The sequence below is a fragment of the Flavobacterium sp. CAN_S2 genome, assembly GCF_015752255.1.
Taxonomy (GTDB): Bacteria; Bacteroidota; Bacteroidia; order Flavobacteriales; family Flavobacteriaceae; genus Flavobacterium.
In genome coordinates this window covers 115,344-173,014 of the sequence record NZ_JADOVA010000002.1, presented here as the reverse complement: position 1 = coordinate 173,014, position 57,671 = coordinate 115,344, and the positions used below count along the sequence as shown (strand labels likewise).

The following is a 57,671-nucleotide window of genomic DNA, read 5'->3' as shown; positions in this document are numbered from 1 at the left end:
ATTTAATAAATCCCCTCAATACATATTAGACAATCCCATCTACAGGAATTATACAACAGATTCACAGAATTGTATAACAATCAAACAGCTTAAAATCACCAAATTTGTAAAGAACAAATAGTAATTTAAAACTTAGATATTATGCCAAATTCAAAAGAGATTGAAGGAAACTGGAATGAGTTGAAAGGAAAACTTAAACAGAAATTTGCCGATTTGACGGATGATGATTTACTATACGAAGAAGGAAAAGAAGATGAAATGTGGGGTAAATTACAACAAAAATTAGGCAAGACACAAAAAGAAATTAAATCATTATTTGATTAATTTTTAAATCCTAAAGGTACTTAAAACTGTTTCAATTGTTAGAGTCAAAAAATTTCATTTTAGGATTTTTTGAGTCACATTTGAAACAGTTTTTTTTTGTTTTAAAACTACCCAATCCACGTCTTAAAATCAGATACTTTTTCTCTACTTACAATCACATCTTCTTCCTTGAAAGAGGGCAAAATAACTTTCAAACGAGAATTGCTGTACACGACAATTTCTTTGATTGCTTTCAGCGGAATTATAAATTTTCTGCTGATTCGAAAGAAATCTGCGGGATCTAATTCCTGCTCTAAAAGTTCCAACGTACATTCGATTAAATAATTCCTATTGTCAAAAGTATGGATGTAGGTTCCTTTATTTTCGCTAAAAAAACATTCGATTTCATCAATCGAAATCACTTTCAAATGTTGGCCTATTTTTACAGTAAATCGTTTTTTATAGTTTTTCTCAAACGGATTGGTCAACATCCTTTTGATTTGCTCAAAATCAATTCCAAGACTTTGTGTTTGCAATTCCTGTTTTGGCAAAAGAGACTTGAATTTTGCAACAGCAATTTCGAGATCATCTTCATCAATGGGTTTCAAAAGATAATCGATACTATTTAATTTAAAAGCCCGAAGCGCATATTCATCATAAGCAGTCGTGAAAATTACGGCGCTCTTAATTTCAACTTTTTCAAAAATTTCAAAGGACAACCCATCCGACAACTGAATGTCCAGAAAAATCAAATCCGGATGTTCATTTTTAGAAAACCAATCTAGTGCTTCTTCCACGGAATGCAGCATCACTCCTACTTGAATATTTAATTTCTCCAGTTTTCTTTGCAGTAATCTGGCAGCTGGTTTTTCGTCTTCAATTATTATTGTTTTCATTTTTTAAGTTAGAGGTTAGAAAATAGAGAATGGAAGTTAGCGGTTTTACCGAATAACAAAAAAACTGATTCCGAAGCTTCGGGATGAACATTTATCCTTACTCCCATTTTTCACTTTTTTCTTTCTCCATCAACTCCTTTATTTTTTTCTCTTCCCAGTTTCTCCCAAAAATCCAATTGGGCAAGAAAACAGAAAATCCGTGCGCCACTATTCCTATTCCCCAAAAGAATGACGTGAAGAAATTCTCTAATTTGAAATAGCTTTCTCCTGGATCCAAATCTCTAATATTGATAAACATAATTAATATATTTACGGCTATGTACACTATTAAATGCGTATAAAAACCTTTCAATCGCTTTACTTCCCGTTGGGCGGCAGCGTACTTATCTTCTGGCTGAAATTCTCCAAACCCAAAATTATAATTTCTTTTCATTTTGATGTTATTAAGTGACATTTACTATTTAAAAAGCGATTCAATTACATTGAACAAATTAGGCATTACGTCCAAGTATCTTTTCATCCATTTTCTTTTTCCATAAACTCCTTGATTTTTTGTTCTTCCCAATCTTTGCCAAAAAACGGCATATAGTTAAAGACTTTCATACCATGAAAAATCACTCCAATTCCCCATCCTAACATTGGCCAAAAAAACCATAAATGCTCCGGAGATGTTACTAGATTTATGATTAGCAAAGCAATATTAAAGACAATATAAGCGGTCAAGTTCCCGTAAAACCCTTTAATTTCTTCCACTTGTTTTTTCGCTTCAAAATAGCGCTCTTCATTTTGATATGTATTTTCCATGATTTTTTATTTAAATTTTTCTACGTTTAAAATGCCTCTGATTCTTATTTCCAAGTTTGTTTATGCTCATCTTTGCGCAAAATTTCCTGAATTTTTCTTTGTTCCCAATTGGAACTGTACCCAAAAACCTTGAAAGCATGCATCGTTAATCCAAATCCCCATCCAGCTGCAGAAAACCAAAACCATTGAAAATGGGGCGAAAAAGTTAAATTGATGAAGATTAAAAATGGAATTACACAACAATAAGAAATCAAGTTTGCGTAAAATCCTTTGAGTTCTTCCACTCGTTTTTTGGCGTTGTAATACGCACTATTTTCGTTATAATTTGAAGTTGTTTCCATAACTAAAATTTGTTTTGTTAGAATCGGTATTTTAACCGTAAATGTTTCTTCATTTTGGGCAATCAAAACTTTCCTGTTGGTAATGATTCCATATCTGTTGATTATGTTTTGCAAACCAACACCTTGACGCTCCTGCAAAACTTCTTTCTTTTGATAATCGTTTTGAACTGCCAGATAATCGCCTTCCACATAAATCCTTATGTGCAATGGTCTTTGTTCACTAACCACATTATGCTTCACCGTATTTTCCAATAAAAGCTGTAAAGAAAGCGGTACTACTTTGGCTTCAGCCGAAATTGTAGTTGTTGGCAATTCATAAAATAAGCTGTTTTCAAAACGCATTTTTAATAAATTCATATACGTTTTGGCGAAAGCCAGTTCCTCATCTACCGAAACCAGTTCTTTATCTTTTTGTTCCAAAACATAACGGTAAATCTTAGATAACGAAGTCGTAAATCGTTGTGCATTTTCCGGATTTTCTTCAATCAAGGAACTCAGTACATTCAAACTGTTGAAAAGAAAATGAGGATCAATTTGATTTTTTAAGCTTTCAAACTTCGCATTTGCCGTTCCTGCGATGATTTTTTGTTCTTTAACTTTATTTTCGTTGTATGCTTTGTAGAAAGTAATTGCATGTACTGACAACGTAACAAAAAAAGTAATGATTATCGAAGCTAGATAATTGGAAGGTTTTTCATTGGCTAAGAAGTAATCAAAGGTATTTTTATTGTAGACAACTTCTTCGAAAATATGCAGTAAAAAAATAACTGTTAATGATACTACAAAAGAACCTATAAAACCCATTACCAATCTTTTTATTGAAAATCGATCTACAAAAAAAGTGTCCAATTTTACAAAAAGCAAAGCATTAGCTCCATAAAGTGAAAAAGTGTACAATGCTGTAAAGAAAAAATGAACCAAAAGCCTTTTGTCAAAATGAATTTCACTACCCATAATGACATTAATCACTTCAATTACAATAAATATAATCAGGGTTAGTTTTATTACTTTTTGAAGTTGTTTGTATAGTATATTCATTTTAATTTGCTTTTTATTCCGATGCTACAATCAAGAAAAAGTTTTTTTCTCTTACTTACAATTTTTCTGTGCTGCTAAAGCTCTGTCCAATCCCCACTTTGGAGAAAAAGGTGTTTCCGGTCTAAAAGTAGCAAAAAGTCCAATAGCTTTTTCAATTTGGCCACACATTGGTTTGGTATCGGTTCCCCAAAATTGCGCTCCACCAATTTCAAATTCGGCCTTACCAAAAATAACTCTTGGATTTTCCGGAGCAATTGCCTGTGCTTTTCCATACAATTCCATCACCGTTCCGGATAATTTTTGTCCGTTTGTCATTGGGTCAAAAGCAATCCAAGCAGTATGAATCATCGCTTGCATCACCAATAATTCGGCATTATTTGGATTTTTATCCATTTCTATATCCAATGATTTTTGTGCTTTCGAAAGTAATAAAGTCATTTGATCTTTATCCTTAGTTCTAAAAGCAGTTGTCGTATTTACTAATGCCACGTAATAATTAGGCAACCAACTTGTTTTTTCCGCAGCGGCAATTCTTTCGAATAAATCCGAAGCTTCGGTGTTTTTTCCTTCGCCCCATAACTGGAACGCTTTTCCCATTCCTTGCTCAAATTGCCCTTGAGCAGATACTAAACTACAGATAAAAAATACGATTGTGGTGATAACTTTTGTCATGATTTCTTGGTTTTAAATGGTTATTTTTTTGATGATTGAAACTTTCTAATTAATTTATACTTCAAAAGTATATCGGTTTCTATTGGTTTAAAATTTATAAATACTGAACTGTAGAATTTGATGGATGAATTGTTTTTTATTAGTTGCAAAGGTTCAAAGAACCAGAGTTAAAGTTGCTCTCGTACCTAAACAACTTTCTTTGCCTCTTTGAACCTTTGGGCCTTTGAACCTTTATAAATTCCTCAACTGATTATCTTTTTTATCATTGCTGATGGTCCAAAAGAATCCTACAAAGAAAAAACGATCAGCTGTAGGAATGATTTCTTTTCTGTTGTAAAAGCCCGCATTGTCTGGATTATTGGCGTATTCGTATCCAAATACATTCTGAGAACCTAAAACATTGGAGACTGAGAAATATAAAATCTTTTGTTGACTCAATAAATACGCCCAATTGAAACTCAAACTGTTGTACGATTTTGTTTTACCATTCATGAATTTTGTTTCGTTTGGATTGTTGTAGGGACGCCCGGAACTGTAGGAATTCGTGAAGCCTATTTGTGATTTCCAGTCATTTATCCAGTATTTTGTAACGATTGACAAACTGTGATCCGCAACAAAACTTGGTGTGACTTGAGAACTGAAATTTTTATAATCTCTCTCCGTATCGATATACGAATAGGAAACCCAATATTCTAAGTTTTTGATTGATTTTCCGTCTCTCCAGAACAAATCCAGACCTTTCGCATAACCCGAACCGGAATTATCAAAAACCGAATTATAAGCTGCCATTTGGGTGTCGAATTTCACTAAATCGCGATAGTCTTTATAATAGGTTTCAGCACGAAACGTTTTTCCGTTTTTATTGTATTGAAAATTCAAAATGTAATGTGATGCCTTTTCGCTTTCAAATTGATTGTTGTTGGAATATTTGATGTATTCCGCACTTGGGGTTTGAGTAAAATCGCCATAAGCGAATGAAAGCTGACTGTTTTTAGCCATTTTATACGCAAATGAAATTCGGGGTGAAATAGCGGTTTCGTCAAGAAAATCATTATTCGAAGCCCTTACCCCTACTTTGGCAGCCCATTTTTTAGAGAAGAAAATATCAGCTTCGGTATAAATAGCTGCAATGTTCGCATCGTACCCATTGGTGAAAACCGAACCTAAATTTTCGTTGAAATCTTCGTTGAATTGGGTCACAAAATAATCTGCTCCAAAGGAAAGTTTCACTCTTTCTGAAAAGCTTTTTCTTAATTTTAATTTCAAATGAGCTGCATTTTCATCATTCGACACTTTATCCGAATCTAAATTTATTTTGTTGTTGCTGTAGCCATAACTCAATCCAGAAGTAATTTGCCAATTGTTCCCAAAAACGCCATTGTAAGACGAATTCAAATAGAAATTATTGTTGTTTAAATCCACTCTGATTTTCTCCGCTGAATTGATGCTTTCCTGATTAATATCAAATTTTGAAGAGTCAAAAGCAGCGTATACTTTCAAAATCCCATTATTGAAGTTATAACGATACACCGTTTCTCCGGACAACGATTGAAAAGGACTGTTCCAATCCACGTTTTGAGGAATTGCTGCTTGATAAGGCGCTAAATTGATATAATTCGCATTGACGCTCAACGAACTTTTTGCCCATTTTTGAGTATTCCCAATACCTAAACCAACAGTCATTAATGATATTTCGGTTTTATTTTGGTCCGGGTCATCTTGTGTATTCAACAATAAAACACTGGATAACGCTTCGCCATATTCAGCTGAATATCCTCCTGTAGAAAAAGAAATTCCGCTGAACAGAAAAGGAGAAAACCTACCTCGTGTTGGCAAATTATTTGTGGTTGCGCCATACGGTTGCGCCACCCGAATTCCATCTACAAATGTTTGTGTTTCATTGGCCTCGCCACCACGAACAAACAATCTTCCGTCCTCACCTACCGTTTGTGTTCCCGGCAACGTTTGCAAAGCCGCAATAATATTTCCCGCTGAACCCGCAGTAGTTACAATGTCTAATGGTTTCAAAACTGAAACTCTGGCTTTGTCACCTGCTTCTAATGTTCCGGCCGTAATAACAACCGCATCGAGCGATGTAACACTTTCTCGTAATTTGATGGTTTTATTTTGGAAATTAGCCACATCAATCACTGTTCTTGAAGTTTCATAAATCAAGAAACTCACTACCAAAGTTTGATTCCCTTTTACAGTAGTCGTAAAACTAAAATCACCAGTTTCAGTAGTTGAGGCGCCATCATAAGTGCCTTCGATAAAAACATTAGCGCCAGAAACCGGTTTCCCTTTCTCATCCACCACTTTCCCTGAAATTGTATTTTGTGAAAAAATAGTCAGGCTGAATAGTAGAATTGCAAAAGTGAAAATCGATTTAAGACTTTTCTGAAAATGATTGGGTTGTTGAGTAAATGATGGTTTCATGATGTTTGATTTTGATGAAGCAAATATCTATCGCAAAAATCAGAACCAGAAAAAGTTAATACTGAACTGTTGAAATTATAGGATGAGTTGTTTAATCAATAAATTTTATGACTTGCTACAAAACATAATTAGTGTTTTTTTCTGCCACTGATTCACTGATTTATAATTTGAATCCCTTTTTGAAATTGAAATAATTAAAAAAACAGGTAATAAATAAGGTGCTATTTATTGCCAATAATATGATTTTAATCTGTGAATCTGTGGCTGATTTTGTAAAACCGTTTGTTTTCTATTTAATTGGTATTGTTAATGATAATTTTATTAACATATAATGAAAAACCTTAAATTTGTGTACATTCAAATTTTGAAAAAATGAAAAAATCAATCTTTTTACTTGTATTACTTTGCTTTAGCACAACAATATTCTCTCAGGAAAACACACCCACATTTGATGAAAAACTGGCAAAATCTCTGAATGCAGATGAATATGGTATGAAAAAATATGTTTTTTGTTTATTAAAAACAGGAACTAATACAACCGCGACTAAAGAAGAAACTCAAAAATTATTTGAAGGACATATGGCTAATATCAGTAAATTGGCAGTGGAAGGAAAGCTGGTTGTGGCAGGTCCATTTATGAAAAATGATAAAAATTATCGAGGTATTTATATTTTTAATGCCAGCAGCATCGAAGAAGCCAAAACATTTGTGGAGACAGATCCAGCGGTACAATCGAAACTTTTGGAAGCAGAATTAACGCTTTGGTATGGAAGTGCTGCTTTGCAAGAAACACTGAAAATTCATTCTAAAATTGCCAAAACTAAAATGTAACAGCATATAAAGCAATTTGTTTTGCTCAAATTTATAAATTATGATAACCGAAAAAGAAAAAATGATTGCCGGAGAATATTATTTGGCAGGCGATCCTGTTTTAGTAAAAGACAGACGAAAATCTAAAAATTTACTCCACCGATTAAACGTTACTGAATATCGAGTTACCAAAAAAGCGAGAGAAATACTGAAAGAATTGATTCCTAATGCAGGAGTAAATCTTTATATTGAACCTCCATTTTTTTGCGATTACGGCTACAATATCAGTTGTGGAGAAAATGTTTATTTCAATGTAAACTGTGTCGTTTTGGACTGCGCCAAAGTCACAATTGGTTCCAATGTCTTTTTTGCTCCGGGCGTTCAATTGTACACCGCTACTCATCCGCTGGATGCTGAACTGAGAAAAACACTAGAAAATGCATTGCCTATAACCATCGGCGATGATTGCTGGATTGGTGGAAATTCCGTTATTTGTCCAGGTATTACCATTGGAAATGGTTGTGTTATTGGCGCAGGTTCAGTGGTTACAAAAGATATTCCTGATAATTCTTTGGCAGTAGGAAATCCGGCAAAAGTGATTCGGAAATTGAACGAATAATGAATATTGGAATTACAATTTCTCAAAACTAAATTTTCCTATCTTTGTTATAACAACTTAAACAAATCATAATGAAACATCTTAAAACATTTCTAGTCTTGGCATTTATTGTTGTCGCAAACTCTGTTTCGGCACAATCCACTTTTGATAAATGGCCTGCCATAAAAGAATTTCACGAAGTAATGTCGCAAACTTTCCATCCTGCAGAAGAAGGGAATTTGGCTCCAATAAAAGCACGTTCGGAAGAAATGATGAACAAAGCAGCGATGTTATTAAAATCAGATATTCCAACAGAATTTAGAACTGACGCTATTTTAGCTTCAGCGGAACGATTACAACTAAAAAGCAAAGCATTGCATAAATTAGTAAAGTCTAATGGAACTGATACCGCAATTGTGAAATCAATTACTGATTTACACGACACTTTCCATGAAATTGTGGGACTTTGTTCTGACGCAAAAAAATAAAAAACTAAAGCCTAATCAACCGATTAGGCTTTCTTAATTAAAATACAAATGCTACAACTCAATAAGATTCACCACATTGCCATTATTTGTTCTGATTATCAAAAATCAAAAACGTTCTACACAAGCGTTCTAGGATTAACAATAATACAGGAAATTTACCGTCAAGAAAGACAATCATACAAACTTGACTTAGCACTTAACGGAGAATATGTGATTGAATTATTCTCATTTCCAAACCCGCCAAAACGTCCTTCCACGCCTGAAGCGGCTGGTATGCGTCATTTAGCTTTTGAAGTGAATGACATTCAAAAAACAAGAGATTATTTAGTGAATAAAAATATAACTGCAGAAGCAATTCGTATTGATGAATTTACTCAGAAAAGCTTCTTCTTTATCGCAGATCCAGATAACTTACCGGTTGAATTTTATGAAAAATAAGGCATTTTTGTTTATAAAAAAGTAAAAATAATATCTAAATCGTAAAAGAAAATAGTCCAACCCTTTTTTCAATTCGATTCCGATTTTGTTTCTTTAATTTTGTAATACTCAGATAATTAATTTTTCAAATGAACAATACCACACAAATTAAAAAAAATTATCGCATCATTAAAGTTCAAAAACTAGTTATTGTATCCATATTAATTGGTTTTCTATCGGCTTTTTTAGGTGTTATTTTAAAAAACACTACGGAATATTACGAAGAAATATTTTTTCATCAAACGATTGTAAATCCAATATTCTTTGTTTTTTTTCCAGTTTTTGGATTGTCAATTATTTATTTTCTTCGGGAATATGTATTCAAGAAAAAGGAAAACAAAGGCATAAAAGAAGTTTTTGAAAGCACTAATTCCAATTCAAAGAATTTACCCAGTTATAAAATTCCTTCTCATTTTATCAACGGCTTATTGACAGTCGTTTTTGGTGGCTCTACTGGAATCGAAGTTTCGACAGTTGTCGCTTCGGCAACGATTGGTTCCGTTGCGCAAAGGAAACAAAATGTGTTCCGACAATACAAAACCGAGTTAATTTGTGCGGGAGTAGCGGCAGGAATAACCGCATTATTCAGTAGCCCAATTGCCGGAGTTTTATTTTCACTTGAAGTAATCTCCAGAAAAGTAACTCGGGCATTTGTATTAACAAACTTGATAGCAGTTTCAATCGCTTTTGGACTCATTTATTTGTTGGACGAAAAACCTTTATTTGCAGTACATAATATGATTTGGCATTTAAGAGCTATTCCCTACTTTGTACTGCTTGGAATTATTGCAGGAATAAATTCGGTTTATTTAACCCGTTGTGTGTTATTTTTCAAAGAACAATTTTCGAAAATAAAAGTGCCTTATTTCAAAATAATCTTCGGATCTGTGATTTTAAGCGTTTCTCTTTTTGTATTTCCACAGCTTTATGGCGAAGGATATCATGCCATCAAAACTATTTTTATTAACCCAAATGGAATGGTACTTTCACTTTCAATGGTACTTACTTTTATTGGGATTTTAGTTTTGAAACCCATCGTAACATCAGCCACTTTAGCTTCTGGAGGAGATGGCGGCGTTTTTGCTCCAAGCTTATTTATTGGTGCTTTTTTAGGATTATTACTTGCATTGATTCTCAACACGTATTTCAATGCCGATGTAATTCCGCTAAACTTCATCATAATAGGAATGGCAGCCGTTTTGAGTGCCAGTATTCATGCGCCTTTCACAGCACTATTTCTTGTTTGTGGTTTAACCAATGATTATACGTTGTTTCTTCCAATTTTGGTGGTTTGTTTGATTTCAAAATATACGGCTAAAATGATTTATCCTTTCACCGTATATTCCTATTCTACAAGTTTAGCAAAATAATTATCGATGGCAGTTCAAAAAATAAAAAGGAGTTACCGCAAAACGAAGTACATTCTGTACAAAGAAACTTTAGTTGATTTCAAAGAACATTTCTGGGCTTTTCTCGGTTCTTTTATAGGCATAGGATTAATCGCTTTTTTACAATCTCAAACACTTCCAGAATCTGATGTGGTTTATTTAATCGGTTCCTTTGGAGCATCCAGCGTATTGGTTTATGGTGTCATCCAAAGTCCATTGGCACAGCCTAGAAATCTTATTGGAGGGCACTTAATTTCTGCAATCATAGGCGTTACAGTATATAAATTCGTTCCGGATATCGTTTGGTTAACCGCTCCACTTGCTGTTTCCCTGTCAATTGTTTTTATGCAAATGACTAAAACGTTGCACCCGCCCGGCGGCGCAACGGCACTGATAGCGGTAACTGGTTCAAACGAAATTAAAAATCTAGGCTACTGGTATGTATTTTCTCCTGTTTTAACCGGTGTTCTTATTTTGCTGGCCGTAGCTTTAGTTTTTAATAACATGACATCAAATAGACAATATCCAACTCATAAAAAATACCATCAGTTCCGAAAAAGAGTCGCAAGTGTTTTTAAAATTAAACCAAACGACTAAAAACTTTAATTTCGGAGGTAAATATTTAGTTCTAAAACAAGATTTACTTTTTTCCTTTTCTTCGAAAATATTTCGATATTGATGGATTCCTTGTTTACGCATACGCAAAAATATTATCAACAAATCGAAAATCTGAAATCTAAATCTAAAATTATATTTTACCTTTGACCTTTCATAAAAACAAAGATTATGGTTTATAAATTTAGAGTGATTCTAGACGCGGAAGAAGATGTTTTTAGAGACATTGCAATACTTGAAGACGATACCTTAGAAGATTTGCACAATGCAATTTTCAATTCCTTCGGTTTTGACGGAATGGAAGTGGCTTCTTTTTATACTTGTGATGAAACTTGGAACCAAGAAGAAGAAATTTCACTTTTTGATACCGGTGATGTTCCTGGCGAACAAAAAATCATGAGCGATTACCAATTATCCGATATTTTAGACAAGCAAAACACCAAAATTTTATACGTCTATGATTTCATAAATATGTGGACATTCCTTGTAGAGCTAGCTGCGGTAGAAGATCAAGTTGTTGGAAATTTATATCCTGAAACTATTTTTTCTCATGGAGAAATGCCGGATGAAGCAATGGAAAAAAACTTTGAATCTGACAATGCCGATGATTATAACGCCGAATTTGAAGATGGTTTAGACGAAGATGATCTGGACATGTTTGAGGGCGACGATAGTTTTGAAGATTATGGATTTGAGGAGAACTGGAATTAAAAACTGAGACGATTAAGTATCAAGAGCCAAGATAAAAGACCTTTTTTGCTGTCTTTCATCTTGGTTCTTTTATCTAAAAAACATAAAATATGATCAACTTATATAACACACACATCGAAAACTTATCCATTCACAGAGTGGGAAATAAAAGTAGAAACGAAGCCATTTTTTTATCGGAGCAACCATTTAATCTGAATGATGAGATTGTGCCTTTGATGAAAGAATTTTTCTTTAAACCTTTTAGAGAGAAAGAAGAAAACTATTTTCAGTTTGCACATGAAATTGATTTGGACTATAATGATATGTTCAAATTTGCAACGGAAGTTTTTGATAATCCAAGTACGATTCATGATGTTTCTAAAAAAATTACTACGCACTTATTTGAACAGTCCAATCATCCTCACATTAAGAATGGTGAAGTTTACGTAACGTATTTAACGAACGTGAGCATTGATAATAATGTGGTGGATGCTATAGGAATTTTCAAAAGTGAGATTCAAGCGGATTTTTTGCAGTTTGAAGAAAAAGCAACACACTTAGAAATGATTTTACAACAAGGTGTCAGTTTGAATAAGCTAGACAAAGGTTGTATTATCTTTAATTACAAAAAAGAAGAAGGATACAAAATCCTAACGGTTGACAGCAACCGTTATGATGCCAGATATTGGTTGGAGCATTTCTTATCTGTGGATGCTTTTGAGGACGAAAACTTTATCACTAAAAAATACCTTAAATTCTGTCAGAACTTTGCGAAAGATGTCGTTTTCCCTGCCGAGGACAAGAAAGAAGAAGTGATGTTTATGAACCGTTCGGTAAACTATTTTGCCAAAAACGATGAATTTGAAGAGACAGAATTTTTAAATGAAGTATTAGATAATCCAGACCTTATTCCAGAGTTTAAAAACTACAAAATGGACAAAGGAGAAAAGTACAGCATTGAAGATGTAACCACTTTTCCTATTGCTAATGCCGCCGTTTCTGATGCCAGAAAATCAATCAAAAACGTCATTAATTTAGATACGCACATTCAAATCAAAATGGATTTCATCAACCCTGAAAGTGCCGAAAAATATGTGGAAAAAGGCTGGGACGAGGAAAAACAAATGTATTATTACTTAGTTTATTTCAATAAAGAAGAGAAAAGTTAGTAGCTAGCAATTAGTTCCGTCTGCAGTAGCAGTTTAAAAAACGCTACTTATAAATATCAATCTTCAATTACGAAAGTAGTTGGAGATTTTTTTTTCGAAATAAACGCAAAAATCAACTTCTCAAATTTGGTTTATTTGTAAATTTGCTTTTCCAAAAATAAAAGAAAATGGCTCAAATTTTTTTTAAAGAAAGTCCGTTCAAAACTATGATTTCATTCCATAAGCTAATAGAAGCTTTGGAAGAAATTGCGATTACCAATGTAGATTATCGAGCGAACTATGCCAAAGCATTACTGAAAGAAATTGAACCTTTTCCCGAATTTAGAACAGGGATTGAAAATTTGGATTTACTCCAAGAAAAGGAAACTTTAATCCAATATTTATTAGCGGATTTATTCCCGACCGCTTTAACGAACAATGAAATCAAAGCAGTAACAATTCCGTTTCAGAATTTTACTTTTAATTATACAGAGCGCTTCAAAAAAATAGTAAATGAAGCAGGTGTTTCATTTGACATAGCGATTCGGGACTTTGATGAACATCAATTCTACGTGATGAGTTGTACGCTTATTTTGAATGAATTTTATGGTCAAAAAATTGATTTCAACAAACCTTTATTTTACGATATTCCCAACAAAAAAGGAATCATGAATCAGTACCGTATTTTGTACAATGCTGATTTTTTAGAAATAATTGCCACTGATAAATCACCAAAATTATCGCAAGACGACATCGATATGTTAATGGATAATTATGATGACCTTGATTTGTGGAAAGAGAAATTTCCAGTTGAGAGCTGGATTTTAAAAGGTTTTGGAATTGCAATTCTGTTTGATGCAACCACCGAAAGTTCTATTTCCAAGTTAAAAAGTAATCTCTTGAAACCGGAAAGAGAACAAATAGCGCTACAGGAAAATTTCGAATCCATTTTTCGTTCTATTTTTAAAATAGCTGATTTAAGAGTTGGCGTCATTGTTTACAATGCAGAGGAAGATAAATTTGTAAAACCAACGTTGAATGACAAGAGCCTGAGCAGCTTTATTCTTTCAACTGAAGAAGAAGTACCTTGTAAAAACGCACTATTAGGTTGTTCTTTTGAAAATTTACTGGAAAACAAAAAAGCCATATCCATTTCTAATGTAGAAAAATTTGCTCGCAAACCCGGAAACCAAATATTTGGTAATCATTTATTAAGACAAAACATCCACAGTTGTATTTTTGCCCCTATTATAAAAAACGGAATACTTCTTGGAGTAGTTGAGCTTGTTTCGGCTAGTCCGAGAGAACTGAACAGCATTAATGCCAGTAAGTTGGACTTAATCTTACCTTATTTGATTGATACGGTGGAACGATACAATACGGATATGCAAAACCAAATTGAGGCAATAATCCAAAGAGAATATACGGCAATTCACCCCAGTGTATATTGGAAATTTCGTAAAGAGGCACAGAAATATTTTCAAACGCAGACCCGAGATTACATTTTTAAAGAAATTGTTTTCAAAGAAGTTTATCCTTTGTATGGACAAATTGATATTAAAGGTTCGTCTAATCACCGAAATGAAACCGTAAAGGAGGATTTAAAAAACCAGTTGAATGCGCTTATCCAAATCTTTGACAATCAAAAAACAAAGACGAATTTAGTTTTATTGGAACAACGAAAGTTCGAACTGCAATCTCTTCTAAAACAACTGGAATTCCCTTTGAAAGCAGATACGGAACAACAAATTCAGCTTTATATTGAAAATGAAATCCATCCTATTTTAAGAAATACTAAAACGGATTCTGCCGGAGAAACTTTAGAAAAAAATTATTTTGAGAGTCTGGATGAAAAATCAGGAATGTTTTATCACTCCAGAAAGAAGTTCGATAATGCCATGTCGATTATCAATAAAAAATTAGCGTCTATTCTTGATAAAAAACAAGCCGAAGCGCAAAATATTTATCCTCATTATTACGAACGTTTCAAAACGGATGGTGTAGAACACAATCTTTATATTGGATCTTCGATTGCTCCATCAAAAGCTTTTGACACCATGTACCTTCATAATTTAAGGTTGTGGCAGTTGCAAACCTTATGCGAAATGGAATTGGAACATCACCAATTGAAATATTCCTTACCATATGAACTCGATGTAACTTCATTAATTTTAGTTTTTAGTTCGCCCATTTCCATCCGATTCAGAATGGATGAAAAACGTTTTGATGTGGATGGGACGTACAATGCCCGTTATGAAGTGGTAAAAAAGCGAATTGACAAAGCAAATATTAAAGGAACCAAAGAACGAATTACCGAAAAAGAAAAAATCACGATTGTTTATTCACACAATAATGAGGAAACCGAATATTTGAATTATATCAAGTTTTTACAATTCAAAAATGTTTTGGAACCTAATGTAGAACAATTTGAAGTGGAGGAATTACAGGGAGTTTCAGGACTTAGAGCCATTCGTGTAAAAGTCAGCAATAAAAATTCAGACGAAACTCAAAAAAGCTTTTCGTACCAAGATTTGTTAGATGAGTTAAATTAGGCTTACACCATTTTAAAAGCAATTACAAAAGCAATTACAGATAAAACAATTCCAATCATAAAAAAATTATAAGCAATTCGTAATAAACGATACTTTTTTTCGAGAACCACTCCTAAAAAATACAAATCTTTAATCATTGAATTATACAGGTATTCCTTGTCTTTCATCATTTCATTCATGGCCCATTGGTATTCTGCCAAATCCATTTTATAAAAATTTCCAAAAAAAAGTAAATTCACTTTTTTATCTTCGATATCTTGACGGGTAAAAATCCCTTTAGTCACTTTTGGTCGTGTTGAAAGTATTGCAAAAACAATAGTAATCACACTGGACATCAACATGATAAAAGTAGGAATCATCAGGTGCGCATTCCTTGGGCTGTCTAATTTTGGGATCAAAGTAGAAAGCGCAATAGAGATTATGATAGCATTTACAGAAAGTAAGATGTTAGCTTTACTATCAGCAATACCGCTTAAACTGGTGTGATTGTTCAACGTTACCCGAAACAAAGTATCAATAGCACGATCAGGCTTTTCCTCCTTTTCGCGTTTTTTTAATTCCTTGTCTAATTCTTTATTGGTATTCAATTCCATTTTGTTTCTTTTTTTCTGCAACCTTTTTATATTTTTCTCCTTTAATGCTTGCCAATTTTCCAAAGCAAAATCAGTATAATATTGATGTCTGTTCGATAAAAAATCGATGTTTTCAGCTACCCAATCGGCATCAGAATATGTTTTTTGGTTTAAATTCTCCCACTCTATTCGCAATGCGTTACAGCTTGATGCATATTCATCAGTGGAAAGATGGTAGTAATCCGCATCCTTAATTATTTTTTCAAGAGCAGTTTTTGGCAGATATCCATACGTTGTAGAACGAATTAAATCAGCCACTTTCGCTATATAATCCGCCGATTGTTTATTTTCTGTTAAGAAGTTTGCCGCTATTGCAGCGCTACTTTCTTCATGATTGCAGCAACCGTTGATGTATCCTGTATCATGAAACCATGCAGCAACGAGCAAGATTTCTTTATCAGATGACACTATATTTTGAGAATTAACGAGCTTATTAACAGCGGAAACTACATCAGTTGTGTGCTTTAGATTATGATAGGTATATGAGGAAGAAAGTTTATCTTTGAACAATTTTTCAACAAAGTCTTTGGCCTGTTCTACTAGATTCATGGACATATTTTTATACTACTAAATTATGAAATTATTTTCTGATAATTGTTTTATTACATTCAATAAAGCAGGTTTTATATTATTCTTATCGGGATTAATGATGCAATCATGTGCAACTCATCATGCACAATTTGGACAAAACATTAAAAATCCAGTTACTCTGAACGCAGCAGACAGTTCAAAAATTGCGCATACTTTTTATTTAATTGGCGATGCCGGAAATACCAATGAAATAACAGCAAAACAAACACTCGCAGATCTGGAAAATAGATTAAAAAAAGCAACAGAAAATACGACTCTTTTATTTCTTGGAGATAATATTTATCCAAAAGGATTGCCTAATACTGAACTTACGAACGAACGCATTATTGCCGAAAGTAAGCTGACAAATCAACTGAAATTATCAAAAAATTTCAAAGGCCAAACTATTTTCATTCCTGGAAATCATGATTGGTACAGCGGCATAAAAGGATTAGAACGTCAGGCTAAATTTGTAACCGAATACCTCAACGATAAAAAGTCATTCCTTCCTAGAAAAAGCTGCGGTATTGATGATTTAGAAATTAATAAAAATCTGGTTTTAATCACTATTGACAGCCAATGGTTTCTGGAAGATTGGGATAACAGTCCAACTATAAACGATGATTGCACCATAAAAACCCGGGAAGCTTTTTTTGTCGAGTTTGAGAATCTTCTAATTAAAAATCAAGAAAAAACAGTCGTTCTAGCGCTGCATCATCCATTGATGAGTAATGGATCTCATGGAGGACAATTTTCAGTAGAGAAACAACTTTTCCCATTGGAACAAAAAATTCCACTTCCGATTTTAGGATCTGTTGCTAATTTTTTACGAAAAACCTCCGGCGTAAGTCCGCAAGACATTCAAAACAAGCAATACACCCTTTTTATAAAAAGAGTAAAAACATTATTGCAAAATCAGGATAATGTTATTGTAGTTTCAGGTCATGACCACAATTTGCAATACATTGAAAAAGACAATATCAAACAAATTATAAGTGGCGCGGGTTCCAAATCAGAAGCTGCAAAAGCAATTTTTCCTAATGACTTTTCTTATGGTCGAAATGGATATGCAACACTGGCTGTTTATGAAAATGGAGCCGCAAAAGTTTCTTTTTTTGGTAAGGAAGATAACAAAGAAAAACTTATTTACGAGCAATTGGTCTTGGATGAAAAAGACGATTATAACAGCAAAGTTTTTCCTGCTACATTTCCAAAAACGACTACTTCAAGCATTTATACGAACAAACAAACCAAGAAATCAGGATTTTACAGATTCTTCTTTGGGAACCATTACCGAAAATATTACAGCCTGCCAATAGCCGCAGCAACAACTACTATTGACACCCTTTTTGGTGGACTGCAACCCAAACGTTCCGGTGGCGGCCATCAGTCAAATTCATTACAACTCACGGATAAAAACGGCAAGGAATATGTGATGCGTGCCATGAAAAAAAGTACCACGCGTTTCCTGCAAGCAGTGGCATTCAAAAACCAATATATTCAAGACGAATTTGAGAACACGTATGCTGACGATTTGTTATCTGATTTTTATACAACCGCGCATCCTTACACTCCTTTTGCTGTGGGGAATTTAGCCGCAAAAATTGGTGTGGCACATACTAATCCGAAACTGTACTATATTCCAAAACACAAAGCTTTGAAAAATTTCAATGCTAATTTTGGTGACGAATTGTACCTTGTTGAAGAACGACCAACGGACAGCCAGATAAACGTGAAAAGTTTTGGCAATCCTCTAGCCATTATAAGTACGGAAGACGTAATGAAGAACCTTCACAAGGACGAAAAATTTTCTGTTGATAAAAGTGCCTACATCAAAGCTAGATTGTTTGACATGCTCATAGGAGATTGGGACAGACATGAAGATCAATGGCGCTGGGGCGAATATAAGGAAGGAAATAAAATTATTTACAAACCCATTCCGCGTGACCGAGATCAAGCCTTTACAAAGTATGACGGTACTTTGCTGTTTGTTTTAATGAAAAACGTTGCATTAAGACACATGAAACCTTTTAATGAGAAAATATCTAATGTCAAATTGATGAACCGTGAACCATACCCGTTAGATCTTGCCTTTATAAAAAATGCAGATGAAAATGAGTGGATCAAACAAGCAAAATACATTCAGGAAAACCTTTCAGATGCGGATATTGATGGTGCTTTTAGAAATTTACCAAATGAAGTTCAGGACGAGACAATCAAGGACATCAAACGTAAACTCAAACTGAGAAGAAATGAATTGCATCAATCTGCTTCAACATATTATTCAGTATTGCAACACACCGTATTAATTGTTGGGACAGATAAAAAAGATAAATTCATAATTCAGAACAAAGAAAAAAATAAACTTGAAATACAAGTGTATCGTGTAAAAAACGGAACAGACGAATTGCAATACACTAAAAATTTCACCGCTAAAAAAACAAAGAAAATATGGATTTACGGGTTAGACGATGATGACATTTTTGAAGTAAATGGCGCATCAAACTCGGGAATAAAAATACGACTAATTGGAGGACAAAACGAAGATTCGTATCTAGTTGAAAACGGAAGAAAAATAAAAATCCATGATTTTAAATCAAAAAACAATACCTATAATCTAGATTCTAAAAGTAAAGTTTTGTTATCTGATGACTATGAAACGAGTTTGTACGATTATAAAAAACCAAAATATAATTTCTTTTCAGCACTTCCAAATATTGGTTTTAATCCTGATGACGGTATCAAATTAGGAATTGTAAGTGGTTATGTTGTCAATGACTTTAAACAAAATCCATACACACAAAAACACAGTTTTAAAGCCAATTATTTCTTTGCCACCAAAGGATATGAACTGATTTACAATGCTAATTTTCCAAAATTATTTGGCAAATGGAATTTAGATTTTGAAAGTCGATTTACCAGTCCAAATTTTACCATCAATTATTTTGGTTATGGAAATGAGACGGTAAATGCTGATGATACTTTTGGAATGGATTTTAATCGCGTTCGTATCAAAATGTTGAAAGTGATGCCAACCATAAAACGAGTTGGCAAATACGGTAGCGCCATCCAGTTTCAAACCAGTTTTGAAAGAATCACTGTGGAACAAACCATGAATCGATTTGTAGACATTTCTGGAGATATAAGTCCCGCTGTTTTTGATTACCAACAATTTGCAGGAGCAACCTTAAAATACAGTTTTGAAAATTACGATGTTCCTTCCTTTCCAACGATGGGAATGGGATTTTCTATTGCTGGTACGTGGAAAATGAATTTGGATGATACCAAAAGAAATTTCCCTGCCATAGAAAGTAAATTAAATTTTAACCATAAAATTGATGCTAACGGAAAGTTAGTTTTGGCCACCATCCTGAGGGGAAAAATGGTGTTGAATGATAATTTTGACTTTTACCAAGGTGCCACTTTAGGCGGTGACTATGATTTAAGAGGATTTAGAAACGAACGTTTTTTAGGAAACAAATCTTTTTATCAAAGTAGCGACGTACGCTGGAATTTAGGCAAAATAAAAAGAAGTATTATCCCGATGTCTTTCGGAGTTTTAGGAGGTTTTGATTATGGTAGAGTTTGGCTGAAAGGCGAAAGTTCAGAGAAATGGCACCAATCTTTTGGTGGCGGATTATGGCTTAACGGTCTGAATGCATTGACGGCACGTCTGACTTATTTTAAAAGTGTCGGCGAAGAAGCCCGAATTGCTTTTGGGTTAGGATTTGGATTTTAACATTTTTATGGAAACATCGTAAACGTTTCCTCCCAGACTTTTGTTTCTTTCATCGGCAATGAACAAGCGATCATTGTCAGTGAAGCAAGCCGCTTCTTTTTGGGAAAAATGATCTAATTCTAATATTGTTTTTGTTCCCTTTAGAAAATTATCCCCTTGAAAATTTTCAAATAAAAAGAGTTTATCATGCGTTAAAATTGCAACTTTAGTCTCGTCAGGGCTAATCGTTGCACTTGTAATAGCACAAGAATTATACGCGTCACATGTTTTGAATTCCCACATTAAAACCGCTTGATGAAAACCGGGCGTATTTGGAATTTTATATAAAAATGCGGTTCCATCAAATCCTTTACTTCGGTTTTTTGTAAAGAGATAGAAATTATTTTTAAATTCAAAAAAACCTTCTACATCATAAAACATTTCAGATTTTTTAGGTGGGAAATCTTTCTGTTCAGGATAGGCAAAGGAAACTTTATAAACCGGATTTGTACCTTTAGAAGTTAAAGCGTTTTTATCGATTTTATAAATGCTTAAATCCTGTCTTTCATTATCATTATTACCAAAATCACCAATATATAAGTTTCCTTCAGCGTCTTTTGTAATATCCTCCCAATCGATATTCTCTGTGTTTTCGATGGTAATAATTTTCGCAATTTTGCCATTGGAATCTAATCCATAAATGGCATTGGCATTCCCACGGTCCTCCAAAGTCCAAAGTAAATCAGTTTCAGGACTGTATATTATTCCTGAAACTTCTTTTAATTTGTTCGGCAGCGCATAGAGAGTTGTCAAGGATTCCGATTCTTGCTGACAGGCAAACAGAGCAAAAACAACGACATAAGAGCAATATTTTTTCATATTATTAAAACGATAATTGATACTAAACTGAACATTAAATACAAGAATAATTTAAATTCTATTTTTGAATACCTTATTTCCTTTGAAATTTCTCGTGATAAATTCGAACGCCGCAGTCATAATATTCCCCATTGATTTTGCCTTTTTAAAATTTAAATCATTGGTATAACGATACAATTCCATTTGCAATTGTTTCAAATGAGGTTCAGGCGCAAGTTCATCCTCACCCATAATCTCTAACAACCTGTTTATTCTATTTTCTGCAGAAAGAATTCTTTTGGCCAGCACTGATCGTTCCTCATCTTTATATTGTTCGATTGAACTGTCCTGAAGTTTATCCTTGACCAATTTTACCATTGGGTAATTTTCTTTAAAAAACTGCGGGCGATAGACTTTGAAATTTCCCTCGTAACACTGTTGGTCAAAATCGATTGCACGAATTTTATAAACGACGTGATCAAAATCATGCGTGGGAACAATCACATAATTATAGGAACGCATATCCCCTAATAATCGAATCATGCAGCGTTCATTGAACTTTACAAATTCTTTGGCTATTTGTGATTTCTCGGTTTCTGTACAATCAGCCAGTAAGGTTTTGATAAACACATCGCCGGGAATTCCCATAATATGTTCTTCAATCAAAGTGTCTTTGTAGACTAAAAAGTTGATTTTATCAGGTGACAGAATGTGTTCCAGCTCTAGCCCATAAACACGGGAAGCATCCGCTTTCTTGATGTAAAAATGAGTGTAATTGTCATTGAGAATATTTCTAACTTTTATTCGGAATGGTTTCGAATTCCCAAAAGTGCAATAATCAATGGAATCCACGTTTAAGAATTTGATAATCCCCAAATTTCCATCCGAGTGTAAGAGCGAATAGATTTTTTTTAGATTCAAATCAATTTCTTCTCTTTCAAATTCATTGTAATATACCCTAATCCATAAGGTATCCTGATCGTTTTTATCATAAACCGTTATAGACCCTGAAAAGCGTAATAAATCATCGTAAAAAATTGAAACTTTAGATAACCGATCAAAACGCTCTAAATACTCCAAAAGGGAATCATTTATAGGATATGATGGTTTTTTGAAAAGCATTATTGGCTCACTCATTGGAAAAAATTTAATACAAAATTACAATAAATTAACCTGCTGAATGGGAATAGTTTCTAAATATATACCCGTTTCAAATTGAATGATTTTAAAGAAAAACAGATCAAAAATTTAAAAACAGAAAGTTAAACTTCCATAAAGAGTACCCTTTCAAATTTCCATCAATTAAATAATATAAATAACATTACTTCCTGCAGAAAAACTAAGTTGAACAATCAATTTCAAAGTTCGCACAAAAACCAGAAATGTCTGTACTGTTTAATCTCTAGGAAGTTATCTGTGAATTTTAGTTTCGACTCAGTAAAGAAGTCTTTTTATGTTAAAAAAACCGACACCGAAGATATTAGTTTTATATTTGGAAGCCCCCTATGCCTTAAAATATTTAAAACCTACTAATGACAGATAAACTTGAACTCTATTTCAAGGCTGCGCAATCAGCCAAGATTGGTATTTGGAAAATGAATATAGAAACCAATCACATTTTCTGGGATATGGTTACAAAATGTATTCTGGAAGTTTCCGATGATTTTGAGCCTGTTTACGGTAGTGGAATCAATTTTTACACTGCTGGTCCAAATAGAGAGCGAATTGCAATGCTTGTTGAAAAAGCGATTAGCGAAGGCATTTCATTTGAAGACAAATTTGAAATAACGACGGCAAAAAACAATATTAAATATGTAGAATGCATTTGCCAAGTAGAATTTATTGATGGAAAACCTTCCAATTTATTGGGTACTTTTCAAGATATCACAAATGAGCAAAATTTAATTAATCAACTTCAATTAAATGTAGAAAAATTTTCGTCTATATTTTCCAGTGCTAATGACGCTATTTTCATTATTGACACTTCTAACGGGGTTATTACAGATTGCAATCCGAGATCCGAAGAACTCACCGGATATCAAATTTCTGAATTAAAAGGCCTTCACAATTCCAGACTTTTTCCAGAGGAACACAGACAGGAAGCACGATATTTTCTTAGATATAATTTATCCCGGAATCAATATACCGTAAATGAAACGTATATAAAAACTAAATGGGGAGAATCAATTCCTGTCGAGATAGCCTCCGGAAAGAAATTTCAAGTGGGAGATATCACGTATCTAGTATGTTACATCAGAGATACCAGTGAAAGAAAAAATGTTGAAAACAAATTAAATTTGCTTTCACTTGCTGCTTCCGAAACTACAGATACAATTGTTATTGCTGATGCAAAAGGAGTTGCGGTTTGGGCGAACCAAGCATATCTGGATCTCACGGGTTTAGAAATGGAAGAAGTCATCGGACAGAAACCAGGCTATTTATCCAAAGGTCCTGAAACGGATGAACAAGCTACTTTATTGATGAAAAAAGCAATCGAAAATAAAGAAAGCATAAAAATCACGATACTCAATTACACTAAAAACAAAGAAAAATACTGGTTTGAGTTGAATATTACGACAGTGTTTGACAGCCAGAATAACTTTATCAATTTCATTGGTGTAGGCCGAAATGTTACGTCGAGAATTGAAAAAGAGTTAGAACTAAAAAAACTCTTAGAAGTCACAAGCAGTCAAAACAACAAATTATACAATTTCACACACATTGTTTCGCATAACATCCGTTCCCATACCAGCAACCTTTCTATGGTTGTTGATGTGATTGAAAATACAGATGATGTTCATGAGAAACTTTCGTATTTTGACCTGTTCAAAGAAGGAACCGAAAAACTATCAGAAACTATTGAATATTTAAACGAAATTATAACTATTCAACAAAAAACAAATATTGAAAAGAAAGAAATTCGTTTAAAGCAAGAAATCGAAAAAACAAAAAAATCATTACGTTTAGCAATAAAAGAAAGTAAAATACAAATTACTGACACCATTCCTGATGATTTAATTGTTACTGCAATTCCCGCATACTTAGACAGTATTTTACTAAATTTGTTTACAAATGCCATAAAATACAAATCACCAAGACGAAATGCTACCTTAACAATAGGATTTGAAATTGTTGAAAATTATATTGTAATAAATTTTAGAGACAATGGTCTAGGATTAAATTTAGAAAAAAACGGTCATAAACTTTTTGGAATGTATAAAACGTTCCACGGTAATGAAGATGCAAAAGGGATTGGTTTATTTATAACCAAAAACCAACTGGAAGCTATGGATGGCAAAATTGAGGTAGAAAGTGTAGAAGGTCAAGGTTCTAATTTTAAAATTTATCTAAATGAAAAATAAATTGACGTATATTATTGATGATGATAAATTAACCGTGAAACTTATGAGCATTCTCATTTCTAAAAATGAGTTTTGTGAAGAAATCCAATCCTTTTATAACGCGCAACACGCGATTGATAAATTAAAACAAAATGACCTTGAAGGTGGATTTTTACCCGATGCTATTTTGCTGGACTTAAATATGCCTTTCATGGACGGATGGCAGTTTTTAGATGAATTTATTTTATTATCCCTAAAAAAAGAAATCTCTATTTTCATCATGACTTCTTCTATAGACCCCGCTGATATTGAGATGGCAAAAAAATATAGCGTTGTTAAACAGTATATTATGAAACCTATAACAGCCGAAAAATTAAATACGCTCTGCCTCTTAATTGGAGAAATAAACTAATTCAGATTAAATAGTAACAAATTCCTTTCTTGTTCGTCCTATATAAAACTGTAAAAGATGAACCCATTGGAAACGATACTTTCTATCAAAAATCTCAACAAACGTTATGGCGCACTTCAAGCACTAAAAAACGTTTCTTTCGATATTCATAAAGGCAATGTGTATGGAATTCTCGGGCCCAATGGCAGCGGAAAATCAACAACTTTAGGTATCGCTCTAAATGTGGTTAATAAAACTTCTGGAGAATACAGCTGGTTTGGCGGTACAATGGAAACCCATGAAGCCCTAAAAAAAGTAGGAGCAATCATAGAAAGACCTAATTTTTATCCCTACATGACCGCTAAGGAAAACTTGGAACTGGTTTGTAAGATCAAAGGAATAAACTATGCTAAAGTCAACGAAAAATTGGAATTAGTAGGTTTAACAGATCGTCAAAACAGCAAATTCAGTACTTTTTCTCTAGGGATGAAACAACGCTTAGCCATAGCCTCTGCCCTATTGAATGATCCTGAAATTTTAATTCTCGACGAACCCACAAATGGTTTAGATCCTCAGGGAATTCATCAAATAAGAGATATTATCAAACAAATTGCAGCCAAAGGAACTACAATTTTACTGGCTTCTCATTTATTGGACGAAGTAGAAAAAGTGTGTACGCATGTTTTAGTTTTAAGAAAAGGTGAGATTTTATACACCGGATTAGTAGACGGAATGTCTGCAAACGAAGGTTTCTTTGAAATACATGCTGATGATATTGACAATTTAATAGTAGTAGTTCAAACACATCCTGCCGTAAAAAAGGTTGTACATGAAGAAGGAAAGGTTTTAGTTTATTTAAAAGACGATTTAGACGCAAAAGAATTAAACCGATTTCTTTTTGAAAAAAACATCATATTGAATCACTTGGTTAAGAGAAAAAACAGCTTGGAAGAACAATTTTTGGAATTGACAAAAAATCAATAACAACAGTATTACTAGTCACAACCATTTAAAACTCAAATCACAATTTCATAATGAAACGACTTCTCTCAATAGAACTTCAAAAAATTTGGAAAAACAAAGCAAGCCGAGTTTTGACTTTGACCTATTTTATCCTTTTAACCTTCATTGCATTAATCGCCTCGATAAAATTTGACTTAGGTATTTTCAAATTTCATCTTGCGGAAATGGGAATATTCAATTTCCCTTTTATTTGGCATTTCAACACATATATTGCGGCCGTTTTAAAATTGTTTTTAGCAATTGTAATCGTTTCCATGATGGCAAACGAATACAGTTATGGAACGCTAAAACAAAATTTAATTGATGGAATGAGCAAGAAGGAATTTATTCAATCTAAGTTTCTAACCGTCGTTTTATTTGCAACAGTATCGACCGTTTTTATTTTTATAATGTCGCTTCTTTTAGGATTTAGCTTTTCTTCGTACAAAGAAATTAGCATTGTATTCTCGGATTTAGAATACCTGTTGGCCTATTTCATCAAATTAGTTGGATTTTTCTCTTTCTGTTTATTTTTAGGAATATTAGTCAAACGATCAGCATTTGCACTGGGATTTCTATTGGTTTGGAATATTATTGAAGGGATTATCAAGGGAGTTTTGACTTTCAAAATTTTCCCTGAAAGTAAAACAGCAGCTTCAATTATGCAGTTTTTCCCTTTAGAATCCATGTCGAATTTAATTGTTGAACCTTTTTCCCGATTATCTGTAGTTAAAAACTTGGGAACACAAATTGGCTTAGATAATATTAAAAAATACGATGTAGAATTATCATCCATTATTATTGTTTTATGCTGGACAGTGATTTTCATTTTCCTTTCTTACCGATTACTGAAAAATAGAGATTTGTAGTATCTTTACATCTCTATGAGTGGTGTAAAAACAATACTATTTTATCTTTTCATTTGTTGCATTTCTACTAATGCAACTGCACAATCTATTACAGTAAACGACACGTATACGGCTAGTCAACTTATAGAAAATGTTTTAGTAAATAGTTCCTGTGCCACCATTATGAATCCAATAGCAACTGGAGATAATTATTCTGGAAGCCAAAAAAGTTATGCTTATTTTAATGCTGCTACCAGTACTTTTCCGTTCAAAGAAGGAGTTGTCTTGAGCACCTGGACCAGTCAAAATTCTGTAGGTCCGTTTGTAACAAACAGAGGTGGAGGCGACTCGCGTTGGGCTGGTGATTCTGATTTAGAACAAGCATTAAATTTAAATCAAACATTTAATGCGACTGTTCTTGAATTTGATTTTGTGCCGTTGACAAATTTCATTAGTTTCAATTATATCTTTGCATCTAATGAATATCAGTTTTATTTCCCTTGTCTATATTCAGATGGATTTACTTTTTTGATTAAAGAAAAAGGAAGTACAGCAGGCTATCAAAATATAGCAGTTATACCCAACACTGCGATTCCGGTCTCCTCAACAAATGTTCACCCCTTAATTTCACCATTCAATTCAGAAGGCGGACTCATAGCAGGATGTCCGCCTGAAAACGAAAACTATTTTGGCGGATATAATGGTAGTACCAGCCCAATAAATTACAGCGCCCAAACCGTGGTTTTGAATGCTCAAAGTACTGTTATTGCAGGCAAAACATATCAAATCAAATTAGTCATTGCAGATGATGACAATGAAGATTATGACTCAGCCGTATTTCTTGAAGCAGGTAGTTTTTTACCAAAAATTGACTTAGGACCAGATCGACTACTAACAACGAATAATGCCATTTGCTTTGGAGAAAGCTTTACAATCGATCCTAAATTACCGACGAATTATACGTACCGATGGTACAAAAACAATGTGCTTTTACCAGAAACTACACCAACTTATAACGTTACCAGCCCTGGAATTTATAAAGTAGACGTCTTGCTCACCGCCAGTTGTATCGCTACCGAAGAAATAAAAATCGAATACATTCCGGAAATCGATTTAATGGACACTACCCTTTCACAATGTGACGATGATGCGGATGGAATTACTATTTTCGATTTAACTAAAGTAGATGCCATTGTAAAAAATAACATACCAAATTTAAGTGCGGTGGTTTATTATAATTCTTTGGCTGATGCCAAAGCAAAACTGAATCCAATTACCAATGCCACTTCTTTCACAAATACCGGCACCAATCAAACCGTATTTGCAAGAGTAACCAATGCGTTAGGATGTGAAAATTTTGCAGAAATAAAGCTGCTTGTTTCTAATATCGCAATAGCGCCACAAAACCCTATTGCTACTTGTGATGCCGATGGTTCCGAAGATGGATTGGCTGAATTTGACTTAAATTCGCAAGTCACGCCTCAAGTATTAGCAGGATTACCGCCTGGATTAGTAGTTAAATATTATTTGAATACCAATGATGCTGTTGTGGAACAAAATGAGTTATCGACTCTTTTTAAAAATACGATTCCGAATCAGCAAACGATTTTTGCTAAAATTTTAAATGGTCCTGATTGTTATACAATTACACCCATTGTACTTGAAATAAACCCTTTTGACCCGCCCAATTTTCAAGACGAATCTTTAACACTATGTGACGGTTACACAATCGACTTAATTATTGACGCTGGTTTCTCGAGCTATTTATGGAGTACCGACGCTACAACAAACAGCATAACAATTGATTCTCCGGGAACATATTCCGTTATCGTAACGAATGAAAAGGGATGCCAAAAAACTAAAAATTTCATTGTTTCCCTTTCAGGAATTGCAACAATTACCGGAGTAAAAGTAAATGATTTTGCTAAAAATGAAAATTCAATTACAATTGAATATACGGGAATTGGTGATTACGAATTTTCAATTGACGGTGATTTTTTTCAAGATAATTCAACTTTTGAAGACGTTGCTCCCGGAGAATATTTACTCTTGGCTAGAGATAAAAATGGTTGTGGTTTATCGCTTCCTTTTTTAACCTATGTATTAGATTGTCCTCGTTATTTTACACCAAATAATGATGGATACAATGATGTTTGGAAAATTAAAAATTTAGAAACTTTGCCCAAATCAACTTTGTACATTTTTGATCGTTATGGAAAGCTATTGAAACAGTTAACCGTTTTAAGTAATGGTTGGAACGGAACTTTCAATGGTTCGGCGTTACCTGCTGATGATTATTGGTTTCATTTAAATTTGGAAAATGGCAGAACAATAAAAGGTCATTTTTCATTAAAAAGATAATATAAATTTTGCTATTTTTAGCGAATGAAAAAAACTTTACTCGTACTCTTTATTCTTTTTTCTATAAGTTGTTTCTCGCAGTTGAGTAATAAACATTGGATTCCACCCTTGCATTCAAGAGCTGCCAACCAAATATCTGATCAGTACGTATATTTGTCAACGGCTGAGACGACTCCATTTCTTGTTTCTGTAACAGACGGAAATGGAAATCCATATAATGGTTCTCCATTTTTATTATCTGCAAATAATCCAGTTGATTTGAACATTGGAATTGGTCAACCTACAAAAATGTTCTTAAGCCTGGATGATGTCAATACCATAGTCTCAGAGAAAGGAATAATACTTGAAGGAAGTAAAGATTTTTATGTCAGTTTTAGAATGAGAGCTTTAAATCATTCAGAAACATTAATTTCAAAAGGAAAACCTGGTATTGGAACAAGCTTTAGATTAGGTTGCATGATTAATGAATCTCAAGACAATCGAAAATCGTTTGTCGCAAGTGTTATGGCTACTGAAGATAATACAAATATTACTTTGTCAGGATATAACACTGGAGTTGTTTTCGAATCTGGACTTGGCAATATAACTTCAGACAGCCAATTTTTTGAAAATTTAAAAGCAGGACAAAGTATCGTATTTAGCGGTTACAGTGATACTCCTGCAAACTTAGATGGAATTATCGGAGCTTTAATAACATCCAATAAACCAGTAGCAGTAAATACAGGCAATGTTCTTGGTGGAATTGAAAACGGAAGAGCTGATATCGCGATAGATCAAATTGTTTCAGCATCACAAATTGGAAATGAATATATCTTTATTGAAGGAAATGGATTGCCGAGTATGGAAACGCCTTTAATAGTAGCAAATGAAGATGGAACTGCTATTTACATTAATGATAACGCTGCGCCTATAGCAACAATTGATGCTGGTAAATATTATATAATTCCAAATTCCTATTATCAAGGAAGTACTAATAGAAATCTTTATGTAAAGACAAGTAAGCCTGTATTTGCATATCAATTATTAGGTGGTGGGGCTGATACGGCCGCTGCGGGCCTGAATTTCATTCCTCCCTTAAGTTGTTTCTTTCAAAATTCAGTGAGTATCCCGAAAGTTAATCAAATTGGTGATACATATTATACATCTGATTTAATGATACTTACAAGCCCATCATCAACTTTAAAAGTTGATGGAAATATAATTCCAGCCTCTCAGTCTCAAGCTGTTTTAGGAAATACGGATTGGGTTACCTACCGAATTTCAAACGTTACAGGTAATGCCAGTGTTGAATCTTCAGGTCCTTTAGCAGTCGGAGTTTTTGGATTTATAGGAATTGCGTCTGGGTATGCGGGATATTATTCTGGGTTCGGAAGCATTCCACAGGATACTAACGTAACCGTTTGCTCTAATGCAACGCAAGATTTATTTGATGTTATAAATGGAAATCCAGGAACCGGTGGTACTTGGACAGTTCCTTCTGGCGGAACTCCATTAAATGGCAATCTTTTTGACCCAACGATTAATAGTCCCGGCGAATACATCTACACGTTTACAAAAGATTGTAATACCGCTTTAACTACATTAAGTATAAAAGTTAATGTCACTATCCAAAATTCAAAAAATACTGGTGTAAGCAACTCAATTTCAGTCTGTAAAAACTCCCCTTCTTTGAATTTATTTGATTTATTAGGAAGTAATGCTGATACTGGTGGTATCTGGACTCCTGCATTGGCATCTGGTACAGGTATTTTCAATCCTGCAGTAGATTTTAGTGGCATTTATACTTATTCCTTCTCTGCTATAGGTTCCTGCGATATCGTTTCAGCTACTATAAATGTAACCAATAATGTTTTACCCACAATTTCTACCATTACAGACTTAAAAAAGTGCGATGATGATTTTGATGGTAATGAGACAAACGGTTATGTTGATTTTGACTTAACAACAAAAACTGACGAAGTATTAGGTACACAAACCGGAATAAATATTACTTACCATGATTTACTAAGTGAGGCTGAATTAGGTCAAAATAGTATAAATACTATGTACACAAATAACAGAATAATATATGTGAGGTTAACAAATAATAGTACAGGATGCTTTGTATTAAATCAGTTTAACTTAATTGTAAATCCTTTGCCTGTTGTTAAAACTGTCTCAATTGTACAATGTGATGATGATACAGATGGATTCTCTGATTTTAATTTAACGGTAAAAAACAATGAAATTTCTTCTAATGCAACTTCAGAAACATTTACCTATTACACTTCACTAGCTGGAGCTGAAAATGAAGATTCCACGGAATTAATTTCCAATCCTTCCGCATTTAGAAATACCACTTCGGGCGGCATGCTGGTTTGGGCGAGAGTAAAAAATAATAATGAATGTAGTAGTATTGTTCGAATTAACTTGATAGTTTCTACTACTCAAATTCCAGCTTCATTCGGTCGTGCTTTTTCTACATGTGATGATTTAGGTGTTGCTAATGATGATACTGACGGAATTGCTACTTTTGATTTTAGTAGCGTCACTACAGAAATCATGGCTATTCTTCCACTCGCCGCAACACCATACTCCATTCAATATTACAAAAATGAGCAAGATGCTTTATCTGAAAATGATGCAATAACAAATACTTCAAACTATAGAAATGAAGGCTATTCGAATCAACAAAAAATATGGGTTCGAGTGGAAAGCACCGCCGATAATGCTTGTTATGGTTTGAGTCCAAGAGTTACATTAACCGTAAATCCAAAACCAAATATTGATACAAATGAAGATTTAGATGAAAATCAGTTGGTGTGCTCAAACCTTCCCACTTTTTTTGTAACATTAGACGCAGGTATTAAAGACGGTTCACCAACTTCTGATTATACTTATATTTGGACCAAAGAGAATGCTGTTTTAGAGAATGAAATTAAACCAACATTGGATGTAAATCAAGAAGGGAATTATACTGTAGAAGTAATTTCGCTTGACGGCTGTAGCAGAATTAGAACCATAAAAGTAACCGCTTCCGATGTTGCTAAAATTACGAATATTACGATTACAGATTTATCCGATGTAAACTCCATAACTATAAATGTTAGTGGACAAGGACAATACGAATACAGTCTTGATGCTCCTTCCGGACCTTTTCAAGATTCTAATTTCTTTGACAATATAGCTGCTGGAATTCATGAAGTATACATTAATGACAAAAATGGTTGTGGAACGGTGAGCCAAACTATAGCCGTTATTGGAATCCCAAAATTTTTCACTCCAAACGGAGACGGCCAAAATGATTATTGGAATGTAAAAGGAGTAAATAACACTTTTAATGCAAATTCTACCATCTATATTTATGACCGTTACGGCAAATTGCTAAAACAAATTACGACCTCCAGTCAAGGTTGGGATGGCACTTTTACAGGACAACCTTTACCTTCTGATGATTATTGGTACTCCATCAAATTAGATGACGGAAGAGAAGCTAAAGGACATTTTAGTTTAAAGAGATAGCTCACAAACCAAATTCATGATTAATCATATAATTTTTTTTTTATAAATATTGACTACATTTGATTGTCATGAAATATTATTATCATTTACTACTTATTCTCCTTTTTTTTACGATTCCCTCTTTTGGACAAAAAGAAGCGGCTATATGGTATTTTGGTAATAACGCTGGTCTAGATTTCAATTCTGGGAGTCCAGTTGCTTTAACAAATGGTAAATTGGTTACAAAAGAAGGTTGTACCACTATTTCTGACAAAAACGGTAATTTACTTTTTTATACAGATGGCTCCATCGTTTTCAATAAAAACCATCAAGTTATGCCAAATGGCTATGGTCTAATGGGACATAACTCAAGTACTCAATCGGCGATAATCATTCCAAAACCAAACAATCCTTACATCTATTATATATTTACCGTTGACCAACCGCTTCCAGCAAATGCAGATGATAATCCATTAAATGATATGGATGCTCCAAATAATGGTTTAAATTACTCCCAAGTGGACATCAGATTAGATAATGGTCTAGGCGATGTAGTAATTACAGAAAAAAATATTCCTTTGGTCACTTACAATCCAAATGACAGCGAAGAAATCAAATACAAATGTTCCGAAAAAATTACTGCCGTTCAACACGGAGATGGTGTTTCGTTTTGGGTAATTACTCATTTTATAAATAATTTTTATACTTTTAAAATAAGTACACAAGGAGTCAACAAAATACCTGTCAAGACAACGACTGCTTTTACTATTCCAATAGGCGGTTATCTTGCCAATGCAATTGGATATTTAAAAGCTTCTCCAAACGGTAAAAAAGTAGTTATCGCAAACAATTCATCAAGGCGAACTAATGAAAAGGGACCAAAAGGAAATCCTATCAGAGATACTGGGAATGTTATACTTTTCGATTTCGATTCTAGTACAGGAAAAACTAGCAATGAAATATCGTTATTGAATAATTCAAATCCTTACGGTGTAGAATTTTCGGCTAAAACAAAAAAATTATATGTTACGGCAAATAAATTTAATGCTGATGGCGAAACTATTCTAGAAAGTTCATTAATTCAATATGACCTAAAAAGTGCCAATATCTTATCCTCAAAGACTATTGTAAATACATCACCTCTTATCTCAGGAGCCCTGCAATTAGCCATTGACGAAAAAATATATCGCGCAGGATATCTTACAACTGATTTTAAACGTAATAAAATTTCCGTAATCAACAATCCAGAATTAGATGGAACCAGCTGCAATTATATACCAAATGCCATTGATTTGAAAACAGGTAGTATAGAACAGGGACTGCCGCCCTTTATAACCTCTCTATTTCTTTATACTTTTAGCCACGAATTTAATTGTTTTGGCCAAGCCACACATTTTTTCATCAATTCAGTCGAAACAATTGACTCTGTTGTTTGGGATTTTGGCGATGGAACGATATCGACTGAAAGGGAACCGTATCACACTTATTTGAATCCAGGTGATTATAAAGTAACTTTGACAAAAACGGTAAATGGTGAAAACAGGGAACCTGTAGAAAAAACCATTACAATATTTGAAACTCCAAACATATTGGCAACGCCTTATAAATTGATACAATGTGACACCCAAGACACTTTTCCCACTGACGGCTTATCAATATTCAATTTATCTCTTGCCAATGAACCACTATGTTTAGGAAAAAAAGATTATGAAGTAAACTACTATCATAGCATTGCCGAAGCCGAAAATGATACTGAAAACATTCAATCCCTCCCTGTCATTTACCAAAATAGCATTCCGGATGAAACTCTATATGCAAAAGTATTTCAAGCGAACTCTTCATGCTACAACATAGCAACAATTATTTTACATGCCAATAAAAATAATACAATACTTCCTGAACCTTTCAACAAATGCGACATTGGCGATGGAACTGCATCATTTGATTTAGAGCAAAAGAAGACATTAATCAAAACAGAATTGAGCTTGCCAGCAGATGTTAATTTGTTTTTTTATTCCTCTAAAAACGATGCGGATTTAGGCAAAAATGAATTAAAAGAGACATACATATCAACTTCGAAGTCACTGTTTATCAGAGCAGAAAATACCGAAGGCTGTTATGGAACCGGAAATTTTGAAATTATAGTCGAGCCATCACCAATAATTAATATTTTAGAAAACATAATTCTATGTGAAGGACTTGAAAATCCTTCCATATTATTAAATTCAGGTATTATATCTACCGACAAAACTAGTGATTTTACATATTTATGGTCAACAGGCGAAATAACTCCAACAATATCAATAAACAAAGAAGGCGAATATGAAGTAACTGTAACGAACAGATCTGGCTGTGCAGCTAAACGAAAATGTATAGTTACCCTATCATACTTACCTAAGATAAACAATATAATTGTACACGATTTAGAGCAAACAAACCATGTCATAATAGACGTAAATAATCCAAACGACTATAAATATCTGATTCATTTTCAAAATGGAACAGAAACTCCATTTCAAAGTTCTACCATTTTTGAAAATCTACCTGGAGGATTTCATGAATTAATAGCGGAGAATAATGATGGGTGTGGTCAAACAACAAAAAGTTTTGCAATATTAAATGCTCCCAAATACTTTACTCCTAATGGTGACACTTACAATGATTATTGGAATCTAAAAGGAATAAATAGCAATATCTATGAAAAAGCTATTATATATATTTTTGACAGATATGGAAAATTATTGAAACAATTATCTCCTTCAGGACTTGGTTGGGATGGGACGTACACTGGAAAATTAATGCCTGCAGAAGATTATTGGTTCACCATAAAATTAGAAGACGGAAGAGAAGCTAAAGGGCATTTTAGTTTAAAGAGATAGTTTAGTTATAGGGCATGCCACCATTAATGGAAAGGGCTACTCATTGTTGTAATGAGTAGCCCTTTCCATTAATGTTGTCGGGCTATCCACGCTACTTCGGTAGCTAGTTCCTATCCCTCATGCAAATCCATAGTAATAAAGAAATCTAATTTTAACAATTACAATTATCCTGTCAAAAAAAAAGCCATTCGAATCAACGAATGGCTTACAATATTATAAAAAATAGAATTAGATTTTAAATCTTTTTCTATCAGTTTCCGTCAAATAGATTTTTCTCAAACGAATAGATTTTGGAGTTACCTCAACATATTCATCTTTTTGAATGTATTCTAAAGCTTCTTCTAGTGAGAAAATAATTGGAGGAATAATTCTTGCTTTCTCGTCATTTCCTGATGAACGAACGTTAGATTGTTTTTTCTCTTTTGTTACGTTTACACACATATCATCACCACGAGAGTTTTCTCCAATTACCTGACCTTCGTAAATTTCAGCATTTGGTTCAACAAAAAACTTACCACGATCTTGTAATTTATCTATAGAATAAGGAATAGCTTTTCCTTTTTCCATAGAAATCAATGAACCTTTGTTACGTCCGGCAATTTCTCCTTTGTAAGGTTCATATCCGATGAAACGGTGTGCCATAATAGCCTCACCAGCTGTTGCAGTAAGTAATTGATTACGCAATCCAATAATTCCACGTGATGGAATATTAAATTTTACAATCATACGTTCCCCTTTAGTTTCCATGCTTAGCATTTCGCCTTTACGCATAGTAACGAACTCAACCGCTCTACCCGAAAGTGATTCTGGCAAATCGATTGTTAATTCCTCAATTGGCTCACATTTTTTTCCATCAATTTCTTTGATGATAACTTGTGGTTGACCGATTTGCAATTCATAACCTTCTCTTCTCATTGTTTCAATAAGAACAGATAAGTGAAGTACACCACGACCAAAAACCATAAACTTATCAGCTGAATCAGTTTCTCCCAATTTCATTGCTAAGTTTTTCTCTAATTCTTTTGTCAAACGGTCTCTAATATGACGAGAAGTTACAAATTTACCCTCTTTACCAAAGAAAGGAGAGTCATTAATTGTAAACAACATACTCATAGTCGGCTCGTCAATATCAATTGTTTTCAATGCTTCTGGGTTTTCAAAATCAGCGATAGTATCTCCAATTTCAAATCCTTCAACACCAATAATTGCACAAATATCTCCAGCAATAACTTGTTGTACTTTTTTACGACCAAGTCCTTCAAAAGTATGAAGTTCTTTAATTCTAGATTTCATTATTGTACCGTCTCTTTTTACTAAAGAGATTGGCATACCTTCATTCAAAATACCTCTTTCAAGACGACCGATAGCGATACGACCTGTAAATGCTGAGAAATCTAATGATGTAATCAACATTTGTGGTGTTCCTTCAGAAACTTTAGGAGCTGGTACATTTTCTATAACCATATCCAACAATGCTTCCACATTATCAGTTACGTTTTCCCAATGGTCAGACATCCAGTTATTTTTAGCAGAACCGTAAACAGTTGGAAAATCCAATTGCCACTCTTCAGCACCTAATTCAAACATTAGGTCAAAAACTTTTTCATGTACTTCTTCAGGAGTACAGTTTTCTTTATCAACTTTATTGATTACAACGCAAGGTTTAAGACCTAAATCAATAGCTTTTTGAAGAACAAAACGAGTTTGAGGCATAGGTCCTTCAAAAGCATCTACAAGTAGACAAACTCCATCAGCCATGTTCAATACACGCTCTACTTCACCACCAAAATCGGCGTGACCAGGAGTATCGATAATGTTGATTTTTGTTCCTTTGTATACTACAGAAACATTCTTTGAAGTAATAGTGATACCTCTTTCACGCTCTAAGTCGTTGTTATCAAGGATTAAGTCACCTGTGTTTTCGTTGTCACGAAATAACTGACAGTGATACATAATTTTATCAACCAAAGTTGTTTTACCGTGATCGACGTGGGCAATAATTGCAATGTTTCTAATAGATTCCATCTGTGATTTTTAATGGGTGCAAAGGTACACTTTATTTTGATATAAAAAATATTTATCCAATAGTTTACATATTGTTAACCTATTAGACACAAAAACAGACCTTAAAAAAAACCTAAAAAATAAGTTCCCATTGATGTTTAATAATTCGGCAATAATTATTTATATTTGAGTAATGAAAAGCAAAACCAATCAAGTAATCATCATCTACATTCTTATTTCAATGTTTGTAGCTATTGTTAGTCATAAACTATTACTACAATATATTTCTAATGAAAAACTCCCATTATATACCTTTACCAGGGATATATTATTTATACTCTTTACCGGAATAATCTTCAAACTTATCCTCTCAAAAAACGACAACCGAAACATAGCGACATTTGAAAAAATTAAAAATTCGAATAACGAAATTAAGGAATCAAATGAAAAATATGACATTGTAGCAAAGGCAACCAGCGACACTATTTGGGACTGGAAAATAGAGGATGACAATTTTTCTTGGAACAAAGGAATCGAGAATGTTTTTGGTTACAAACAAGAAGAAGTGGGTGAAAATTCAACATGGTGGTTTGATAAAATACATCCTGAGGACAGTATCAAAATGTCTGTTAAATTATACTCTTTCATCGAACAAAAAACGGAAAAATGGCAAGATCAATACCGTTTCAGATGTTCTGATAACTCTTACAAATATGTATTAGACAGAGGATTTCTTTTGAAAGATGAAAATGGTAAAGCAATCCGAATGATTGGAGCCATACAAGATATTACCAAACAAAAAGAGGAAGAGCAGAGACTTAAATTATTAGAGACGGTAATTACTCAATCCAAAGACTCCATTATCATTACAGAAGCTGACTCTATTGACGCAAAAATCCCAAATATCATTTATGTAAACCCTGCTTTTTCCATCATGTCAGGATACGAATCTGATGAAATTATTGGAAAATCCCCAGATCTTTTCAACAGTCCAAACTCAGATGTTAGTGAGCTTGAAAAATTATTGAAAGCAATAAAAAATAAAGAAGAATGCCTGATAGAAACCATCAGCTATACCAAAAATAAAGATGAATACTGGGTACGTCTTTCTATGATCCCAATTTACAATGCTGACAATGAACTTTCCCACTGGATTTCCATTCAAAGAGACATTACCGAAGAAAAAAAGCAAGAAAAGGAAAAAGAACAACTTATAAGAGAACTAACTCAAAACAATAAAGATTTAAAGCAATTCTCTTATATTACTTCACACAACCTTAGAGCGCCATTATCAAACCTGACCGGTCTTTTAAACTTAATTGAAGACATCCCTATTGAAGATCAAGAGTTAAAAGAAATATTAAGCGGTTTTAATAAATCTACCCATCAACTAAACGACACTATTAACGATCTTGTCAAAGTGATTATTATAAAAGATAACCCCTCGATTAAAAAAGAAGCGGTACTGATAAAAGAGATTTTCGAAAATGTTTTTAGTCAACTTAATTTCCAAATTGAATTGTACAAACCCATAATCAAACTCAATTTTGAAAAAGTTTCTATAATAAACACCAACAAAGCTTATATTGAGAGCATATTATTGAATCTATTGACAAATTCTATCAAATACAAATCAGAAAACAGAAAACTGAAGATAACCATAACCACCGAAGAAATTGATGATACTGTTGTTTTAATTTTTAAAGACAACGGAATAGGAATCGACTTAGTACGAAATAAAGATAAGGTTTTTGGACTATACCAGCGTTTCCATAATTATCCAGACAGTAAAGGACTAGGTTTATACCTAGTAAAATCACAAGTTGAAACTATGGGAGGAACAATAGATATTGAAAGCGAAGTCAACAAAGGAACTACATTTACATTAACATTTAAAAACAAACAATGATGTTAGATCAAATTCTATGTATTGATGACGACCCTATAACACTGATGCTTTGTAAAAAAGTAATTGTAAAATCCTCATTTTCAAATGAAATAATCACATCACAAAATGGCGAAGAAGCCCTTAGCTACTTCAACACTATTAAATATACAAATAACCAAAACAAGCCAATTCCACAACCACAATTAATCTTTTTAGATTTAAACATGCCTGTAATGGGAGGTTGGGAATTTCTGGATTATTTCAATAGCGAAGAATTTTCAGAATTCAACACTATAAAAGTAGTCGTTCTTTCCTCTACAATTGATCCCGAAGACCTCGAAAAATCGAAACAATACCCAATGGTAATTGACTTTTTATCAAAGCCTATCAGTCAATCGATGCTTGAATATCTGAAGAATAAATTAAAATAAAAAAATACAAGACATAAAAAAAGCTCTCATAAATGAGAGCTTTTTTTATATATAACAAATTGTTTTAATTACAATTTAGCAACAAGTTTCGTTAATTTAGATTTTAAATTAGAAGCTTTATTATCATGAATGATATTTTTCTTAGCTAATTTATCAATCATAGAAATTACACTTGATAATTTAGATGTAGCATCAGTTTTATCAGTTGCTATTCTTAACGCTTTAATAGCATTACGAGTAGTCTTGTGTTGGTATCTGTTTAATACTCTTCTCTTTTCGTTACTTCTAATTCTTTTTAGAGCTGATTTATGATTTGCCATTTTACTTTATTTTTTTTTAATTGTAATAATTGTTATAATTTATTAGTTAAAAAAGAAAAACCTCCCACAATTGTTAATCAATCACTTTGGTTTTAACTAATAAAACAACGATTGGAGACACCAACCTCTGTTTTACAAAACTTATTTACAACTAATCGTAGTCCGTAAGGGAATCGAACCCCTGTTACCAAGACGAAATCTTGGCGTCCTAACCCCTAGACGAACGGACCATTATCCCCTAAGTTTTTATCAATCTAAAACATTGAAATTGTAGCCCGTAGCGGAATCGAACCGCTCTTACATGGATGAAAACCATGCGTCCTAACCGATAGACGAACGGGCCATTATTCCTTCTAAGTTCAGGAAAACTTTAATATGCAATAAAAATAGTAGCCCGTAGCGGAATCGAACCGCTCTTACATGGATGAAAACCATGCGTCCTAACCGATAGACGAACGGGCCCTGCTTCTCTAATGCGGATGCAAAAATACAACTATTTTTGAAACGTACAATAGTACATGCAAAAAAAATTATTATTTTTTAATACGCCTTTGCAAACAGCACTCTTCCAATGGAGATTTCCCCAGTGAAAACGCAGCTTCCCGCCTCTTCTACTCTATCCAAAGGAATACATCTAATAGTAGCTTTAGTCAACTCTTTAATCTTCTCTTCTGTGGCAGCTGTTCCATCCCAATGCGCTGATACAAAACCTCCTTTAGAATCTATAACCTCTTTAAACTCTTCAAAACTATTTACTTCAGTAATATGCGTATTTCTATAATTTAATGCTTTTTCGAATAATTCTTTTTGAATTTTCTCAAGCAAATCGCTAATGTAAGTTTCGATTCCATCTTTAGAAACAACTTCTTTAGTCAGGGTATCTCTTCTTGCGACCTCAAAAGTTCCATTTTCTAAATCTTTGGGACCTACAGCAATTCGTACCGGCACTCCTTTTAATTCCCACTCCGCAAATTTAAAACCTGGTTTTTGAGTAGTTCTGTTATCAAATTTTACAGAGATATTCATTTTTCGCAAAGCAGCAGTCAAAACATTTACCTCAGTACTTATAGCTTCTAATTGCTCATCTGATTTATAAATAGGCACAATCACGACTTGAATAGGCGCTAAACTAGGAGGCAAAACCAATCCCTGATCATCTGAATGCGTCATTACTAATGCACCCATCAAACGAGTTGAAACACCCCAAGAAGTCCCCCAAACATATTCTTGCTTTCCTTCGGCATTTGCAAATTTAACATCAAAAGCTTTAGCAAAATTCTGTCCTAAGAAATGTGAAGTTCCCGCTTGCAAAGCTTTACCATCTTGCATCAACGCTTCGATACAGTAGGTTTCTTCTGCTCCGGCAAAACGTTCTGTTTCAGTTTTTATTCCTTTTATAACTGGGATCGCCATAAAATTTTGGGCGAAATCAGCATATACATTCATCATTTTTTCTGATTCTTCCACAGCCTCCGCTTTGGTAGCGTGCGCAGTATGTCCTTCTTGCCATAAAAATTCTGCTGTACGCAAAAACAATCTGGTTCTCATTTCCCAACGCACCACATTAGCCCATTGATTAATTAACAAAGGTAAATCCCTGTACGATTGAACCCATCCTTTGTATGTAGACCAAATAATAGCTTCACTAGTAGGACGAACAATTAATTCTTCTTCTAATTTTGCATTAGGATCAACCATAAGTTTCCCAGGTCTATCAGGATCATTTTTTAAACGATAATGAGTCACAACAGCACATTCTTTTGCAAATCCTTCCGCATTTTTCTCCTCTGCCTCAAACATGCTTTTTGGAACAAATAAAGGAAAATAGGCATTTTGATGACCAGTTTCTTTAAACATTCGATCCAATTCAGCTTGCATTTTTTCCCATATTGCATATCCGTACGGTTTGATAACCATACACCCTCTAACTGCTGAATTTTCGGCTAAATCGGCCTTGACAACCAACTCATTATACCATTTTGAATAATCTTCTGCTCTTGTAGTTAAGTTCTTACTCATATTGAATAGTTTGGCACAAATTTTGCATTAATATTTTTAAATAAATAGTTCAGCAAAACTAACTATTTTTGTAATGTGCAACAATAAAAACTCCATATATATGAAAACTAGTACTCTTTCCTTCCGAAACCCAACAATATATTACTTCGTTGGATTTTTGAGCATCTTGTTGACATCTTGTGGCTCATACCAAAACAGTTCTTACTATGATTCCGATGGAATTTATGGTAACGCTCCAAGAAGAGCTGTAGAAGTAGAGACGCAAAATGATCCAAATAATCAATACAAAGATTACTTTGGGTCTTTGCAAAACAACAATCAATCGGTAGAAATTTTTACAGATGTAGACAACTACAATGATTATAACATAGAAAACGATAGCCTAGACTATAACAACTATCCCGGATGGGGCAGTAATCCTCAAACCGTAAGCATAAACGTTTATGATAATGGATGGGGTATGAACAATTGGTATAGTAACAACTGGGGATGGAATGGCGGTTTCGGTTGGGGAATGAACAACTGGTACGGAAACAATTGGGGTTGGAACGGCGGTTTTGGCTGGGGAAACAACATTGGTTTCGGATGGAATAACTGGGGATGGAATAATTATTACGGTAACAATTGGGGATGGAATAACTGGTATGGAAACAACTGGGGTTATTCAAATTATTACAACAATAGAGCGTACTCACACAATCCAGGTCGCAGAGGTTCTTCGTACGCAAATTCAGTAAATAGCAATCGAAATTCTGGAAATTATAATAGAACACAAAGCACTACAATTAACAGAAGAGCTGTAAACTCAGACTATAGAGGAAATAACAGCACTGATTTTGGTAGAGGTTCAGCAGGTCGATTGAACAGAACAAGTCCAACTTTTTCTAGAAATCAAGTACAATCACAAAACAATTCTAATTATAATCTAGGCAGAAGAGGTAATACCACCAATGCTCGAAATGAAAGTAACACTCCTTCCAGATCATACACTCCTGCTACCAGAAATGACAGCAATTCGAGATCGTATAGTCCAAGTTCTAATAGCAGCTCAAGATCCAGTAATTCTGGTGGCGGTGGTGGAAGATCGACTGGCGGCGGCGGAAGAGGCGGAAGAGGATAATCCGATTCGTTTTACTTAAATATTACTAAATTAAAACTTTCGAAATACATGAAAAAATATATATTTTTATTAGCATTAGGTTTGACAGCAAGCGTTGCGCAATCACAAGAAATCTCTGATGCGATGCGTTATTCACAGGATAATTTGAACGGAACTGCCCGCTTTAGAGCAATGAGTGGCGCATTTGGTGCACTTGGCGGTGATTTGTCTTCTATTAATGTAAATCCTGCCGGTTCAGCTATTTTCACTAATAACCAAATGGCGATTACGCTGAGTAATAACGACATTAAAAACAATTCGAATTACTTTGGGACTAACTCATCCGAGAAATCCAATTCTTTCGATTTGAACCAAGCCGGAGCTATTTTTGTATTCAACAACAGAAATACAAATAGCAATTGGACAAAAGTTTCAATGGGCATAAATTATGAAAACACCAACAATTTTGATAATGGATTATTTTCTGCAGGAACTAATCCAAACAATTCTGTAGCCAATTATTTTTTAAGTTATGCCAATAACGGAAATAATGGAGCGCCCGTTCCGCAACAGTTTGTCAATAGAGAACCCGGAGAATCAATATCTGATTTATACTCGTTTTTAGGAAGTAATTTACCTAATAGTCAATTTCCTAGACTAAGCGGTTTTGATGCACAGCAAGCATTTTTAGGATACCAAGCCTTTGTTATAGATGCAGTTGATGAAAACAATAACAATTCTGCCTATACCTCAAATACTCCTTCAGGAGGAAATTATTATCAGGAAAATTCAGTTTACAGCACCGGATATAATGGAAAATTATCATTCAATGCAGCCACTTCTTACAAAGATAAATTATACATTGGATTAAACTTAAATTCGCATTTTACTGATTATCAAAAATCGTCTAGTTTTTACGAAGACAATAATGCGCCATTAACTAATAATTATACCGTTTCAAGATTGCAATTCAATAATGACTTAAACACTTACGGAACTGGATTCTCGTTTCAAGTGGGAGCCATTGCAAAATTGACGAATGAAGTTCGTTTTGGACTAGCATATGAATCTTCAACTTGGTATAAATTGACGGATGAATTATCACAAAGTCTTGTTGCGGTAAGTGCCAATACTGGCGGAGAATTACCCGCAGATGTAGTAGATCCGGAGGTTATAAATATTTATGAAACTTATACATTACAAACTCCAAGCAAGCTAACCGGAAGTTTCGCTTACGTTTTTGGAAAATCTGGATTAATCAGTGTTGATTATGCTATTAAAGATTATAGTAATACTAAATTCAAACCTGAAAACGACTCTTATTTTAATGATTTAAATAGTGACATCAATTCAATATTAGACACTACTGGAGAATTAAGGATAGGTGCTGAATACAAAATAGAGGCTTTGAGCTTAAGAGCAGGATATCGTTATGAACAAAGTCCTTATAAAAACGGAGTGACAATAGGTGATTTGACTGGATATTCAGCTGGTTTAGGATATAGTTTTGGTTCAACCAAAGTAGATTTAGCGTATTCTTATGCCAAAAGAAATTCTCAACAAGGATTTTTCAATCAAGGATTTACGGACGGAGCAAGTGTAGATGCTATTAATAATACAGTGTCTGTATCCCTTTTGTTTGAATTGTAATTTTACCAAAAAATAAAATTTAGAATCCGTTTCGTGATTATGAAACGGATTTTTTTTAGCCCTGATTACTTCACTTAATTTCAATTTTAAGCGGAGTTCAGTGAACTTCGTTTGCAGTGAAAATTCTCCCGATTTTTTCGGAAGATTTTAAGGTATAGCAGGAATAGCTCCAAAAGAACATCGGCAAGAAGCCTAAACAATACCGAAAAGTATCGGGAAAGTTTGAATAAAAAATTGTAATTTTGCAAAATTCCCAAAATATCGGGATTATACTGTTATGAGAACTAAGTCTTTAAAGAAAAATAAAATTAACGTAATCACTCTTGGGTGTTCGAAAAATGTGTATGATAGTGAAGTGCTTATGGGCCAACTTCGCGCCAGTGGTAAAGACGTACAACATGAAGCTCCAGAAGCCGAAGAAGGCAATATTATTGTTATAAATACCTGCGGATTCATTGATAATGCTAAAGCAGAATCAGTGAATATGATATTAGAATATGCTGACAAAAAAGAAAGAGGACTGGTTGACAAAGTGTTTGTTACCGGATGTCTTTCAGAGCGTTACCGCCCGGATTTAGAAAAGGAAATTCCTAATGTAGACCAGTTTTTTGGAACTACGGAGTTGCCACAATTATTGAAAGCTTTAGGTGCCGATTATAAACATGAATTATTGGGAGAACGTTTGACTACTACTCCAAAAAATTATGCGTATTTAAAAATTTCTGAAGGTTGTGACAGACCGTGTAGCTTTTGCGCAATTCCATTGATGCGAGGAAAAAACGTTTCGCAAACTATTGAAAAATTGGTGAAAGAATCAGAAGGTTTAGCCAAAAATGGGGTAAAAGAATTAATTTTAATTGCTCAGGATTTGACCTATTATGGCTTAGATCTATATAAAAAGAGAGCCCTTGGAGAATTATTGGAAGCATTGGTAAAAGTAGAAGGAATCGAATGGATTCGTCTGCATTACGCCTTCCCTACCGGTTTCCCAATGGAAGTATTGGAAATCATGAAACGTGAACCAAAAATTTGCAATTATATTGATATTCCGTTGCAACACATTGCTGATTCAGTATTGAAATCAATGCGCCGTGGAACGACTCAGGAAAAAACAACAAAATTATTAAAAGATTTCCGTGCGGCAGTTCCAGGAATGGCAATTCGTACTACGTTGATCGTAGGATATCCTGGAGAAACTCAAGAGGATTTCAACATACTTAAAGATTTTGTTCAGGAAATGAAGTTTGACAGAATGGGTTGTTTTGCTTATTCACATGAAGAAAATACGCATGCTTACTTACTTGAAGATGACGTTCCAGATACTGTAAAACAAGAGCGTGCTAATGAAATCATGGAATTACAATCCCAAATTTCTTGGGATTTGAACCAAGAAAAAGTCGGACAAAAGTTTAAATGCATCATCGACAGAAAAGAAGGTGGACATTTTGTAGGAAGAACCGAATTTGACAGTCCTGATGTAGACAATGAAGTATTAATTGACGCTAGCAAACATTACGTGAAAACGGGTGAGTTTGTAATGATAAAAATCATTGAAGCAACAGAATTCGATTTGTACGGAGAACCAGCATAATTTTTGGGGACGATTTTTAAAATCATTTTAAAACGCTATTTATGAAACTAATTCATTCTTTACTAATTTTCGCATTTGTACTATTATCAACAAATACTATTTCCGCACAATACGGGAATGGCGGATATGGAAATGGTTACGGGAGCAATCGTAGAATGAATAGCGGAATGGACCAAACCAGAGCAATAGACAAACCAAAAGAAATTCCTGTTGAAGTCACCGTTGGAAAAATTATAGAGAAGATAAAACCGGAACTCAATCTTGATGCACTTCAGGAAATTGCCATCTCGAATATTCTGATAGAAAGTATAAGAACACAAGGCATGCTTATAAAAGCAGAGGTTAGCCAAGAAGATAAAATAAAAAATGTCCAAGCGCTATCAGAAGTCACAGACAGAAAAATAATGGAATTGCTTAATAAGGACCAGAAAGAAAAATATATTGCAATGAATGAAGAAGCAAAAAATCCAAAAAAATCGAAAGCTAAAAAGAAAGCTAAACAATAATTTTTTTGTTAAACACAAAAATTAATTCCCAATATGAGAAAAATTTTTTACTACTTAATTTTTGCTGTTGTCATCACTTCATGCTCCACGAATCCTTACAAAAAGAGCGAGAAAATATACGACTCTAAACTAAAAACACTTAAAGAAACTATTTCTAATAAGGAATCACAACCACTACCGGTGATCCCTAAAGTAGTACTAAATGTTGATACTTTATATACTAAACAATTGCACACGTATAAAGACACAATATTCAAAATGGGTTCAACACCACTAGAAAATGGCATTAATACGGAATGGATTGGAACTGTAAATTTTAATTTAAGAAAACCCAATTTTATCATTATCCACCATACCGCACAAGATTCATTACAACAAACTATAAAAACCTTTACAAAAATTGAGGCTCAAGTTAGTTCTCATTATGTCATTTCGGACGACGGCAAAGTGGTTCAAATGTTGAATGATTATCTCAGAGCGTGGCATGCAGGAAATGGTTCTTGGGGAAAAAATACTGATATTAATTCCACATCAATAGGAATCGAACTGGATAACAACGGAACTGAGTTGTTTTCTGAAGCGCAAATCAATAGTTTATTAGCGCTTTTGACTAAACTGAAAAAGGATTATAATATACCAGTACAAAATATCATTGGTCACGCGGATATTGCGCCAACCAGAAAAAAAGACCCTAGCGCATTATTTCCATGGAAAATCCTAGCTGAGAAAGGATTTGGAATTTGGCCCGATGAATATTTAGAAACAGCTCCTGCTGATTTCAATGTAGAACAAGGATTGCGAATCATAGGATATGATACAAAAAATTTACCAGCGGCAATTATGGCTTTCAAACTCCATTTTATTCAAACTGAAGTCAACGATCTTTTAAATGAAAAAACAATAAACACTATTTATTCTATTTATAAAAAACAATAATTAGTAGTACAATCAAACTATAAAAACGGTTTTTTGAATCTTTCAAAAAACCGTTTTCTTTTGCAATAAAGTCATATCAAACGCTAGTCATTACAATACGCAGTTTGTTTCAGCAGCGAAAACTTGATAAAAAAACTGCCAAAATACTTTAGAATATCTTGGCAGCAAAAAAAAAAAAAAATATTATTGAGGAATTAGAAAGAATAGGTTGTTGCCAATAAAGCATAAGCAGTAACACCTTTTGGGGCTGCATCACTATTTGAAAAGATATCTTGAGATGCTGTGTCTACACGAAATTCAGGAATAATAGTTAGGTTTCCTACTTTATAATTTAATGATAAAGTATTCCCTATCACACTTGTTCCTGCTAGTACACCAAGACCCGCTGTAGCTTCTTTAGCATCCAGATATTCTAATCTATAAGCCAAACTCAATGATTCTTTCAATGCTAAATTTGCGTATCCAACTAAAGAGAACCATTCTCCATCTAAGGTACTATCAAAATCATTGTTAGTCATTGCGTACGTTCCATTAAATCCTAATGAAAAGGCATCACTCAGTTTTTTTGTTCCAACGAAGTCAAACTGCGTTTTATTTTCATCAGAAGATGGGTTGCTGCTTCCAGAAGTCACATTAAAATAAGCACTTCCAGTATCTCCTAAAAAGGCAACTTGCCCAATGAAAGTTTTCTGAGAAGAACCAGCCTCAATAGTTGTTTTGAAATCAGTTGGGTTTGAAACTCCTGCCATAAAACTCATCTTTCCTGAAGTATACTGAGCTTTTACACCAGTATTAAAAAATGGTCCATAGGTAAATGCATAGGACATACTGTAGTTTTTGTTATCTACTGCATCCAATAATTCATATCCAATGTGTGTTCCAAAACTTCCTGCAGTTACTTTGAATTTGTCTGAGAACTCATAGGTGAAATTCAATTGCTTAATCATAAAAGTAGTCGAATCGTCATTATACGTAAATTGAGCGGCTCTGCTACCAAAACCCAAATCAACAAAAACAGAAGCTTTCCCCATTTTATGAGAAGCCTCGATGGAAGCCATTCCCAATTCAAATGAATTATGAGAATTTGTAAAACTGGTTAAGCTATTATCTATTCCTGAAAAATCATATTTGTAATAAGCATCAGCTGATCCCGCAAAAGTAGTAGCAGGTGCTGGTGTTGTTTCTTGTGCAAATGTTAATGTTGTAGTTAGCAATAATGCTATGGCTGCTAATTGGTTTTTCATCTTTAGTTGGTTTTAGTTAGTAATCTAGTTGGTAATTTTTTGGTTTTGGTTAATACTATTTTTGAAATTTAGAAACTAGTGTTTTTACGAAAAACATGTTTTTTCACACCTTTTTAGCTCTAAATTTTCCTTTTATCTGAGGCGAATTTATTAACTTTTATTTCACTAAAATTACTATTTACAACTTTTTTACCTTGATTTAAGAAGAATTATCAATAACGAAAAATGAACAAAAAAAAATGGATATTCCATATTTATAAAGAACTATTTTAAAAATTCAATAATAACAATTTCAAACAAATACCCTTATTTTTTACAACTAATAATTAAATTCTATTAAAAAATACACACTTTTACCAAATATTAAAACAAAATAAAACAACATACCCTTTAAAAAATAGGGGTTTAATTTTTTTTTATCAAAAATAATAAATAGATATTTATATAAAAACTAATAGATTAAGATTTCATAAATTGATTCAATTTCATTAAAATTAAAACTCATTAAGCCAATAATTAAACTGTGATTCCGTCAGGTTTGCTACACGCTTATTTCTCTATTTTTTATGAAAATTTTAATAGCATAAAAAATCCTTTTTCATTAAATTTATAACATGGTTCGATTACTAATTAAGTTTTCCGTTTTGCTATTATTTGTCGCTTTTTCCTCCCTTTGGATAAGCGATAAATTATCCATGTTTTCAAATGAAAATAATCAGGATTTATACGAACAAACCGAAAAAAATGCAGAAGAAAACACTTCAGAGAGTAAAACTAAAACACTCTTTATTGCTTCAATTGAAAGTATAAATTGTTTTGAATACGATTCTTTTGAGAGTAGAAAAATCAATTCTCTTGATTCGTTTCAAATAAAAGAGTTTGTTTTACAGAATCTTACTCCACCTCCAAAACAAGCTTAAACCCATTTTTTTTACTAAAACATTATTAATCTATGTTACAATCCAAAAATGGAGACATAGAAACTCCTAATTATACACACATGAAAAATTTATTTATAGCGTTCACTTTTTTATTTACTACTTCTTTACTTGCTCAAACTCATCAAATAGTCAAACATAATGGCGAAACGATGGATGTAAACTTTATTAAAAAAGAAAATAATATAGTGTACTACACTTTACCGCAAAGTGCTGAAGAAAAAACAATCAGTCAATATGCCGTGTCACAGCTGAATGAAAAATCAAAAAGTGCTTCTGCAATCCTATCTGAAAAAATTCAACTGAATGGAAAATCTGATTATAAAAAGGTTGTTGTGCTAGAAAAACATCAAACTGAAGGATTGAAAGAATCTGGAATAATCACAAGTTTTTACGGTGGAATTAAAGGAGAATCTCCTGTATCGTTTTCAGATAACGGTGAAAAACGATTGAAACAGAATGCAGCACTAAAAGGATCGCCATTTATTGTAATTCTTTCCAATAATCCGAAAGATTTAAAAGCGGCAGTATACACCTATTAGTAAAACAAAAGCAATCATACCTGCTGTCAACTTGTATTGAAAGGTAGAAATTCAATGAAAAATCGAGAATAGATTTGTTACAATTACAAATCCTGTTCTCGATTCTTTATTTAACATCCTAAATACATACATTCTATACCAAATCTGTATTAAAAAATATTGTGCCAGTTAGTGACAATCGTTATTCGATAATTAAGGATTTCATATTCATAAATTCCTTGATTCCTATTGCGCCTAATTCTCTACCATAACCTGATTTTTTTATTCCTCCAAAAGGAACTCTGGAATCTGAACGTACCAAAGAATTTACGAATACATTTCCCGCTTCAATTTTACGCGCCAGTTGATACGCATTTTCACGGTCTTCGGTCCAGATTGCTGCAGCCAAACCATATCTGTGATTATTAGCAATAACAACTGCATCATTTGCATCCTTCGCTCTAATGATAGTAGCTAACGGTCCAAAAGTTTCTTCCTGAAACGCAACATTATTTGAATCCACAAAATCAATTAATGTGGGTTGGAAATTACAATTCTCCCGCTCTCCGCCTACTAGTAGTTTCGCTCCTTGTTGAAGTGATTTTGCCAATTGACCTTCTAATTTTTCTGCTAAGTCCAATCGTGCTAATGGCCCCATTTGAATCCCATTCTGTAATGGGTTTCCTTGTTGCAGCAATTGTACTTTTTTCGTAAAAAGAGCAGCGAATTCATCCGCAACTTTTTCAGTAACAATAAAACGTTTGGCACAAATACAAGCCTGACCAGCGTTCAACATCCTGGATTGTGTAGCAACAGTTGCAGCTTTTTCAAGATCAGCATCATTCAAAACTATAAAAGCATCTGAACCCCCTAATTCCATAACCGATTTCTTGATGTGCTTTCCTGCCAATGCAGCCACAGATGAACCCGCCATTTCACTTCCTGTCAAAGTGATACCACAAACGCTATTTGAAGCTATTACACTTTCTACTTGAGGAATATCAATAGTAATTTCTTGGAAAACACCTTCGGGAAAGCCAGCTTCTAAAAAAGCACTTTCTATTGCTTTGGCGCAGCCAATAACATTTGGCGCATGCTTTAAAAGTGTCACATTACCCGCCATAATTGCCGGAGCGGCATAACGCAATACCTGCCAGAAAGGATAATTCCAAGGCATAATGGCAAAAACAGCTCCCATCGGATCATAAACCGACATGCTTTTGAAAGGAGTATCGTAATATTCGTCTTTCAGCATTTCCGCTGCATTTTCCGCATAAAAATCACAATTTGCTGCTGATTTTTCGACCTCTGCGATGCTTTCGGAGATGATTTTACCCATCTCATTTGTAATCAGCAACCCTAATTTCTCTTTGTTTTCACGGAGAATATTAGCCAGTTTACGCATCTTGTCAGCTCTTTCTTGAAAAGAAGTATTTTTCCAAATCTTGAAAGCACTTTCGGACAATTGCAATTTTTGATTCAATTGCGCATTAGTCAATACTTCATGCTCCGCAATCACTTCTTGTGAAAATGGATTTATAGATTTAAATATCATGTTATTTATATTTTAAATTCCTCACGAATGCAGGTTTAGAAAATAGGAAATCAATTCGGAAGCAGATTTTCTAATTGATTCAGAAGAAAAGATTAACAGAAAAAGACAACTACTCAAATGGAAAATGGGAGTACTTTACATTCAAAATTTAGGAATTAATTTCCATAAAAATAGTATCCAATAATTCGAATATTTTTTCTTTATCCAATGGTTTTGTAATATAGTCCATAAAACCAAATTGCATGATTCGCTCTCTGTCTTCAAAGGAGGAATAAGCAGTCTGGGCAATAACGGGAAGTTCCGGTTTGAATACTTTTATCTGTTCAAATGCTTCAAAACCGTTTAAAACAGGCATTTTTATATCCATAAAAACCAAACTAATATCTGGGTTTTCAGCACATATATTTACGGCTTCCTGACCATTAAAAGCGCGTAAAACGGTATGGTTTTTTGATTCAATAATTTTCTTTAACAACAAGAAATTGATATTATCATCTTCCGCAATTAAAATAGTTTCATTCTCATAATTTCCAGAAAAGGATATTTTCTTCCTTGGCAAACTTTCTACTGCAGCTTCATCATACTGTAGCGGTATTGTAAATGTAAACACCGATCCAATTCCAATTGTAGATTGTACGCCTATTTCTCCGCCCAACATTTCAACATACGCCTTAGTGATAGACAAACCAAGTCCTAAACCTGTCATTTCGTTAGTAGCATTATCTTCAATTCTTCTGAATCTATCAAAAATAACTTTCGAATAATCCTCGCTAATTCCTAACCCGGAATCTTGAATCGTAAAGGTTACAACTCCTTCTTCTCTGTTTATTTTATATCCAAAAGACACGAAACCTTTTTCGGTAAATTTTACTGCGTTAGTTATTAAATTTACAATAATCTGTTTCAGTTTTGTTTCGTCAGTTAAAATATTCTTCTGAATTTTATCTGCACTTTCCACTACAAAAAACTCAATTTCTTTTTCTTTTGGAATAGTGATTTTTATGGACTTATGCAAATCGGCCATACATTTTTCTAAATCTAAACCTTTATAGTTTGGCGTAATTTGCTTTGCATCAATTCTGGACATTTCAATTAAATCCTCAATTATTGAAACTAAACTATTTCCGCTATTTCTGATGATTTTTAAATATTCGGATTTCTCATTTTCTGTCAGCTTATCATCATTCAATAAATCACTAAAACCCATGATGGCATTCATAGGAGTTCTGATTTCATGCGATAAATTAGCTAAGAATGATGATTTTAACGTATCACTTTCTTCGGCTTTTTGCTTGGCAATCTCTAATTGCGTCCTTTGGTTATTATTTTCTTCAAAAAGATTTCCAATGTAACCAAACTCTCCTTTGGATTTTCTTAAACTATTTATCGACTTAACATTTCCGGTTTCCAAGATATTCTTGACTAACTTTAAAGGATTATAAACCCATTTTTTAGTATAATAAATGAAAATAAGCATGTTTATTATCGAGGCCACCACAACTATAAAAAGAATTTCTTTTGTTTTGCTGTAATTTAAATTAAAGGGTCTTTTAAAAAGTAATTTACTTACTACTTCATTTTTCCAATCTTTTAAATCCAAAGCTACTACAACAAAATCTTCTTCGGGATTCGCCACATAATCTGCATCAGTCAAATTAACTTTGGAACTGCTTATATTTCCTAAAGAAGACGAAAAAGTTTTATCTAAAAGTCTGGCCATAAAAAAATAGCCTGAAGGTTTTGTTTTACGCTTTTTTGGATCTCTTGAAGGATGAATAGTCGCGGCAAAAACCTCAACGATACCTTCAGGAATTTTTACATAAAACCTTTTAAGTTTAGATTCATAGAGTACGCTCATCATCTCTTTTGGAATAAAATCAAAACTTTTAATCCTGTTCGATGTAGTTTTATTTATTATTTTTTTATCTAAATCATAAATTCCGATATAATCCATTTCATAGGATTCAAATTCACTTACTATGAAATCATTGTACCATTTTTCATCTTTTGTTTTAGTAAAATTGACTAATTCATCCCAAAATGTAACATCGATAATTGTGGCTGTTGGCGTTTTAGAGTTAAGTCTGAACAATGATTTTACCTCATTATCATACTGATCATAGGTAGTTTTATAGAAGCGTTCTTCTTCCTTAAGTGTATATAGATACAGTGAAGTGTATAGTAGAAAAAAGAAAACAGTTGTTGAAGCAATCAACAAAAGTAATTTGAAATACGTATTTAAATTAAATAATCTGTTCATAATAATTAGACAAATAAAAAAAGTAATCAAAAAATCTTACGCATTGTTTTGTAAGATATATCACTTTTTTTTAGCTGGCGCAAGGTAAGCTTTTTTTATTCAAAAAAAAACCCAACCGATTAAACTAATGCAGTTTATCACATTTATGAGCTATTTATCAACTAATTTAACTCAATGCTTAAATCAACCTGTATTTTAATTGTGAATTTATCTCCTAGATTCCATTGAGGTTTTTATCTCATTTTTTATTTTGACTTTTTTTCCTGCGAACCAGCACTGCAAATTCAAATTATTACAAAATCTAGAATTGGAAATTCTTACATCAAAAAATAAACAGCGTCTTAAAATTTTTTTCCATAAAAAACCCCAAAGAGTAACTAACTTTTTGGGGTAATTCAAATTTTAAAATCTTAATTCTATCTAATAATTACAAAGGAATATTTCCGTGTTTTCTATTAGGAGTAATACTCTCTTTATTTTCGAGCATACTAAAAGCTTTTATCAATTTGCGTCTAGTGTCTTGTGGCAAGATTACCTCATCTACAAAACCACGTTGTGCTGCAGTGTACGGATTCGCAAATAAATCAGCATATTCCGCTTCCTTTTCTAAGAGTTTTGCTTCATGATCTTCGGCTTCGCTAATTTCTTTTTTAAAGATAATTTCAGAAGCTCCTTTGGCTCCCATCACGGCAATTTCGGCAGTTGGCCAAGCAAAATTCATATCGGCACCAATGTGTTTCGAGTTCATTACATCATACGCACCACCATAGGCTTTACGGGTAATTACAGTTACTCTCGGCACGGTTGCTTCACTTAAAGCATACAACAATTTTGCACCGTGAACGATAATTCCGTTCCACTCTTGATCGGTTCCTGGTAAAAATCCCGGTACATCCACCAAAACCAATAACGGAATATTAAAACAATCGCAAAAACGGGTAAATCTTGCTGCTTTTTTCGAACTGTTCACATCCAGACAACCAGCTAAAATCATCGGTTGGTTGGCTATAATTCCGATGCTTTTTCCTCCCAATCGGGCGAAACCGACAAGGATATTTTCGGCATAATTTTTATGAATTTCATAAAAAGAATCCTCGTCAATAATTCCACCAATCACCTCATGCATATCATACGGCTTGTTCGGATTATCCGGAATAATAGTCGCTAATTTGGTACGAACTTCGTCATTCAGTTCATAAGGTAAATTATGTGCTTTTTCTTTGTTACTCTGTGGCAAATAACTTAACAAGCGCTTCAAATCCTCCAGACATTCCACATCATTGGTAGAAGTAATATGCGCCACACCCGATTTAGTTGAATGCGAACTTGCTCCACCCAATTCCTCCGACGTTACGGTTTCATTGGTTACGGTTTTCACCACATTCGGTCCTGTTACAAACATATAACTAGTATCTTCAACCATCATCGTAAAATCAGTCATTGCTGGAGAATACACCGCACCACCGGCGCAAGGTCCCATAATCGCAGAGATTTGCGGAATCACGCCGCTGGCTTGAACGTTTCTGTAAAAAATATCGGCATAACCACCCAAAGAACGAACACCTTCCTGAATACGTGCTCCACCAGAATCATTTAGTCCAATCATGGGCGCTCCCATTTTGACTGCCATATCCATAACTTTACAGATTTTCTCAGCATGAGTTTCGGATAAAGAACCACCAAAAACTGTAAAATCCTGAGCGAAAATATAAACCAATCTCCCATTTATGGTTCCATATCCTGTAATGACTCCGTCGCCGTAATAGAGTTCTTTTTCCATTCCAAAATCAGAGGTTCGGTGCGTCACCAACATCCCAATTTCTTCAAAAGAACCTTCATCCATCAAATAATTAACGCGTTCTCTTGCCGTCAGTTTTTTATTCGAATGTTGTTTTGCTATTCTGTTTTTACCTCCACCTAAATGAGCTTCGGCAATTTTATGATTTAATGTATCTATTTTGTCTTTCATACTATTCTTTTTTTAACCGCTAATCCGCTAATTTTTTTTTAAATCATTGTTTAATTTAGTAAGCGTACGATTTTTTGATCTTCAAAATATTGTTTCAAAGCGACCTTCGCCGCGATTTCGGCTTCTTGCGCTATTTGATTTTTTAACATTGCGGCACTGTAGTAATTCTTTACAAAATGCGTGTCAAATTTCCCAGAACGAAACGCCTCATGTTCAAAAACAAATTTCCCAAAAGGCAATGTTGTCTGCACGCCTTCCACATGATAATCTTCAATGGCCTTAATCATAATTTGAATCGCTTCTTCGCGGGTTTCTCCATAAGTGATTAATTTGGCCAACATTGGATCATAATAAATAGGAATATCCATGCCTTGTTCAAAACCATTATCTACGCGAATTCCTTCACCAACAGGCAATTGATAGACATCCAAATGACCCACACTAGGCAAGAAATCATTCATCGGATCTTCGGCATACACACGCAATTCCATCGCGTGTCCTTTTATTTTCAAGTCTTCTTGTTTGATTGTCAATTCTTCACCTCTAGCCACTCTTATTTGCAGTTCTACCAAATCGGTACCGGTAATCCATTCCGTAACTGGATGTTCCACTTGCAAACGCGTATTCATCTCCAAAAAGTAGAAATTGTTGTTTTCGTCCAATAAAAATTCGACGGTTCCAGCTCCTAAATAATCACATGATTTAGCCACTAAAACGGCTGCTTCACCCATTTTTTTACGCAATTCCGGCGTTAAAACCGAAGAAGGTGCTTCTTCAATTACTTTTTGATGACGACGCTGGATACTGCATTCTCTTTCGAATAAATACAACACATTGCCATGACTGTCAGCCATAACCTGAATTTCGATATGTCTTGGTGAACCCACATATTTTTCTATAAAAACAGAACCATCTCCAAAAGCAGCAATCGCCTCACTGATAGCACGATCCATTTGAGATTCGAAATCAGCTTCGCTCTCAACCACACGCATTCCTTTTCCTCCACCACCTGCTGAAGCTTTAATCAGTATTGGAAAACCAACTTCCTTGGCAATAACTTTTGCTTTTTCAACATCTGTAATTGCTTCGTCAAAACCGGGAACCATTGGAATATTGTATTGCTTAACTGCATCTTTCGCAGCTAGTTTACTTCCCATGATTTTTATCGCTTTCGACTTTGGGCCAATAAAAATGATGTTATTTTTTTCTGCTTCTTCAGCAAAATCAGAATTTTCACTCAAAAATCCATAACCTGGGTGAATGGCATCCACGTTTAAAGATTTGGCAACCTCTATGATTTTACTTCCCAATAAATACGATTGACTCGAAGGTGCTTCTCCAATCCAAACAGCTTCATCAGCAAATTTTACGTGAGGTGCATTTCTGTCGGCAGTTGAATAAACT

The 57,671-nt window shown here is 33.8% G+C and carries 44 protein-coding genes and 3 tRNA genes (1 of these 47 only partly in view); 27 read left to right on the top strand and 20 right to left on the bottom strand.

Annotated features, from left to right (window positions below; all coding sequences use genetic code 11):
• Positions 1-141: 141 nt before the first annotated feature.
• A complete protein-coding gene (locus IWX80_RS08580) occupies positions 142-324 on the top strand; it encodes a CsbD family protein (RefSeq protein ID WP_091166852.1) in 183 nt (60 codons plus the stop codon).
• A 107-nt stretch (positions 325-431) separates the two neighbouring features.
• Here IWX80_RS08580 and IWX80_RS08575 read toward each other — a convergent pair whose 3' ends face one another.
• The 6 genes from IWX80_RS08575 to IWX80_RS08550 form a co-directional block, all read right to left on the bottom strand.
• Entirely contained in the window at positions 432-1,199 is a 768-nt protein-coding gene (locus tag IWX80_RS08575) for a LytR/AlgR family response regulator transcription factor (protein WP_196853064.1), read from the bottom strand.
• Positions 1,200-1,296: 97 nt separating this feature from the next.
• Positions 1,297-1,632: a 2TM domain-containing protein gene (locus IWX80_RS08570; RefSeq protein WP_196853063.1), complete on the bottom strand. Its 336-nt coding sequence runs from the start codon at positions 1,630-1,632 to the stop codon at positions 1,297-1,299.
• Positions 1,633-1,715: 83 nt separating this feature from the next.
• Positions 1,716-2,003 carry a 2TM domain-containing protein gene (locus IWX80_RS08565; RefSeq protein WP_196853062.1) on the bottom strand — a complete coding sequence of 96 codons (288 nt, stop codon included), beginning with the start codon at positions 2,001-2,003 and terminating at the stop codon, positions 1,716-1,718.
• A gap of 44 nt (positions 2,004-2,047) precedes the next feature.
• Positions 2,048-3,382 carry a histidine kinase gene (locus IWX80_RS08560; protein ID WP_196853061.1) on the bottom strand — a complete coding sequence of 445 codons (1,335 nt, stop codon included), beginning with the start codon at positions 3,380-3,382 and terminating at the stop codon, positions 2,048-2,050.
• 51 nt (positions 3,383-3,433) lie between these two features.
• Positions 3,434-4,054, bottom strand: a complete 621-nt coding sequence (locus IWX80_RS08555; protein WP_196853060.1) for a hypothetical protein — start codon at positions 4,052-4,054, stop codon at positions 3,434-3,436.
• Positions 4,055-4,285: 231 nt separating this feature from the next.
• Positions 4,286-6,490, bottom strand: a complete 2,205-nt coding sequence (locus IWX80_RS08550) for a TonB-dependent receptor (protein WP_196853059.1) — start codon at positions 6,488-6,490, stop codon at positions 4,286-4,288.
• Positions 6,491-6,862: 372 nt separating this feature from the next.
• Here IWX80_RS08550 and IWX80_RS08545 point away from each other — a divergent pair, with 372 nt between their 5' ends.
• The 9 genes from IWX80_RS08545 (at position 6,863) to IWX80_RS08505 (ending at position 15,256) form a co-directional block, all read left to right on the top strand.
• On the top strand, positions 6,863-7,321 hold the full coding sequence (locus IWX80_RS08545) for a YciI family protein (protein ID WP_196853058.1): 459 nt from the start codon (positions 6,863-6,865) through the stop codon (positions 7,319-7,321).
• Between the two features lie 40 nt (positions 7,322-7,361).
• A complete protein-coding gene (locus IWX80_RS08540) occupies positions 7,362-7,919 on the top strand; it encodes a sugar O-acetyltransferase (protein ID WP_113666183.1) in 558 nt (185 codons plus the stop codon).
• A gap of 71 nt (positions 7,920-7,990) precedes the next feature.
• Positions 7,991-8,386 (top strand): hypothetical protein, encoded by a 396-nt coding sequence (locus tag IWX80_RS08535; protein WP_196853057.1) that lies wholly within the window; start codon positions 7,991-7,993, stop codon positions 8,384-8,386.
• Positions 8,387-8,434: 48 nt separating this feature from the next.
• Positions 8,435-8,824 (top strand): SMU1112c/YaeR family gloxylase I-like metalloprotein, encoded by a 390-nt coding sequence (gene gloA2 / locus IWX80_RS08530; protein WP_113634315.1) that lies wholly within the window; start codon positions 8,435-8,437, stop codon positions 8,822-8,824.
• 128 nt (positions 8,825-8,952) lie between these two features.
• Positions 8,953-10,233, top strand: a complete 1,281-nt coding sequence (locus IWX80_RS08525) for a chloride channel protein (RefSeq protein WP_196853056.1) — start codon at positions 8,953-8,955, stop codon at positions 10,231-10,233.
• 6 nt (positions 10,234-10,239) lie between these two features.
• Complete coding sequence (locus IWX80_RS08520) at positions 10,240-10,848, top strand: HPP family protein (RefSeq protein ID WP_196853055.1); 609 nt, start codon at positions 10,240-10,242, stop codon at positions 10,846-10,848.
• 189 nt (positions 10,849-11,037) lie between these two features.
• Positions 11,038-11,577: an IS1096 element passenger TnpR family protein gene (locus tag IWX80_RS08515; protein WP_113634318.1), complete on the top strand. Its 540-nt coding sequence runs from the start codon at positions 11,038-11,040 to the stop codon at positions 11,575-11,577.
• 89 nt (positions 11,578-11,666) lie between these two features.
• Complete coding sequence (locus IWX80_RS08510) at positions 11,667-12,725, top strand: nucleoid-associated protein (RefSeq protein WP_091166825.1); 1,059 nt, start codon at positions 11,667-11,669, stop codon at positions 12,723-12,725.
• A 167-nt stretch (positions 12,726-12,892) separates the two neighbouring features.
• Positions 12,893-15,256 carry a GAF domain-containing protein gene (locus IWX80_RS08505; RefSeq protein ID WP_196853054.1) on the top strand — a complete coding sequence of 788 codons (2,364 nt, stop codon included), beginning with the start codon at positions 12,893-12,895 and terminating at the stop codon, positions 15,254-15,256.
• A 2-nt stretch (positions 15,257-15,258) separates the two neighbouring features.
• On the opposite strand, the gene IWX80_RS08500 is transcribed toward IWX80_RS08505, so the two are convergent.
• Entirely contained in the window at positions 15,259-16,437 is a 1,179-nt protein-coding gene (locus IWX80_RS08500; RefSeq protein ID WP_196853053.1) for a Pycsar system effector family protein, read from the bottom strand.
• A gap of 25 nt (positions 16,438-16,462) precedes the next feature.
• On the opposite strand from IWX80_RS08500, the gene IWX80_RS08495 reads away from it, so the two are divergent.
• Positions 16,463-20,197: a metallophosphoesterase gene (locus IWX80_RS08495; RefSeq protein ID WP_196853052.1), complete on the top strand. Its 3,735-nt coding sequence runs from the start codon at positions 16,463-16,465 to the stop codon at positions 20,195-20,197.
• On the opposite strand, the gene IWX80_RS08490 is transcribed toward IWX80_RS08495, so the two are convergent.
• Positions 20,180-21,055 carry an SdiA-regulated domain-containing protein gene (locus IWX80_RS08490; protein ID WP_196853051.1) on the bottom strand — a complete coding sequence of 292 codons (876 nt, stop codon included), beginning with the start codon at positions 21,053-21,055 and terminating at the stop codon, positions 20,180-20,182. The two genes, IWX80_RS08495 and IWX80_RS08490, sit on opposite strands and share 18 nt — an antisense overlap.
• A gap of 51 nt (positions 21,056-21,106) precedes the next feature.
• Positions 21,107-22,171: a hypothetical protein gene (locus IWX80_RS08485; RefSeq protein WP_196853050.1), complete on the bottom strand. Its 1,065-nt coding sequence runs from the start codon at positions 22,169-22,171 to the stop codon at positions 21,107-21,109.
• A 395-nt stretch (positions 22,172-22,566) separates the two neighbouring features.
• On the opposite strand from IWX80_RS08485, the gene IWX80_RS08480 reads away from it, so the two are divergent.
• From IWX80_RS08480 to IWX80_RS08450, 7 genes are all read left to right on the top strand, one after another.
• The gene (locus tag IWX80_RS08480) at positions 22,567-24,396 is read left to right on the top strand and encodes a sensor histidine kinase (protein WP_196853049.1); all 1,830 of its coding nucleotides are present in this window, start codon (positions 22,567-22,569) and stop codon (positions 24,394-24,396) included.
• A complete protein-coding gene (locus tag IWX80_RS08475; RefSeq protein WP_196853048.1) occupies positions 24,386-24,787 on the top strand; it encodes a response regulator in 402 nt (133 codons plus the stop codon). The genes IWX80_RS08480 and IWX80_RS08475 overlap by 11 nt, the downstream gene beginning before the upstream one ends.
• 66 nt (positions 24,788-24,853) lie before the next feature.
• Positions 24,854-25,750, top strand: a complete 897-nt coding sequence (locus IWX80_RS08470; RefSeq protein ID WP_196853286.1) for an ABC transporter ATP-binding protein — start codon at positions 24,854-24,856, stop codon at positions 25,748-25,750.
• A gap of 50 nt (positions 25,751-25,800) precedes the next feature.
• Complete coding sequence (locus tag IWX80_RS08465; protein WP_196853047.1) at positions 25,801-26,637, top strand: ABC transporter permease; 837 nt, start codon at positions 25,801-25,803, stop codon at positions 26,635-26,637.
• 15 nt (positions 26,638-26,652) lie between these two features.
• On the top strand, positions 26,653-28,977 hold the full coding sequence (locus IWX80_RS08460) for a T9SS type B sorting domain-containing protein (RefSeq protein WP_196853046.1): 2,325 nt from the start codon (positions 26,653-26,655) through the stop codon (positions 28,975-28,977).
• A gap of 24 nt (positions 28,978-29,001) precedes the next feature.
• Positions 29,002-32,478: a T9SS type B sorting domain-containing protein gene (locus IWX80_RS08455; protein ID WP_196853045.1), complete on the top strand. Its 3,477-nt coding sequence runs from the start codon at positions 29,002-29,004 to the stop codon at positions 32,476-32,478.
• A gap of 68 nt (positions 32,479-32,546) precedes the next feature.
• Positions 32,547-35,336: a T9SS type B sorting domain-containing protein gene (locus IWX80_RS08450; RefSeq protein WP_196853044.1), complete on the top strand. Its 2,790-nt coding sequence runs from the start codon at positions 32,547-32,549 to the stop codon at positions 35,334-35,336.
• 228 nt (positions 35,337-35,564) lie between these two features.
• Here IWX80_RS08450 and typA read toward each other — a convergent pair whose 3' ends face one another.
• Positions 35,565-37,361 carry a translational GTPase TypA gene (typA, locus tag IWX80_RS08445; RefSeq protein WP_113634329.1) on the bottom strand — a complete coding sequence of 599 codons (1,797 nt, stop codon included), beginning with the start codon at positions 37,359-37,361 and terminating at the stop codon, positions 35,565-35,567.
• Between the two features lie 172 nt (positions 37,362-37,533).
• On the opposite strand from typA, the gene IWX80_RS08440 reads away from it, so the two are divergent.
• Together IWX80_RS08440 and IWX80_RS08435 are read left to right on the top strand one after the other, a co-directional pair.
• Positions 37,534-39,249, top strand: coding sequence for a PAS domain-containing sensor histidine kinase (locus IWX80_RS08440; RefSeq protein ID WP_196853043.1), 1,716 nt, complete (start codon positions 37,534-37,536; stop codon positions 39,247-39,249).
• Complete coding sequence (locus IWX80_RS08435; protein WP_334682296.1) at positions 39,246-39,659, top strand: response regulator; 414 nt, start codon at positions 39,246-39,248, stop codon at positions 39,657-39,659. The genes IWX80_RS08440 and IWX80_RS08435 overlap by 4 nt, the downstream gene beginning before the upstream one ends.
• A 68-nt stretch (positions 39,660-39,727) precedes the next feature.
• Here IWX80_RS08435 and rpsT read toward each other — a convergent pair whose 3' ends face one another.
• The 5 genes from rpsT to proS form a co-directional block, all read right to left on the bottom strand.
• Positions 39,728-39,979 carry a 30S ribosomal protein S20 gene (gene rpsT, locus IWX80_RS08430; RefSeq protein ID WP_113634332.1) on the bottom strand — a complete coding sequence of 84 codons (252 nt, stop codon included), beginning with the start codon at positions 39,977-39,979 and terminating at the stop codon, positions 39,728-39,730.
• A gap of 158 nt (positions 39,980-40,137) precedes the next feature.
• Positions 40,138-40,209: transfer RNA gene (locus IWX80_RS08425), tRNA-Glu, on the bottom strand.
• Positions 40,210-40,250: 41 nt separating this feature from the next.
• A tRNA-Glu gene (locus IWX80_RS08420) sits at positions 40,251-40,322 on the bottom strand.
• Positions 40,323-40,369: 47 nt separating this feature from the next.
• A tRNA-Glu gene (locus IWX80_RS08415) sits at positions 40,370-40,441 on the bottom strand.
• Positions 40,442-40,519: 78 nt separating this feature from the next.
• Positions 40,520-41,998, bottom strand: a complete 1,479-nt coding sequence (gene proS / locus IWX80_RS08410; RefSeq protein WP_196853042.1) for a proline--tRNA ligase — start codon at positions 41,996-41,998, stop codon at positions 40,520-40,522.
• Between the two features lie 100 nt (positions 41,999-42,098).
• Here proS and IWX80_RS08405 point away from each other — a divergent pair, with 100 nt between their 5' ends.
• The 5 genes from IWX80_RS08405 to IWX80_RS08385 all read left to right on the top strand — a co-directional run bounded on the left by IWX80_RS08405 (position 42,099) and on the right by IWX80_RS08385 (position 47,780).
• Complete coding sequence (locus IWX80_RS08405; RefSeq protein ID WP_196853041.1) at positions 42,099-43,118, top strand: hypothetical protein; 1,020 nt, start codon at positions 42,099-42,101, stop codon at positions 43,116-43,118.
• 48 nt (positions 43,119-43,166) lie between these two features.
• Positions 43,167-44,747: an OmpP1/FadL family transporter gene (locus tag IWX80_RS08400; protein ID WP_196853040.1), complete on the top strand. Its 1,581-nt coding sequence runs from the start codon at positions 43,167-43,169 to the stop codon at positions 44,745-44,747.
• A 277-nt stretch (positions 44,748-45,024) separates the two neighbouring features.
• The gene (gene rimO, locus IWX80_RS08395) at positions 45,025-46,338 is read left to right on the top strand and encodes a 30S ribosomal protein S12 methylthiotransferase RimO (RefSeq protein ID WP_196853039.1); all 1,314 of its coding nucleotides are present in this window, start codon (positions 45,025-45,027) and stop codon (positions 46,336-46,338) included.
• Between the two features lie 41 nt (positions 46,339-46,379).
• Positions 46,380-46,844, top strand: a complete 465-nt coding sequence (locus IWX80_RS08390) for a hypothetical protein (protein WP_196853038.1) — start codon at positions 46,380-46,382, stop codon at positions 46,842-46,844.
• Positions 46,845-46,877: 33 nt separating this feature from the next.
• The gene (locus IWX80_RS08385) at positions 46,878-47,780 is read left to right on the top strand and encodes an N-acetylmuramoyl-L-alanine amidase (protein ID WP_196853037.1); all 903 of its coding nucleotides are present in this window, start codon (positions 46,878-46,880) and stop codon (positions 47,778-47,780) included.
• Between the two features lie 194 nt (positions 47,781-47,974).
• Here the strand turns inward: IWX80_RS08385 and IWX80_RS08380 are convergent, their stop codons facing one another.
• Positions 47,975-49,024 (bottom strand): outer membrane beta-barrel protein, encoded by a 1,050-nt coding sequence (locus tag IWX80_RS08380; protein ID WP_196853036.1) that lies wholly within the window; start codon positions 49,022-49,024, stop codon positions 47,975-47,977.
• 614 nt (positions 49,025-49,638) lie between these two features.
• Here IWX80_RS08380 and IWX80_RS08375 point away from each other — a divergent pair.
• Complete coding sequence (locus IWX80_RS08375; protein WP_196853035.1) at positions 49,639-49,944, top strand: hypothetical protein; 306 nt, start codon at positions 49,639-49,641, stop codon at positions 49,942-49,944.
• Between the two features lie 32 nt (positions 49,945-49,976).
• Positions 49,977-50,504 carry a hypothetical protein gene (locus IWX80_RS08370; protein WP_196853034.1) on the top strand — a complete coding sequence of 176 codons (528 nt, stop codon included), beginning with the start codon at positions 49,977-49,979 and terminating at the stop codon, positions 50,502-50,504.
• A gap of 181 nt (positions 50,505-50,685) precedes the next feature.
• Here the strand turns inward: IWX80_RS08370 and IWX80_RS08365 are convergent, their stop codons facing one another.
• The 4 genes from IWX80_RS08365 to accC form a co-directional block, all read right to left on the bottom strand.
• Positions 50,686-52,038: an NAD-dependent succinate-semialdehyde dehydrogenase gene (locus tag IWX80_RS08365; protein ID WP_196853033.1), complete on the bottom strand. Its 1,353-nt coding sequence runs from the start codon at positions 52,036-52,038 to the stop codon at positions 50,686-50,688.
• 148 nt (positions 52,039-52,186) lie between these two features.
• The gene (locus IWX80_RS08360; RefSeq protein WP_196853032.1) at positions 52,187-54,298 is read right to left on the bottom strand and encodes a response regulator; all 2,112 of its coding nucleotides are present in this window, start codon (positions 54,296-54,298) and stop codon (positions 52,187-52,189) included.
• 427 nt (positions 54,299-54,725) lie between these two features.
• Positions 54,726-56,267: an acyl-CoA carboxylase subunit beta gene (locus IWX80_RS08355; protein WP_113634344.1), complete on the bottom strand. Its 1,542-nt coding sequence runs from the start codon at positions 56,265-56,267 to the stop codon at positions 54,726-54,728.
• A 50-nt stretch (positions 56,268-56,317) separates the two neighbouring features.
• Positions 56,318-57,671: the 3' portion of an acetyl-CoA carboxylase biotin carboxylase subunit gene (accC, locus tag IWX80_RS08350; RefSeq protein WP_196853031.1), read on the bottom strand. 86 nt of this gene lie beyond the right edge of the window; 1,354 of the gene's 1,440 nt are visible here — the last part of the coding sequence; its start codon lies off the right edge, out of view — the gene reads right to left on this strand; it ends in the stop codon at positions 56,318-56,320.

What these genes read in the sequence shown, in the direction of transcription:
- IWX80_RS08580 (WP_091166852.1), top strand. Translation starts at nt 142, where the DNA reads ATGCCAAATTCAAAAGAGATTGAAGGAAACTGGAATGAGTTGAAAGGA.
- IWX80_RS08575 (WP_196853064.1), bottom strand. Translation starts at nt 1,199, where the DNA reads ATGAAAACAATAATAATTGAAGACGAAAAACCAGCTGCCAGATTACTG.
- IWX80_RS08570 (WP_196853063.1), bottom strand. Translation starts at nt 1,632, where the DNA reads ATGAAAAGAAATTATAATTTTGGGTTTGGAGAATTTCAGCCAGAAGAT.
- IWX80_RS08565 (WP_196853062.1), bottom strand. Translation starts at nt 2,003, where the DNA reads ATGGAAAATACATATCAAAATGAAGAGCGCTATTTTGAAGCGAAAAAA.
- IWX80_RS08560 (WP_196853061.1), bottom strand. Translation starts at nt 3,382, where the DNA reads ATGAATATACTATACAAACAACTTCAAAAAGTAATAAAACTAACCCTG.
- IWX80_RS08555 (WP_196853060.1), bottom strand. Translation starts at nt 4,054, where the DNA reads ATGACAAAAGTTATCACCACAATCGTATTTTTTATCTGTAGTTTAGTA.
- IWX80_RS08550 (WP_196853059.1), bottom strand. Translation starts at nt 6,490, where the DNA reads ATGAAACCATCATTTACTCAACAACCCAATCATTTTCAGAAAAGTCTT.
- IWX80_RS08545 (WP_196853058.1), top strand. Translation starts at nt 6,863, where the DNA reads ATGAAAAAATCAATCTTTTTACTTGTATTACTTTGCTTTAGCACAACA.
- IWX80_RS08540 (WP_113666183.1), top strand. Translation starts at nt 7,362, where the DNA reads ATGATAACCGAAAAAGAAAAAATGATTGCCGGAGAATATTATTTGGCA.
- IWX80_RS08535 (WP_196853057.1), top strand. Translation starts at nt 7,991, where the DNA reads ATGAAACATCTTAAAACATTTCTAGTCTTGGCATTTATTGTTGTCGCA.
- gloA2 (WP_113634315.1), top strand. Translation starts at nt 8,435, where the DNA reads ATGCTACAACTCAATAAGATTCACCACATTGCCATTATTTGTTCTGAT.
- IWX80_RS08525 (WP_196853056.1), top strand. Translation starts at nt 8,953, where the DNA reads ATGAACAATACCACACAAATTAAAAAAAATTATCGCATCATTAAAGTT.
- IWX80_RS08520 (WP_196853055.1), top strand. Translation starts at nt 10,240, where the DNA reads ATGGCAGTTCAAAAAATAAAAAGGAGTTACCGCAAAACGAAGTACATT.
- IWX80_RS08515 (WP_113634318.1), top strand. Translation starts at nt 11,038, where the DNA reads ATGGTTTATAAATTTAGAGTGATTCTAGACGCGGAAGAAGATGTTTTT.
- IWX80_RS08510 (WP_091166825.1), top strand. Translation starts at nt 11,667, where the DNA reads ATGATCAACTTATATAACACACACATCGAAAACTTATCCATTCACAGA.
- IWX80_RS08505 (WP_196853054.1), top strand. Translation starts at nt 12,893, where the DNA reads ATGGCTCAAATTTTTTTTAAAGAAAGTCCGTTCAAAACTATGATTTCA.
- IWX80_RS08500 (WP_196853053.1), bottom strand. Translation starts at nt 16,437, where the DNA reads ATGAATCTAGTAGAACAGGCCAAAGACTTTGTTGAAAAATTGTTCAAA.
- IWX80_RS08495 (WP_196853052.1), top strand. Translation starts at nt 16,463, where the DNA reads ATGAAATTATTTTCTGATAATTGTTTTATTACATTCAATAAAGCAGGT.
- IWX80_RS08490 (WP_196853051.1), bottom strand. Translation starts at nt 21,055, where the DNA reads ATGAAAAAATATTGCTCTTATGTCGTTGTTTTTGCTCTGTTTGCCTGT.
- IWX80_RS08485 (WP_196853050.1), bottom strand. Translation starts at nt 22,171, where the DNA reads ATGAGTGAGCCAATAATGCTTTTCAAAAAACCATCATATCCTATAAAT.
- IWX80_RS08480 (WP_196853049.1), top strand. Translation starts at nt 22,567, where the DNA reads ATGACAGATAAACTTGAACTCTATTTCAAGGCTGCGCAATCAGCCAAG.
- IWX80_RS08475 (WP_196853048.1), top strand. Translation starts at nt 24,386, where the DNA reads ATGAAAAATAAATTGACGTATATTATTGATGATGATAAATTAACCGTG.
- IWX80_RS08465 (WP_196853047.1), top strand. Translation starts at nt 25,801, where the DNA reads ATGAAACGACTTCTCTCAATAGAACTTCAAAAAATTTGGAAAAACAAA.
- IWX80_RS08460 (WP_196853046.1), top strand. Translation starts at nt 26,653, where the DNA reads ATGAGTGGTGTAAAAACAATACTATTTTATCTTTTCATTTGTTGCATT.
- IWX80_RS08455 (WP_196853045.1), top strand. Translation starts at nt 29,002, where the DNA reads ATGAAAAAAACTTTACTCGTACTCTTTATTCTTTTTTCTATAAGTTGT.
- IWX80_RS08450 (WP_196853044.1), top strand. Translation starts at nt 32,547, where the DNA reads ATGAAATATTATTATCATTTACTACTTATTCTCCTTTTTTTTACGATT.
- typA (WP_113634329.1), bottom strand. Translation starts at nt 37,361, where the DNA reads ATGGAATCTATTAGAAACATTGCAATTATTGCCCACGTCGATCACGGT.
- IWX80_RS08440 (WP_196853043.1), top strand. Translation starts at nt 37,534, where the DNA reads ATGAAAAGCAAAACCAATCAAGTAATCATCATCTACATTCTTATTTCA.
- IWX80_RS08435 (WP_334682296.1), top strand. Translation starts at nt 39,246, where the DNA reads ATGATGTTAGATCAAATTCTATGTATTGATGACGACCCTATAACACTG.
- rpsT (WP_113634332.1), bottom strand. Translation starts at nt 39,979, where the DNA reads ATGGCAAATCATAAATCAGCTCTAAAAAGAATTAGAAGTAACGAAAAG.
- proS (WP_196853042.1), bottom strand. Translation starts at nt 41,998, where the DNA reads ATGAGTAAGAACTTAACTACAAGAGCAGAAGATTATTCAAAATGGTAT.
- IWX80_RS08405 (WP_196853041.1), top strand. Translation starts at nt 42,099, where the DNA reads ATGAAAACTAGTACTCTTTCCTTCCGAAACCCAACAATATATTACTTC.
- IWX80_RS08400 (WP_196853040.1), top strand. Translation starts at nt 43,167, where the DNA reads ATGAAAAAATATATATTTTTATTAGCATTAGGTTTGACAGCAAGCGTT.
- rimO (WP_196853039.1), top strand. Translation starts at nt 45,025, where the DNA reads ATGAGAACTAAGTCTTTAAAGAAAAATAAAATTAACGTAATCACTCTT.
- IWX80_RS08390 (WP_196853038.1), top strand. Translation starts at nt 46,380, where the DNA reads ATGAAACTAATTCATTCTTTACTAATTTTCGCATTTGTACTATTATCA.
- IWX80_RS08385 (WP_196853037.1), top strand. Translation starts at nt 46,878, where the DNA reads ATGAGAAAAATTTTTTACTACTTAATTTTTGCTGTTGTCATCACTTCA.
- IWX80_RS08380 (WP_196853036.1), bottom strand. Translation starts at nt 49,024, where the DNA reads ATGAAAAACCAATTAGCAGCCATAGCATTATTGCTAACTACAACATTA.
- IWX80_RS08375 (WP_196853035.1), top strand. Translation starts at nt 49,639, where the DNA reads ATGGTTCGATTACTAATTAAGTTTTCCGTTTTGCTATTATTTGTCGCT.
- IWX80_RS08370 (WP_196853034.1), top strand. Translation starts at nt 49,977, where the DNA reads ATGTTACAATCCAAAAATGGAGACATAGAAACTCCTAATTATACACAC.
- IWX80_RS08365 (WP_196853033.1), bottom strand. Translation starts at nt 52,038, where the DNA reads ATGATATTTAAATCTATAAATCCATTTTCACAAGAAGTGATTGCGGAG.
- IWX80_RS08360 (WP_196853032.1), bottom strand. Translation starts at nt 54,298, where the DNA reads ATGAACAGATTATTTAATTTAAATACGTATTTCAAATTACTTTTGTTG.
- IWX80_RS08355 (WP_113634344.1), bottom strand. Translation starts at nt 56,267, where the DNA reads ATGAAAGACAAAATAGATACATTAAATCATAAAATTGCCGAAGCTCAT.